At 37.1% G+C, this 55,735-nt stretch carries 53 protein-coding genes, 5 pseudogenes, 1 riboswitch and 1 other annotated feature; of the genes and pseudogenes, 46 read left to right on the top strand and 12 right to left on the bottom strand.

The features are described 5' to 3' along the window. Positions 1–591: 591 nt before the first annotated feature. Positions 592–879, bottom strand: a complete 288-nt coding sequence (locus tag HT736_RS07355) for a hypothetical protein (RefSeq protein ID WP_049487998.1) — start codon at positions 877–879, stop codon at positions 592–594. Positions 880–888: 9 nt separating this feature from the next. After that, entirely contained in the window at positions 889–1,299 is a 411-nt protein-coding gene (locus HT736_RS07350; RefSeq protein WP_172930894.1) for an HIT family protein, read from the bottom strand. Between the two features lie 67 nt (positions 1,300–1,366). Between HT736_RS07350 and HT736_RS07345 the strand changes: the two genes are divergently transcribed. Both HT736_RS07345 and HT736_RS07340 read left to right on the top strand, forming a co-directional pair. Next, positions 1,367–2,098 (top strand): ABC transporter ATP-binding protein, encoded by a 732-nt coding sequence (locus HT736_RS07345; RefSeq protein ID WP_000889956.1) that lies wholly within the window; start codon positions 1,367–1,369, stop codon positions 2,096–2,098. Continuing rightward, on the top strand, positions 2,095–3,144 hold the full coding sequence (locus HT736_RS07340) for an ABC transporter permease (RefSeq protein WP_172930893.1): 1,050 nt from the start codon (positions 2,095–2,097) through the stop codon (positions 3,142–3,144). Before HT736_RS07345 ends, HT736_RS07340 begins: the two co-directional genes overlap by 4 nt. Positions 3,145–3,206: 62 nt before the next feature. Here HT736_RS07340 and HT736_RS07335 read toward each other — a convergent pair whose 3' ends face one another. Next, entirely contained in the window at positions 3,207–3,536 is a 330-nt protein-coding gene (locus tag HT736_RS07335; RefSeq protein ID WP_000132586.1) for a hypothetical protein, read from the bottom strand. Between the two features lie 276 nt (positions 3,537–3,812). On the opposite strand from HT736_RS07335, the gene HT736_RS07330 reads away from it, so the two are divergent. Genes HT736_RS07330 through HT736_RS07320 form a run of 3 tightly spaced genes read left to right on the top strand, consistent with a single transcriptional unit; the run spans position 3,813 to position 6,247 of the window. After that, positions 3,813–4,151 carry a LytTR family DNA-binding domain-containing protein gene (locus HT736_RS07330; RefSeq protein WP_001863323.1) on the top strand — a complete coding sequence of 113 codons (339 nt, stop codon included), beginning with the start codon at positions 3,813–3,815 and terminating at the stop codon, positions 4,149–4,151. Positions 4,152–4,155: 4 nt separating this feature from the next. After that, positions 4,156–4,893: a response regulator transcription factor gene (locus HT736_RS07325; protein WP_172930892.1), complete on the top strand. Its 738-nt coding sequence runs from the start codon at positions 4,156–4,158 to the stop codon at positions 4,891–4,893. Between the two features lie 13 nt (positions 4,894–4,906). Next, on the top strand, positions 4,907–6,247 hold the full coding sequence (locus HT736_RS07320) for a sensor histidine kinase (RefSeq protein WP_172930891.1): 1,341 nt from the start codon (positions 4,907–4,909) through the stop codon (positions 6,245–6,247). Between the two features lie 44 nt (positions 6,248–6,291). On the opposite strand, the gene blpC is transcribed toward HT736_RS07320, so the two are convergent. From blpC to blpA, 3 genes are read right to left on the bottom strand one after another with little or no spacing between them, the layout of a single operon-like run. Continuing rightward, complete coding sequence (gene blpC, locus HT736_RS07315) at positions 6,292–6,447, bottom strand: quorum-sensing system pheromone BlpC (RefSeq protein WP_000358814.1); 156 nt, start codon at positions 6,445–6,447, stop codon at positions 6,292–6,294. A 56-nt stretch (positions 6,448–6,503) separates the two neighbouring features. Beyond that, the gene (locus tag HT736_RS07310; protein ID WP_172930890.1) at positions 6,504–7,865 is read right to left on the bottom strand and encodes a bacteriocin secretion accessory protein; all 1,362 of its coding nucleotides are present in this window, start codon (positions 7,863–7,865) and stop codon (positions 6,504–6,506) included. Between the two features lie 10 nt (positions 7,866–7,875). Then, complete coding sequence (gene blpA / locus HT736_RS07305) at positions 7,876–10,029, bottom strand: peptide cleavage/export ABC transporter BlpA (RefSeq protein WP_172930889.1); 2,154 nt, start codon at positions 10,027–10,029, stop codon at positions 7,876–7,878. A 280-nt stretch (positions 10,030–10,309) separates the two neighbouring features. Here blpA and HT736_RS07300 point away from each other — a divergent pair, with 280 nt between their 5' ends. The 19 genes and pseudogenes from HT736_RS07300 to HT736_RS11765 all read left to right on the top strand — a co-directional run. Next, positions 10,310–10,513 carry a bacteriocin class II family protein gene (locus tag HT736_RS07300; RefSeq protein ID WP_138705441.1) on the top strand — a complete coding sequence of 68 codons (204 nt, stop codon included), beginning with the start codon at positions 10,310–10,312 and terminating at the stop codon, positions 10,511–10,513. 319 nt (positions 10,514–10,832) lie between these two features. Beyond that, entirely contained in the window at positions 10,833–11,036 is a 204-nt protein-coding gene (locus tag HT736_RS07295) for a pncT (RefSeq protein WP_138705442.1), read from the top strand. 899 nt (positions 11,037–11,935) lie between these two features. After that, the gene (locus HT736_RS07290) at positions 11,936–12,166 is read left to right on the top strand and encodes a bacteriocin class II family protein (protein ID WP_138705444.1); all 231 of its coding nucleotides are present in this window, start codon (positions 11,936–11,938) and stop codon (positions 12,164–12,166) included. Positions 12,167–12,752: 586 nt separating this feature from the next. Further along, the gene (locus tag HT736_RS07285; RefSeq protein WP_057487495.1) at positions 12,753–13,790 is read left to right on the top strand and encodes a thioredoxin domain-containing protein; all 1,038 of its coding nucleotides are present in this window, start codon (positions 12,753–12,755) and stop codon (positions 13,788–13,790) included. A gap of 307 nt (positions 13,791–14,097) precedes the next feature. After that, positions 14,098–14,331, top strand: coding sequence for a ComC/BlpC family leader-containing pheromone/bacteriocin (locus HT736_RS07280; protein ID WP_000379956.1), 234 nt, complete (start codon positions 14,098–14,100; stop codon positions 14,329–14,331). Between the two features lie 31 nt (positions 14,332–14,362). Continuing rightward, on the top strand, positions 14,363–15,052 hold the full coding sequence (locus HT736_RS07275; protein ID WP_000760519.1) for a CPBP family intramembrane glutamic endopeptidase: 690 nt from the start codon (positions 14,363–14,365) through the stop codon (positions 15,050–15,052). A gap of 42 nt (positions 15,053–15,094) precedes the next feature. Then, complete coding sequence (blpZ, locus tag HT736_RS07270) at positions 15,095–15,343, top strand: immunity protein BlpZ (RefSeq protein WP_172930888.1); 249 nt, start codon at positions 15,095–15,097, stop codon at positions 15,341–15,343. A gap of 29 nt (positions 15,344–15,372) precedes the next feature. After that, on the top strand, positions 15,373–15,984 hold the full coding sequence (locus HT736_RS07265) for a type II CAAX endopeptidase family protein (protein ID WP_172930887.1): 612 nt from the start codon (positions 15,373–15,375) through the stop codon (positions 15,982–15,984). 161 nt (positions 15,985–16,145) lie between these two features. After that, complete coding sequence (locus HT736_RS07260) at positions 16,146–16,940, top strand: phosphotransferase family protein (RefSeq protein WP_172930886.1); 795 nt, start codon at positions 16,146–16,148, stop codon at positions 16,938–16,940. After that, entirely contained in the window at positions 16,937–17,572 is a 636-nt protein-coding gene (trmB, locus tag HT736_RS07255) for a tRNA (guanosine(46)-N7)-methyltransferase TrmB (protein ID WP_172930885.1), read from the top strand. Before HT736_RS07260 ends, trmB begins: the two co-directional genes overlap by 4 nt. Positions 17,573–17,697: 125 nt before the next feature. Then, positions 17,698–18,177 (top strand): ribosome maturation factor RimP, encoded by a 480-nt coding sequence (gene rimP, locus HT736_RS07250; RefSeq protein ID WP_007284956.1) that lies wholly within the window; start codon positions 17,698–17,700, stop codon positions 18,175–18,177. Positions 18,178–18,220: 43 nt separating this feature from the next. Next, a complete protein-coding gene (nusA, locus tag HT736_RS07245; protein WP_172930884.1) occupies positions 18,221–19,357 on the top strand; it encodes a transcription termination factor NusA in 1,137 nt (378 codons plus the stop codon). Positions 19,358–19,378: 21 nt separating this feature from the next. Further along, entirely contained in the window at positions 19,379–19,672 is a 294-nt protein-coding gene (locus HT736_RS07240; RefSeq protein WP_000857562.1) for a YlxR family protein, read from the top strand. Continuing rightward, positions 19,665–19,964, top strand: coding sequence for a YlxQ-related RNA-binding protein (locus HT736_RS07235; protein ID WP_001041390.1), 300 nt, complete (start codon positions 19,665–19,667; stop codon positions 19,962–19,964). Before HT736_RS07240 ends, HT736_RS07235 begins: the two co-directional genes overlap by 8 nt. A 16-nt stretch (positions 19,965–19,980) precedes the next feature. After that, positions 19,981–22,782: a translation initiation factor IF-2 gene (gene infB / locus HT736_RS07230; RefSeq protein ID WP_172930883.1), complete on the top strand. Its 2,802-nt coding sequence runs from the start codon at positions 19,981–19,983 to the stop codon at positions 22,780–22,782. Between the two features lie 165 nt (positions 22,783–22,947). Continuing rightward, complete coding sequence (gene rbfA, locus HT736_RS07225; protein ID WP_001273597.1) at positions 22,948–23,298, top strand: 30S ribosome-binding factor RbfA; 351 nt, start codon at positions 22,948–22,950, stop codon at positions 23,296–23,298. Positions 23,299–23,554: 256 nt separating this feature from the next. After that, a pseudogene (locus HT736_RS11770) lies at positions 23,555–23,893 on the top strand (hypothetical protein); the annotation flags it as partial. Between the two features lie 139 nt (positions 23,894–24,032). Further along, positions 24,033–24,795: pseudogene (locus HT736_RS07215) on the top strand (DpnI domain-containing protein). After that, positions 24,791–25,171: pseudogene (locus tag HT736_RS11765) on the top strand (DpnD/PcfM family protein); the annotation flags it as partial. The pseudogenes HT736_RS07215 and HT736_RS11765, both read left to right, overlap by 5 nt. Before the next feature lie 63 nt (positions 25,172–25,234). Here the strand turns inward: HT736_RS11765 and dcm are convergent. Continuing rightward, positions 25,235–26,500: a DNA (cytosine-5-)-methyltransferase gene (gene dcm / locus HT736_RS07205; protein ID WP_023935642.1), complete on the bottom strand. Its 1,266-nt coding sequence runs from the start codon at positions 26,498–26,500 to the stop codon at positions 25,235–25,237. A gap of 116 nt (positions 26,501–26,616) precedes the next feature. Between dcm and HT736_RS07200 the strand changes: the two genes are divergently transcribed. Then, positions 26,617–28,107 carry a Sau3AI family type II restriction endonuclease gene (locus tag HT736_RS07200; RefSeq protein ID WP_023935643.1) on the top strand — a complete coding sequence of 497 codons (1,491 nt, stop codon included), beginning with the start codon at positions 26,617–26,619 and terminating at the stop codon, positions 28,105–28,107. Positions 28,108–28,162: 55 nt separating this feature from the next. On the opposite strand, the gene HT736_RS07195 is transcribed toward HT736_RS07200, so the two are convergent. The 5 genes and pseudogenes from HT736_RS07195 to HT736_RS07175 form a co-directional block, all read right to left on the bottom strand. Then, entirely contained in the window at positions 28,163–29,425 is a 1,263-nt protein-coding gene (locus HT736_RS07195) for a nucleobase:cation symporter-2 family protein (protein WP_001194509.1), read from the bottom strand. After that, positions 29,425–30,006 (bottom strand): xanthine phosphoribosyltransferase, encoded by a 582-nt coding sequence (locus HT736_RS07190; RefSeq protein WP_172929921.1) that lies wholly within the window; start codon positions 30,004–30,006, stop codon positions 29,425–29,427. The genes HT736_RS07195 and HT736_RS07190 overlap by 1 nt, the downstream gene beginning before the upstream one ends. A gap of 349 nt (positions 30,007–30,355) precedes the next feature. Continuing rightward, positions 30,356–30,451: riboswitch (purine riboswitch) on the bottom strand. 338 nt (positions 30,452–30,789) lie between these two features. Next, positions 30,790–31,029, bottom strand: a complete 240-nt coding sequence (locus HT736_RS07185; protein WP_050222918.1) for a glyoxalase — start codon at positions 31,027–31,029, stop codon at positions 30,790–30,792. A gap of 47 nt (positions 31,030–31,076) precedes the next feature. Beyond that, a pseudogene (locus tag HT736_RS07180) lies at positions 31,077–31,172 on the bottom strand (glyoxalase); the annotation flags it as partial. Positions 31,173–31,183: 11 nt separating this feature from the next. Beyond that, positions 31,184–32,011: an exodeoxyribonuclease III gene (locus tag HT736_RS07175; RefSeq protein WP_172929920.1), complete on the bottom strand. Its 828-nt coding sequence runs from the start codon at positions 32,009–32,011 to the stop codon at positions 31,184–31,186. Between the two features lie 219 nt (positions 32,012–32,230). On the opposite strand from HT736_RS07175, the gene HT736_RS07170 reads away from it, so the two are divergent. From HT736_RS07170 to HT736_RS07070, 21 genes and pseudogenes are all read left to right on the top strand, one after another. Further along, positions 32,231–33,130 carry a type II CAAX endopeptidase family protein gene (locus HT736_RS07170; protein WP_172929919.1) on the top strand — a complete coding sequence of 300 codons (900 nt, stop codon included), beginning with the start codon at positions 32,231–32,233 and terminating at the stop codon, positions 33,128–33,130. Then, positions 33,114–33,401, top strand: a complete 288-nt coding sequence (locus HT736_RS07165) for an autorepressor SdpR family transcription factor (RefSeq protein WP_172929918.1) — start codon at positions 33,114–33,116, stop codon at positions 33,399–33,401. Before HT736_RS07170 ends, HT736_RS07165 begins: the two co-directional genes overlap by 17 nt. Continuing rightward, on the top strand, positions 33,382–34,023 hold the full coding sequence (locus tag HT736_RS07160; RefSeq protein WP_172929917.1) for an SdpI family protein: 642 nt from the start codon (positions 33,382–33,384) through the stop codon (positions 34,021–34,023). The genes HT736_RS07165 and HT736_RS07160 overlap by 20 nt, the downstream gene beginning before the upstream one ends. A gap of 126 nt (positions 34,024–34,149) precedes the next feature. Continuing rightward, positions 34,150–34,605: a DUF3290 family protein gene (locus tag HT736_RS07155; protein WP_172929916.1), complete on the top strand. Its 456-nt coding sequence runs from the start codon at positions 34,150–34,152 to the stop codon at positions 34,603–34,605. Beyond that, positions 34,602–35,233, top strand: a pseudogene (locus HT736_RS07150) (DUF421 domain-containing protein). Before HT736_RS07155 ends, HT736_RS07150 begins: the two are co-directional and overlap by 4 nt. 54 nt (positions 35,234–35,287) lie before the next feature. Next, positions 35,288–37,033 carry an ABC transporter transmembrane domain-containing protein gene (locus HT736_RS07145; protein ID WP_172930882.1) on the top strand — a complete coding sequence of 582 codons (1,746 nt, stop codon included), beginning with the start codon at positions 35,288–35,290 and terminating at the stop codon, positions 37,031–37,033. Further along, complete coding sequence (locus HT736_RS07140; protein WP_172930881.1) at positions 37,023–38,765, top strand: ABC transporter ATP-binding protein; 1,743 nt, start codon at positions 37,023–37,025, stop codon at positions 38,763–38,765. The genes HT736_RS07145 and HT736_RS07140 overlap by 11 nt, the downstream gene beginning before the upstream one ends. A 129-nt stretch (positions 38,766–38,894) precedes the next feature. Next, positions 38,895–39,587, top strand: coding sequence for a sugar transferase (locus HT736_RS07135; protein ID WP_172930880.1), 693 nt, complete (start codon positions 38,895–38,897; stop codon positions 39,585–39,587). Positions 39,588–39,629: 42 nt separating this feature from the next. Continuing rightward, on the top strand, positions 39,630–40,856 hold the full coding sequence (locus HT736_RS07130) for a DegT/DnrJ/EryC1/StrS aminotransferase family protein (protein WP_172930879.1): 1,227 nt from the start codon (positions 39,630–39,632) through the stop codon (positions 40,854–40,856). Between the two features lie 1,164 nt (positions 40,857–42,020). Then, a complete protein-coding gene (pfbA, locus tag HT736_RS07125; protein WP_172930878.1) occupies positions 42,021–44,147 on the top strand; it encodes a multi-ligand-binding adhesin PfbA in 2,127 nt (708 codons plus the stop codon). Continuing rightward, on the top strand, positions 44,131–44,877 hold the full coding sequence (locus HT736_RS07120) for a protein phosphatase 2C domain-containing protein (protein WP_084675176.1): 747 nt from the start codon (positions 44,131–44,133) through the stop codon (positions 44,875–44,877). Before pfbA ends, HT736_RS07120 begins: the two co-directional genes overlap by 17 nt. A gap of 57 nt (positions 44,878–44,934) precedes the next feature. After that, positions 44,935–45,576 carry a phosphate uptake regulator PhoU gene (locus HT736_RS07115; protein WP_084675175.1) on the top strand — a complete coding sequence of 214 codons (642 nt, stop codon included), beginning with the start codon at positions 44,935–44,937 and terminating at the stop codon, positions 45,574–45,576. 12 nt (positions 45,577–45,588) lie between these two features. Then, positions 45,589–47,064 carry a UDP-glucose--hexose-1-phosphate uridylyltransferase gene (gene galT / locus HT736_RS07110; protein ID WP_172922061.1) on the top strand — a complete coding sequence of 492 codons (1,476 nt, stop codon included), beginning with the start codon at positions 45,589–45,591 and terminating at the stop codon, positions 47,062–47,064. 12 nt (positions 47,065–47,076) lie between these two features. Next, positions 47,077–48,087 carry a UDP-glucose 4-epimerase GalE gene (gene galE / locus HT736_RS07105; RefSeq protein WP_000996560.1) on the top strand — a complete coding sequence of 337 codons (1,011 nt, stop codon included), beginning with the start codon at positions 47,077–47,079 and terminating at the stop codon, positions 48,085–48,087. A gap of 178 nt (positions 48,088–48,265) precedes the next feature. Continuing rightward, positions 48,266–48,925: a DUF1868 domain-containing protein gene (locus HT736_RS07100; protein WP_172930877.1), complete on the top strand. Its 660-nt coding sequence runs from the start codon at positions 48,266–48,268 to the stop codon at positions 48,923–48,925. Positions 48,926–48,949: 24 nt separating this feature from the next. After that, entirely contained in the window at positions 48,950–50,017 is a 1,068-nt protein-coding gene (locus HT736_RS07095; protein WP_023941553.1) for an extracellular solute-binding protein, read from the top strand. A 102-nt stretch (positions 50,018–50,119) separates the two neighbouring features. Next, complete coding sequence (locus tag HT736_RS07090; RefSeq protein ID WP_138706291.1) at positions 50,120–51,130, top strand: ABC transporter ATP-binding protein; 1,011 nt, start codon at positions 50,120–50,122, stop codon at positions 51,128–51,130. An 11-nt stretch (positions 51,131–51,141) separates the two neighbouring features. Beyond that, entirely contained in the window at positions 51,142–52,833 is a 1,692-nt protein-coding gene (locus tag HT736_RS07085; protein WP_172930876.1) for an iron ABC transporter permease, read from the top strand. Positions 52,834–52,835: 2 nt separating this feature from the next. Then, positions 52,836–53,546, top strand: a complete 711-nt coding sequence (locus HT736_RS07080) for an MgtC/SapB family protein (RefSeq protein ID WP_172930875.1) — start codon at positions 52,836–52,838, stop codon at positions 53,544–53,546. Between the two features lie 95 nt (positions 53,547–53,641). Continuing rightward, a complete protein-coding gene (locus HT736_RS07075) occupies positions 53,642–54,010 on the top strand; it encodes a hypothetical protein (protein WP_050235276.1) in 369 nt (122 codons plus the stop codon). A gap of 107 nt (positions 54,011–54,117) precedes the next feature. Then, the gene (locus tag HT736_RS07070) at positions 54,118–55,119 is read left to right on the top strand and encodes a LacI family DNA-binding transcriptional regulator (RefSeq protein WP_172930874.1); all 1,002 of its coding nucleotides are present in this window, start codon (positions 54,118–54,120) and stop codon (positions 55,117–55,119) included. A gap of 211 nt (positions 55,120–55,330) precedes the next feature. After that, positions 55,331–55,561: a binding site (T-box leader), on the top strand. Positions 55,562–55,735 lie beyond the last annotated feature (174 nt).

Genomic DNA, 55,735 nt, shown 5'->3' with positions numbered 1-55,735 from the left:
TTTCATTGAGTATAAACAAAAAGAGCCGAGTGGCTCTTTTTGTTTATAGATTTTTTAAGACTTTCCTTAAGTAATGACGGACGGTAGCGATCTTCTTCGAAGTTCCATACCTAAACTTTGAGCCTAGGTCTCAAAGTTTCCGGACGAGTCTGAGACAAAAAGATTTTGATTTCAGGAATTCTTTATTATAAATTTTAAAAATCGATAGATTAGATAAAAAAGCGAACAAGACAGAATTCTGAGTGTCAGATAACTCGTTTTGTTCGCTTTTTATATTGAAGATTAGACTTTTATCCCAGACTCGTTTTCAGTACGGCGGAAAATCTTCGATTTAGTTGTGAAATGGTGAATGATACTCTTTAAAAATCTCCTCAAACCACGTCAGCGTCGGCTTGTCTACAACCTCAAAACTGTGTTTTGAGCTGACTTTGTCAGTTCTATTCACAACCTCAAAACGGTGTTTTGAGCAGCCTGCGCCTAGCTTTCTAGTTTGCTCTTTGATTTTTATTGAGTATGAGTTGCCTAAATTATGATGTATAGTTGATGGGATATAACTTGTTTACGTTTTAAAAAAGAGCCGACTGGCTCTTTTTACTTATCTTCAGTTTCCTGTGTTTCTTTAATCACAGCTAGTCTAGTTTGGATATCTTTTTCCAAGACCTTAAACTTGTAAGTCAGGTCTTCTTGGTATTCCTTGATAAGTTCTTTTTGTTGGTCGATGATTTGCAGGCTGTTTTGGATAATATCCACATCATCTTTGATGGCTTGAACGCGGTCAGTGGTATTCAAGACTTCATCTGTGATGGTTTGGCGATTTTTTGTGACCAGATAACTTCCGGCTGCAGCTCCTGCAAATAGCAGTAGGTTGGATAATTTCATGGCAACTCCTTAGGCGTTTTTGATAGTTTCAGCGACTTGAGTGAGTTTGTCAAAGTCTGGTTCGTGGGCGATAAAATCAATCTTGAGGTCATCGTCCGCACTGTAGCGAGGCACGAGGTGAACGTGGGTATGGAAGACTGTTTGACCAGCGACTTCTTCACAGTTGGCAATGATATTCATGCCAGCAGCCTTGGTAGCTTTCATGACTTTTTGAGCTACTTTTGGTACTTGGGCAAAGAGTTGGCTGGCGCTAGTAGCGTTCATTTCCAAAAGATTGCGATAGTGTTCTTTTGGAACGACCAAGGTGTGTCCTGGTGTCACTTGAGAGATATCAAGAAAGGCAAGAACCTGCTCATCTTCATATACTTTTGAAGCAGGAATTTCCCCTGCGATGATTTTACAAAAAATGCAATCTGACATAAAATCTACCTCTACTGTATTGAATTTTGATATAATATAGCTATATTATACCAGATTTGGAGAAAATATGTTAGAAATTAAAAACCTGACAGGTGGCTATGTTCATGTTCCTGTTTTGAAAGATGTGTCCTTTACTGTTGAAAGTGGGCAGCTGGTCGGTCTGATTGGTCTTAATGGTGCTGGTAAATCGACGACTATTAATGAGATTATCGGTCTGTTGACACCTTATAGTGGCTCCATCAATATCAATGGATTGACCCTGCAAGAAGATGCGACAAGTTACCGCAAGCAAATTGGCTACATTCCAGAAACGCCCAGCCTGTATGAGGAGTTGACCCTCAGAGAGCATATCGAAACGGTTGCCATGGCTTATGGTATTGAGCAGAAAGTGGCTTTTGAGCGAGTAGAGCCCTTGCTAAAAATGTTCCGTCTGGACCAGAAATTAGACTGGTTTCCTGTTCATTTTTCAAAAGGGATGAAGCAGAAGGTCATGATTATCTGTGCTTTTGTGGTGGATCCGAGTCTTTTCATCGTGGATGAGCCTTTCCTTGGTCTTGATCCGCTGGCTATTGCGGACTTGATTCAGCTTTTGGAAGTGGAAAAGCAAAAGGGCAAGTCCATTCTTATGAGTACCCACGTGCTGGATTCGGCGGAGAAGATGTGTGATGCCTTTGTCATTCTCCACAAGGGTGAGGTGCGTGCTAAGGGGAATCTCTTGCAACTGCGCGAAGCCTTTAACATGCCTGAGGCTAGTTTGAATGATATTTACTTGGCTCTGACCAAAGAGGAGGAGCTATGAAAGACTTGTTTTTAAAGAGAAAGCAGGCTTTTCGTAAGGAGTGTGTCGGTTATCTGCGCTATGTTCTCAATGACCACTTTGTCTTGTTCCTGCTTGTCCTGCTGGGCTTTCTAGCCTACCAGTACAGTCAACTCTTACAACATTTTCCTGAAAACCATTGGCCAATTCTTTTGTTTGTAGGAATTACCTCTGTTTTGTTTTTGCTTTGGGGAGGAATTGCCACCTATATGGAGGCTCCAGACAAGCTCTTTCTCTTGGTCGGAGAAGAGGAAATCAAACTCCATCTCAAGCGTCAAACTGGCATTTCCCTAGTCTTTTGGCTTTTTGTACAGACCCTTTTCTTGCTGTTATTTGCGCCTTTATTTTTGGCAATGGGTTATGGTTTGCCTGTTTTTCTGGTCTATGTGCTTTTATTGGGAGTAGGTAAATATTTCCTCTTTCGTCAAAAGGCTAGTAAATTTTTCACGGAAACTGGACTGGACTGGGACTATGTCATTTCCCAAGAAAGCAAGCGCAAGCAAGTCTTGCTTCGTTTCTTTGCCCTCTTTACGCAGGTAAAGGGAATTTCAAACAGCGTCAAGCGCCGTGCTTATCTGGATTTTATCCTAAAGACTGTTCAGAAGGTGCCTGGAAAGATTTGGCAAAATCTCTATCTGCGTTCTTATCTGCGAAATGGAGATCTTTTTGCGCTCAGTCTCCGTCTGCTCTTGCTTTCCATACTGGCACAGGTCTTTATCGAGCAAGCTTGGATTGCGACAGCAGTGGTGGTTCTCTTTAACTACCTCTTGCTCTTCCAGTTGCTGGCCCTATATCATGCCTTTGACTACCAGTATTTGACCCAACTCTTTCCGCTGGACAAGGGGCAAAAGGAAAAAGGCTTGCAGGCTGTAGTCAGAGGATTGACCAGTTTGGTCTTAGTAGTGGAATTAGTTGTTGGGTTGATTACCTTCCAAGAAAAACTAGCCCTTCTAGCCTTACTGGGAGCTGGTTTGGTTTTACTAGTCTTGTACTTACCTTATCAAGTAAAACGTCAGATGCAGGACTAACATTGCTTATATGATATTAAAAAAGAAGTTGAGTTCAGTTTGTCTCAGCTTCTTTTTAGTTGCTACAGGATAATGGTTGGCCCGTAGAGACTCAACTTGGTCTTGACTTGGTCAAAGTGAAAGCGATCATAGGCCCGCCAAGCGGCGCGAGTGGGAGCATCTGGATCAAGAGCGCTGAGTCCCATGAGAAGACTGGAAGTCTGGTAAAATTTTTCCAGTTCAATCAAGACTCGATTATCCACTGTCTCAGCCTTTGCTAGAAAGCCAAGAATAGAGTTTAATTGCTCCTGAAAGCGGACGTCGTCAGCGGTTGCCTGTCTGCATGCTTGGTAGGCTTTGTTTAAGTCAGTAATCAAAGTCTGAGCTCTTTTGATAGGGTCTGTATCTGTCATGAGAATGCCTCCTTTAATCTGGGTGCCAGTCTTGTTTCTAGCAACTGTATTTTGATACTGTCAGTTTATCACTTTTATCTCCTTTTTCACCATCAAATCTTTAATTGTCCTTGAAATTTCCTGAATGGTCCTGTTAAGATTTTATGATAAAATAGTTGTAACCTCATCATGATGTTATGGAAAAATAATCCTTTTAGGAGCTTTCAAAGACTGTTTAGGATTGGGTGCGCTTGTGTGAGAACTTTTCTGTTATTCTTTTCTTAGGAGGAGAATTCAATGAAACATATGATTATTCAGACACAGAAAACAGTTTATAAAGTAAACATCGACGATATCTACTATATCCAAACACATCCAACTAAAGCCCATACCGTACAGATTGTTACAGAAGAAGCTAGTTTTAATATGCTTCAAAATTTAAGTAATCTTGAGAACCAATGTGGGGAAACCTTGATGAGATGTCATCGAAATTGTTTGGTTAATCTTGATAAATTAAAATCGATTGATTTTCAAGAAAGAATCCTTTTTCTCGGAGAAGAAGGTCAATACGCTGTCAAGTATGCCAGACGTCGCTATAGAGAAATTCGTCAAAAATGGTTGAAACAAGGAGAGTAAAAAGATGAGAATATTTGTTTTAGAGGATGATTTTTCCCAACAGACTAGGATTGAAACGACCATTGAGAAACTTTTGAAGGAACATCATATCACTCTGAGTTCTTTTGAAGTTTTTGGTAAGCCAGATCAATTGCTGGCAGAGGTGCATGAGAAGGGGGCTCATCAGCTATTCTTTTTGGATATTGAGATTCGAAATGAGGAGATGAAAGGGCTGGAAGTGGCTAGAAAGATTCGGGATCGAGACCCCTATGCCCTCATCGTCTTTGTGACGACTCACTCGGAGTTTATGCCCCTGTCCTTTCGCTACCAAGTGTCTGCTTTGGACTATATTGATAAGGCCCTTTCGGCAGAGAAGTTTGAATCTCGTATCGAGACAGCCCTCCTCTATGCCAATAATCAAGATAGTAAAAGTCTGGCGGAAGATTGCTTTTACTTTAAATCAAAATTTGCTCAATTCCAGTATCCTTTTAAAGAGGTTTACTATCTCGAAACGTCGCCCAGAGCCCATCGTGTTATTCTTTATACCAAGACAGACAGGCTGGAATTTACAGCGAGTTTAGAGGAGGTTTTCAAGCAGGAGCCCCGTCTCTTGCAGTGCCATCGCTCTTTTCTCATCAATCCTGCAAATGTGGTGCATTTGGATAAGAAAGAAAAACTCCTTTTCTTTCCCAATGGTGGAAGTTGTCTGATCGCGCGTTATAAGGTCAGGGAAGTGTCTGAGGCTATTAATAACTTACACTGAACTAGGAGAGTTTATGAATATTGTTTGGATATTATTGCATACACTTATTACTAATGGGCTAGAAATTGTCATTTTCTTTAAGGTAGATGGAATTAATCTTACTTTCGAGAGGATTTTTAAAGCCTTTCTTTTGAAGATACTGTTGGCCTTTGTTTTTGTAATGATTGGCTATATGGTAGGAAATGTTTACCTATCTTATTTTATGGAACCCTTGTACGGCATATGCTTGTCTTTCTTATTGTTAAGAGGGCTTCCTAAAAAACTCCTTTTCTTTTATGGTCTCTTTCCAATGATATTGGTGAATCTCTTTTATAGAGGAGTCTCCTATTTTGTGCTTCCATTTTTGGGACAAGGGCAAGTATATGATGGCTACTCATTTACTGGGTTATGTATAATAATTTTCAATTTCTTCATTTCTCTAGCCTTTTTGAAATGGTTGGACTATGATTTTACTAGTTTGAGAAGGGAGATTCTCGATACAGGTTTTCAAAAGTCCCTGACTAAGATTAACTGGATAATGGGGGCTTACTATTTGGTGATACAAAGTCTGTCTTACTTTGAATATGAGCAAGGTATTCAATCAACGACTGTTCGCCATCTCATCCTAGTGTTCTACCTCCTATTTTTTATGGGGGTTATCAAGAAATTGGATACCTATTTGAAGGACAAACTCCATGATAGACTGGACCAAGAGCAGGTCTTGCGCTATAGAGATATGGAACGCTATAGTCGGCATATAGAGGAACTTTACAAGGAAGTAAGGAGTTTTCGCCATGACTACACCAACCTCTTGACCAGTTTAGGTCTGGGTATTGAAGAGGAGGATATGGAGCAGATAAAAGAGGTCTATGACTTGGTCTTAAAGGATTCTAGTAAAAAATTGCAGGACAATAAATATGACCTTGGCCGATTGGTGAATGTTCGGGATCGTGCCCTCAAAAGTCTCCTAGCTGGAAAATTTATAAAAGCTAGAGAAAAGGACATTGTCTTTAATGTCGAAGTTCCTGAAGAGATTCAGGTTGAGGGGATGAGCCTACTTGATTTTCTAACCATTGTGTCTATCCTTTGTGATAATGCTATTGAAGCGAGTGCAGAGGCCGGTCAACCTCATGTTTCAATTGCCTTTTTAAAAAGTGGAGCACAGGAGACCTTCATCATCGAAAATTCCATCAAAGAAGAGGGCATAGATATTTCTGAAATCTTCTCCTTTGGAGTTAGTTCTAAAGGGGAGGAGAGAGGTGTCGGTCTCTATACCGTTATGAAGATTGTGGAAAGTTATCCCAATGCCAGTTTAAATACTACCTGTCAAGATCAAGTCTTTCGTCAGGTGCTTACTATGATACCTACAGAATGATGAAAAAAATAAGACCGAGAGTTCTTGTTACTCGGTCTTATTTTTTATAGTTGTATTGGATGATGAAGTCCTTTCGTATTGTTATGCTTAATTATATTAAGGCTGTATAAGATATCTTCCCACAGTCCTCCACCTGTAATCTGGTTGAGTTCAGTAGTTGTTAGTTCTTGAAATGAAGTTAGGTTTTGTTTCTTATCCATGTTATGATTCTCCTTTTTGATAAGATAATAAATAGTTATAGAGTGTTATCTGAAAATTAATCAGAATGGGTTAAAATTTTATCTTTGAAATAATCAAAATATGTTTTCTTTGCAGTTACACTAGTGACGCGACCTTGTAAGCCGTATTGGATGAGTTTACTATCATTATTAGATAGTTTTGCAAGAGCGGTTAATTTAAAGAGATTGCCTTGCTCTGTTCTGGTAGGAGTTTGATCAATTGTCTGAAGTTGGCCGATGATGGTAATGCCGTGATTTCCAATCTTCTCCAGTTTTAATCTTACAGTTTGTCCTTTATCTAGTAGAGGTAGATAGTCAGAAGCTACGTAGTAAGTGATTAGTACTTCTCTTGTATCTGTGATGATAGGGAATATTTGAGCAATTTCTGTACCAGTTGGAATTCTATTTTTACCTTCAAATTCACTGTTCAGATGAATGATACCTTTATTTGGGGCGGTTAAGGTATTGTTTTCTAAGCGCTGTGTCGCTTGATCTAGCTGTACTTTTAATTCTGTTAATTGGTTCTCCACGGTTAGTTGTTGCTGTGAGGCTGTCTGTAAAAACTGAGTGCGGAGTATTTCAATTTTGGTTGCTAAACTGTTATCATAAGTTGCTACACTTCCGATACCAGCTTGCTGAATTTTGAGGCTTGCGATAGATGATTCAAGACCTGCAATACTTTGATTAATTTGAGATAAAAATGGCTCCTCTGCAGTTCCTTGTGTTTGTCCTTGTGAGGCTACAAGATAACGATTCAAAATTGACTGGTGCGGATTGCCAGTTGGTAAGCGAGCCCTTTTATTTATGATAGTATCTCTCAATTCTCGATATTCTCCAATTTGTTGTTGAACTTTTGTAATTTCTTGTTCGATGGCTGATGAACTGCTATTGGCAAGATTAGCTTGATTTGAAACTTCAGTGTTAGTCTTTGAGATACCCAGTTCAATATCATGGGATTGTTTAGTAAAATTCATAAAGGTATTATGGTAGCCAAATTCATCCTCGCCAGAAAAAAGATCAGTCGCTTTTTCTAAACTTTGTTTCAAAATTCCAAGTCCTTCTTTTTGCTTCTCAAGTCTTTGTAATTGAGTTTCTAAGGCAGTTTTCTGACTTTCTTCCATTGTTTCAGAGTATTTGATGAGTAAGTCTCCTTTTTCAACTACTTGATTTGCCACTAAATGATTAGCTAGGATAGGATTATCACTGGTTGACTGAATGGATGCAATGACACTTGTAGGGGCGATTTCTCCTTGGGAAGTAACAGTAATTTCTTTTGTGGCAACAAGGGAGAAAATCAAGATGAAAGTAAACAGTAATGAAAGAGGTATAATTAACACTGTCGCATAGTTATGGTAACGTCTCTGATAAAACTCGACGCTTCTAAAAAGATTAGAATTCATGACATTCTCCTTATTTATTGAATAGATGATGGTAGAAGCCTTGCGCCTGCATTAACTCTTGGTGACTACCAACTTCAATGATTTTCCCCTGGTCAAGAACAATGACACGGTTAGTTCGTTCGGCTATACTGAGACGATGGGCTACAAAGAGAATGGTTTTATCAGTTAGGGACATAAGATTATCTATAACCTTTTTCTCAGTCAAGACATCAAGACCGCTAGTAGCTTCATCTAGTATTAAAACAGGAGCTTTAGTTAAAAGAGCACGAGCGAGGGCTATTCGTTGCTTCTGTCCTCCTGATAGACCAGCTCCATCAGAGAGCTGAGTTTGATAGCCCATAGGCATTCTTTCAATGTCTTGACGGATTTCAGCTAATTCACAAGCTCTTAGAATATCTTCTTGGCTAATCATATTGTTACCGCCCAAAGTTAAGTTTTCCAAGATAGAGCCATTAAAGATATAGGCTTGTTGGGGCAGGTAATTAATATGACGGCGCAAGACTTTCTTATCAATGTTTTTAATATCCTGATGATTGATGGAAATATGCCCTTTGTAGGGTTCAAAGAAATTGACAATCATTTTGGCTAAAGTTGTTTTACCAGAACCACTGACTCCAACTAGGCTAACCTTATCTCCTTGTTTAATCGTGAGATTAATATCTGTTAAGGTATCTCGTCCAAAACCATACTTATAAGAAAGGTCATCAAATTCAATATCGCCCATCAAAAAATGTGAATGAACAGGGTTTTCTTGAACTTGAAATTCAGATTCGACTAGATAGACCTCGTTCAAGCGGTTATTAGCGACCTTCGCAGATTGGAGTTTGGTTTGGAGGTTGATAATATTTTCCATAGGAGTTGTAAAGTAAGAAAGAAGTGTGTTAAAGGTAATCAGCTGACCGATAGAAATTTTACTCGACATGACTAATTGAGCGCCAAACCATAGGATAAGGATATTCAGAACTAATTTTGTTCCCTGCTTTAAACTCGTTTGTAAAATAGAATATTTACTGAGCTTAAAGGATTTTTCCAAATAATCTACAAACTCGCTGTCTATATTTTGATAGCGATTTTCTTCACTCGTGAGCGACTTTATAGTTTCAATCCCGTTGATATCTTCGATAATGGCAGAGCTAACCATAGAATTACTTTGCATGACATCATGGTTCATTTTTTCGAAAGGCTTCATAAAAGAAAAGATGATGAACATGTATATAGGAATGGAAGTAAGAGAAAGAAGGAAGAGATTAGGGTTTTGTGCCAGTAAGACGCCCCCTACAAGAATCAGAATGGAAACATCCAGAAAAAGAGAGAGAATGGTAGAAGCCAAGGCATCTATAATAGAGTTAGCATCTGTGAACCGTGAAATGATTTCTCCTGTACGACGTGTCGCAAAGAAAGACATAGGAAGTTCAAAAATATGGCGAATATAGGATAAAATCACATCAATGCTTAATCTTTGACTCAGAACGGTTAGGAGATAATCTCTGGAGAAGCTCATGACTTGTTGGAGGATATAGGTTATAACCAGACCAACTGAGATGATTCCTAAAGTTGATTTCATCTGATTTGGGATGTATTCATCTAAGATTCCTTGGAGATAATAAGAACCACCTATATTGATAATCGTGACCAATAAACTTGAGAGAACGATGTAAGCAATGAGAGATTTTTGTTTGAAAATCAGAGGAAGGAAGCTTAGTAGACCATTCTTTTTATCTTTATGGGGTTGATAGCTGGGTTTGGGAGCTAGAAAAATAGCTACTCCAGTCCATTCAGAGAAAAAGCGTTCTTTTGACATTTTGGTGATTTTTACAGAAGGGTCAGGATCACCAATAACCAGATAGTCTTTCTTTGTTTGATAGACAACATAGTAATGTTGGAGTTTTCCTTCTTTGTTAACGTGAACGATAAATGGATAGGGGACATCACTCATGTCAAATAGCGTTTTATCTGCTTGAACAGGTCTTGTTTCAAAGCCCATTTCATCAGCGGCTTTTACAATGCCAAGAGCAGTCGTCCCTTCTTTATTGGTCTTTGCAAGTTCTCTCAAGTGAGCTAGAGAAAAATCTGAACCATAGAATTTAGCAATCGAGGCTAAGGCAGCAACACCGCAGTCTCTCGCATCTATTTGAGGAACAAATGTACGTTTATAAGAAGTCATTGGCAATTCCTTTCATATAGTAGATAGGTATATTATGCCATAAAAATAAGTTCATATTTTATGAAATCTTGAATAGTCATTGAAAGTTCCTGAATGGTAAAAAAGTGATTAGAAATTATCTTTTTAAAAAAATTTAGAGGTAGTTTTAAATAAAAAAGCTAATTTAAGACGTTTCGATGACAATTCAAGATTTGGATGAAAAATTTAAAAAAACAATGATATACTAAACTTGTCAAAGTTGCAACAGGACAAAAATTAAAAATAAAAAGGAGTATTTGTCATGAATACAAAAATGATGGAACAATTTTCTGTTATGGATAATGAAATGCTTGATAGGATAGAGGGAGGAATATTTGGAGTTGACGATGCTTTGTTTTGGGGAGCGGTAGGCTATGTTTCAGGTAGCATTGTTGATACAGCAATTGATGATTTTACGAATCAATGCCGGAAAAATCCTCATCAGTGGTTCTGTGTTCGTGTATAGATATAGTAGTGTTGTATTGTATAAGAATTTATATAACTTATTGACCTATGCACGGATAGAAGCTGTTCTTTTGCAAACGAGTCGCTTATTCCATCATAAGTTTACGTACTCATAGTCACAGTTCTTGTGCTTGATGGAAAGAATGACCACCTATAAACATGCGATGTAGTGGCTGTACCACTCACTTATTCAGCTCCCCGTGATTTGTAGTAGTGATAGGCTTTCTCATGATTATTATAAAACAAAATAAAATAAAGAGCACAACACTTTTTCATTCTGTGTTGTGCCTTGAGTGAAACGAAAGGAATGAATTATAACAATGAACAAAAATGATTATATTGCTTTGAATGAAGTAGAATTAGAGACAATTAGTGGTGGAGATGACTGTTTTATTGCAGATGTCGGATGTATTGGCTGGGGGCTTTTGAAGAGTATCGGAGGGATGATAAAACCTGCTCCATATGTTCCTCCAGTATGCATTCCAAAAAGTTCATGGAATCCTGCACCTCCAGTTCCATGTTAAAAGGTGACTGTTTAATCAGCTAATCTTGCTTCAAATAATTCCTGAACAAGTTTAATAAATTAAACGAATAAGACAGGTTATTAACACAGTCTTGTTCGTTTTTTTCTAATACATTATTTAATCAATACACTTATAAAATTGTAAAGTAGTGGAGGTGGGAAATACTACCACAGATTTATTATTAACTTTGTCAGTATTGTTTGAAATCTCAAAAAGTATTTTAAACTATATGTGTTTAGTTCCTTAGTTTGATTGTTGTTGAGTATAACTATTTTTGTATAGATAAAAATCTTGCTATTGTTCAAGATGTTTTGATGACCATTTATGATTTCAGTGATTCAAAATCAAAATGAGTGCTATACTAGCAGTGTAAAGGTTGTAGCTAAACTAAGATAAAGCGTACATTTAGGAGGAAATCTTATGAAGAAAAAAATATTTATCATTTTAATCTTGTATCTGATCATGTCCATCTTTCTTTATCCGCTTAGGGAGAGTATTTGGTATAATCTATTTTATACCATAGCCTATATGATTGCGGTTATAATCTATTTTGCTTTAATTAAAAAGAAAGAAAAGAAATGAAAGCTTTTCTTGCTAAAAAAGAATCATATTCTTTGTGAGATTGTTCCTGGGTCAGTTGCCCTTGCTTGTCTCTACTTAATCATCATGCTTCTGCTTATGTGGGGCTTGAAGTATTATAAAAAGTAGAGCTTAATGAAGTATAAAAGAAAAGGGTAAGTGTTTTCGCAATACTTACCCTTTTATAATGAATTTTTTGCAATTCAAGACGTTTCGATGACAATTCAAGATTTGGATGAAAAATTTTAAAAAACAATGATATACTAAACTTGTCAAAGTTGCAACAGGACAAAATTAAAAATTAAAAAGGAGTATTTGTCATGAATACAAAAATGATGGAACAATTTGAGATTATGGATACTGAAATGCTTGCTTGCGTTGAAGGTGGCGGTTGGATAAAATGTGGACTTGGTGTAGTTGGAGGTGCATTGACTGGAGGAGTTGCTGGTGGTGCTGTGGGCACTGTAACGCTACCTTTCTTTGGTACTGTATCTGGAGCGGCTGCTGGTTTTTGGGGTGGAGGTGCAACGGGTGCTGCTACCTTCTGTTAAAAATCGCTCTTCGTTGATAAGATGGACTGACTTGGAATGGAGTGAATAATTATGGATAAGAAAAAAATAGTTTCGACTATAGTATTGTTAGTATTTCTTATAGTGTCAGTGGCTAATTTTTTTAGAGACTTAAACCCATTACTGTTCATTTTAAATATTATTGGCCTGTCTTGCTTTTCAGTGCTAACATACATTAACATAAAAGAAATGCTCTTAAATATACGTAAATGATGATTTGGTTAGTCCTAGAACCAATCAACTCATGTTCGTCGGCTTGACAGGTTTTATGTCTATTATTTGTTTGTATAGAAGTATCACAGCAGGAAAATTCTACCAACAAATAATCGCCTATATTGGTGATATTCTCTGCTTGATTGTCATGTTTTTACTCATTTGGGGCTTGAAGTATTATAAAAAGTAGAGCTTAATGAAGTATAAAAGAAAAGGGTAAGTGTTTTCGCAATACTTACTCTTTTATAATGAAGTTTTTGCAATTCAAGATGTTTCGATGACCATTTAAGATTTAGATGAATTTGTAATCTTAAATAAGGTAAGATAAAGATAACAAATGTAAAGGAGTATTCTTATGAAGAAACAAAATATAAAATCGCTATTACTTGTACCACTTGTATTTGCATCTATTACTACGGGTGTTGTATATGCAGAAGAACATCCTACTACTTCATCTATCCAGGCGAATGATAGTTCTGTTGTGGCACCAGATTTGCCATCGGCTAAGGAAAAGGTGGAGCATAAACCTTCTGTTGTAACTCCAGAAGAATATGAGAACAATGTTACGGACTTTAAAAAGATAGATATTGAAGCTGTTCGTCAATCTTTTACAGAGGATCAATTGGAACATACTATTTATTTTGGTAGAAAAACTTGCTCTCATTGTCGTCAATTTTCTCCTGAATTGAAAGAATTTAATAACTTGATTGAAAAGAAGTTAGAGTATTATGATTTGGATGGTAAGGATTTTGATGAGGAAGCGAGAGAGTTTCTATTTAAAAAAGTCGGTATTCCAGGAACACCAACAATTTTGTATTTAAGAAATGGACATCCGACATCTGGATGGGTTGGTGGCGGAGCAACTGCACAACAGGTGTATGATTATATGTACTCGAGAAACTCACCTAAGCAAACGGAGACAGTGAAATCTTCTGAGGAAACAGTAACTGAAAGTGTCCGTGATGAGAATACTAGAAGTGACAGCATGAATATTAGTGATAAAGTTGTAAGTGACAGCAAAGGTATGAGTGATGAAAAAAGAACTGAAATGAAAATATCCAATGTTAATCCCAATTCTAATAGTGAAAATAGTGGGAAAGTGAAGAGTACAAACTCAACTTCTGAAGCTAAAACTACTCAATCTGACAATTTAGCAATGTTAGACAATAAGAATCAATTGGAAACTCCTAAACCTATTTTTGATGTTGCTCAAGAAAATAAAACTCCTTCAACTGATGTTAAGGGGACTGATTATGTAAGCAAATCTATTACTTCGAATGAAAAATTATTACCGAAAACAGGAGAGGAAGAAAGTTACCAACTGCTTCGGCTGGCTGTCGCGTTTTTTATGACTTCTGTAATGATTAAAGTGAAACAAAAAATTCATAAATAAAAATAGATGGTAAACAGGTGCAATGATACTATTTGTTTGTAATAATATATGGCTAGAATTTGCCTGTAGATAAGAATGAGAAGATAGGTGTATTTATTTTATATATAAAAGATTATAATTGTATATGAAATGAATGGTAAAAGGTAAAGTATTTCTGAAATGCTTTCTTTTTCGACTATTTTAACGCCTCAAGATGTTTTGATGACTATTTATGATTTGGATGGAAAATTTCAAAAAATAGTAGTATACTAACATTGTTAAGGTTGCAACAGGACAAAAATTAAACATAAAAAAGGAGATATTCGTCATGGATACAAAAATGATGTCACAATTTGCAGTTATGGATAATGAAATGCTTGCTCGTATAGAGGGTGGGGATGTATCTGATATTTATAGAGGGTACGCTAATCAGGTAAGTCCATTCGGTTCTTACCCTCCTATATTAAAAAATTCAGGTCCTTTTCCAGTAAGTGGTTACTGCCCGCGCGGTTATCATGACCGTGGTTATATAGGAGCGGGTTTTCATTTATGTGGAATATAGGCTGAAATACAAGAAATGAGGAAGAATTTCTATGAAAAAGTATCAACTTCTATTCAAAATAAGTGCAGTCTTCTCTTACTTATTTTTCGTATTTGGTCTTTCTCAGCTGACGCTTATCGTCCAAAATTATTGGCAATTTTCTTCCCAGATTGGCAATTTCGTCTGGATTCAAAATATCTTGAGTTTACTATTTAGCGGAGTCATGATTTGGATTCTGGTTAAGACAGGTCATGGTTATCTCTTTCACATTCCAAGAAAAAAATGGCTTTGGTATTCGATTTTGACAGTATTAGTGCTAGTGCTCCAGATCTCTTTTAACGTTCAGATAGCTAAACATGTTCAGTCAACTGCTGAAGGTTGGGCCGTATTGATCGGTTATAGTGGGACCAACTTTGCTGAGCTAGGTATCTATGTAACCCTGTTTTTCCTGACTCCACTAATGGAAGAGTTGATTTATAGGGGATTACTTCAACACGCCTTCTTTAAGCATTCGCGATTTGGCCTTGATTTGCTTCTTCCTTCCATTTTGTTTGCTCTTCCTCATTTTTCAAACTTACCTAGTCTGTTAGATATTTTCGTCTTTGCGACATTTGGCATCATCTTTGCCGGTTTGACCCGCTATACCAAGAGTATTTATCCATCCTATGCGGTGCATGTGATCAATAATATTGTAGCGACCTTCCCGTTTTTGCTCACTTTTCTACATAGGGTCTTGGGGTAAAAAAAGCAAAAGGCTTGCTTTTCAGCCATAGAGGAGGTTATCATGTATAAACGCTTATTTTTCCTAGATTCCAAAACCTTAGACTGGTTGACACCCTATATTCTAGTCTTGGCTTCTGACACCATTGCTTTTAATGTTTTTGTGCTAACCTTTGTGTCTGCGGTGGTCTTTAATTTCCTAAATTCCATGCTAGCTTTAATGGCTATATTCTTAGGGGCTGGCTATGTGGTCGGATTTTGGTTACTAAAATGGTTTGTTTTGGAAAGGCTAGAACTAAAGAATAACGCGTAGGAAGTCTGTTTGGTGAGGAGGATAATTTTATGGAGTTTTTTGATAAATTTCATGCCTTGTGCTTTGGATTTTTAGTACTAATAATCGTCATTACAGTTCCTTATACGATTAACCATGGGGACTTTTTTCAAAATGAATTTGCATTGATTCTTGTAAGTCTTCTAGTAACCTCGCTGAGCGTTGCTTATGCTAGAAAGTTTGAAATGATTTCTTTTGGGATGTTAAGCAAGAAAGACATTTTGCTTTTCATTACAATCTTTCTTCTAAGTCTGCTTGAGACGCTGGTTTATATTCATTTCTTCGCTATTTCTTCTGGCGCGGGAGTTCAACACTTGGCGGAAGTCCGCAGAGGAATTTCCCTGTCTTTGGTTTTGACTTCCTCAGTTTTTGGCCCCATCCAGGAGGAACTCATTTTCAGAGGACTTCTTCAAGGTGCGGTTTTTGACAATTCTTGGTTAGGGCTTGTGCTAACTTCCTCTCTCTTTTCTTTCATGCATGGACCTTCTAATGTGCCTTCGTTTATTTTTTATCTACTTGGGGGCTTGTTGCTGGGCTTTGCTTATAAAAAGAGCCAAAACCTATGGGTTTCTACTCTAGTTCACATGTTTTATAATGCTTGGCCACTCTTATATTATTTATAAAAATTATGAAAAGGTAAGCAGAAGACGGTGCTTGCCTTTTTCTTTCTATAATGATACCCAAGCCAATCCAGAGGCTTTTCTTTGAGAATCGGATGTGGAGCGGTTGACGAATAGGCCAAAAACTAGTAGAATAGTAAGGAAACTTTATACGGAGGAAAGAAATGGATTTGGGTGATAATGAGCTAACACTGACTCCCATACCTGGGAAGAGTGGCAAGGCTTATATGGGTAGCTATCCTGATGGGAAGCGCATCTTTGTAAAAATGAACACCTCTCCAATCCTACCTGGTCTAGCTAGAGAACAAATTGCTCCACAATTATTATGGAGTCGCCGTTTGGCAGATGGGCGTGATATGTGTGCTCAAGAATGGTTGACAGGCAAGATATTGACCCCCTATGATATGAATCGTAAACAAATCGTCAATATTTTAACCCGTCTTCATCGCTCACGTCCGTTGATGACACAGTTGAGTCGTTTGGGATATGCCATGGAAACACCTGTAGATTTACTACAGTCTTGGCAGGAAACGGCTCCAGATGCTTTGCGTAAAAATCATTTTATCAGTGAAGTGATGGCTGATTTACGTCAGACTATTCCAGGATTTAGAGAGGACTATGCGACCATTGTCCATGGAGATGTACGACATAGTAATTGGATTGAGACAGACAGTGGCTTGATTTATTTGGTAGATTGGGATTCGGTTCGCTTGACCGACCGCATGTTTGATGTGGCCCACATGCTCTGCCATTATATTCCAGAAAATCAGTGGAAGGAATGGTTGACCTACTACGGTTACAAGTACAATCAAACGGTATTAAATAAATTGTATTGGTACGGTCAATTGTCTTACTTGAGCCAGATTTCCAAGTATTATATGAACCAAGATTTAGAAAATGTCAATCGGGAGATTCATGGCTTGCGTCACTTCCGAGACAAGTATGGAAAGAGAAGATGAGAGTTAGAAATCGTAAAGGGGCAACAGAATTACTAGAGGCAAATCCCCAGTATGTGGTCCTTAATCCCTTAGAAGCCAAGGGAAAATGGCGGGACTTGTTTGGCAATGATAATCCCATTCATGTGGAAGTTGGGAGTGGAAAGGGTGCCTTTGTTTCAGGTATGGCCAAACAAAACCCTAACATCAACTATATCGGGATTGATATTCAAAAGTCTGTTTTGAGTTACGCTTTAGACAAGGTTCTTGAAGTTGGAGTGCCTAACATCAAGCTCTTGTGGGTAGATGGTTCTGACTTGACAGACTACTTTGAAGACGGTGAGATTGATCGCTTGTATCTGAACTTTTCAGATCCTTGGCCTAAAAAACGCCATGAAAAGCGTCGTTTGACCTACAAGACCTTCTTGGATACCTTCAAACGTATCTTGCCTGAAAATGGAGAAATTCATTTCAAGACGGATAACCGTGGCTTGTTTGAGTACAGTTTAGTGAGCTTTTCTCAGTATGGCATGAAGCTCAATGGTGTCTGGCTAGACTTACATGCCAGTGATTTTGAAGGCAATGTCATGACAGAATACGAGCAAAAATTCTCCAATAAGGGGCAAGTTATCTACCGAGTTGAGGTAGAATTTTAAGAAATAGCCTGAAATCAGGCTGTATAAGTGCTTTTGCTTTACATAAGTTAGCAAATGTGCTATACTAAGAGTAAGAATATGAAAAGTGAGGCGGGGAAATATCTTCGCCTCTTGCTTATGAGGAGGTGGACGCAATCGCAACAATCGTAGAATTAGTCAGAGAAGTTGTAGAACCTGTCATAGAAGCTCCTTTCGAGCTCGTGGATATCGAGTATGGAAAGATTGGCAGTGACATGATTCTCAGTATTTTTGTAGATAAACCTGAAGGAATTACCTTGAACGACACGGCAGACTTGACAGAAATGATCAGTCCTGTCCTAGATACCATCAAGCCAGATCCCTTCCCAGAACAATATTTCCTAGAAATCACCAGTCCAGGTTTGGAACGTCCTTTAAAAACCAAGGATGCCGTTGCTGGAGCAGTTGGGGAATACATCCATGTCGGGCTCTACCAAGCCATCGATAAGCAAAAGGTCTTTGAAGGAACCTTGTTGGCCTTCGAAGAGGACGAGTTGACTATGGAATATATGGACAAGACGCGTAAGAAAACCGTCCAAATTCCATACAGTTTAGTATCAAAAGCACGTTTAGCAGTTAAATTATAGAAAAAGAAAGGATAGCTTTTGAGGATTCAAAAGTGAAGAAAACATGAGTAAAGAAATGCTAGAGGCCTTCCGCATTTTGGAAGAAGACAAGGGAATCAAAAAAGAAGACATCATCGACGCAGTAGTAGAGTCGCTTCGTTCCGCTTATCGCAGACGCTATGGTCAGTCAGACAGCGTAGCTATTGACTTCAACGAAAAAACAGGTAACTTTACAGTTTATACTGTCCGTGAAGTTGTTGATGAAGTATTTGATAGCCGTTTGGAAATCAGCTTGAAAGATGCTCTTGCCATTAATTCAGCTTATGAACTTGGAGACAAAATCAAGTTTGAAGAAGCACCAGCTGAGTTTGGTCGTGTAGCAGCCCAATCTGCCAAACAAACCATCATGGAAAAAATGCGCAAGCAAACACGTGCCATCACTTACAATACTTACAAAGAACATGAGCAAGAAATCATGTCTGGTACAGTAGAACGCTTTGACAACCGCTTTATCTATGTCAACCTTGGTAGCATCGAAGCCCAATTGTCAAAACAAGACCAAATTCCTGGAGAAGTTTTTGCTTCTCATGATCGTATCGAAGTTTATGTTTACAAGGTTGAAGACAACCCTCGTGGTGTGAACGTCTTTGTTAGCCGTAGCCATCCAGAAATGATCAAACGTTTGATGGAGCAAGAAATTCCAGAAGTTTATGATGGAACTGTTGAAATCATGAGCGTGGCTCGTGAAGCAGGTGACCGTACGAAGGTTGCTGTTCGTAGCCACAATCCAAACGTGGATGCTATCGGTACAATCGTTGGACGTGGTGGTGCTAATATCAAGAAGATTACTAGCAAATTCCACCCAGCTCGTTACGATGCTAAAAATGACCGCATGGTACCAATCGAAGAAAATATCGATGTTATCGAGTGGGTAGCAGATCCAGCTGAATTTATCTACAATGCCATCGCTCCTGCTGAGGTTGACCAAGTTATCTTTGATGAAAACGACAGCAAACGTGCCTTGGTGGTTGTTCCAGATAACAAGCTTTCTCTTGCCATTGGTCGTCGTGGACAAAACGTGCGCTTGGCGGCTCACTTGACTGGTTACCGTATCGATATCAAGTCTGCTAGCGAATTTGAAGCCATGGAAGAAGCTGATTCAGTAGAGTTGGAAGTAGAAAACGATACTGTAGAAGAATAAAAGCTGCTAGAGGAGGGAAAGATGAAAACGAGAAAAATCCCTTTGCGCAAGTCTGTTGTGTCCAATGAAGTGATTGATAAGCGTGATTTGCTTCGTATTGTCAAGAACAAGGAAGGACAAGTCTTTATCGATCCGACAGGCAAGGCCAATGGCCGCGGCGCTTATATCAAACTAGACAATGCAGAAGCCCTAGAGGCGAAAAAGAAGAAGGTCTTTAACCGCAGCTTTAGCATGGAAGTGGAAGAAAGCTTTTATGATGAGTTGATCGCTTATGTGGATCACAAAGTGAAAAGAAGAGAGTTAGGACTTGAATAAGCAAAAGATAAGTAATCTCTTGGGACTTGCTCAGCGAGCAGGGCGTATCATATCGGGTGAGGAATTGGTGGTCAAGGCCATTCAAGACGGCAAGGCCAAGTTGGTCTTTCTAGCCCATGATGCTGGACCCAACCTGACCAAGAAGATTCAAGATAAAAGTCATTATTATCAAGTAGAAATTGTAACCGTGTTTTCAACACTGGAATTAAGCATAGCAGTCGGAAAATCGAGAAAGGTTTTGGCTGTAACAGATGCTGGATTTACAAAGAAAATGAGGTCTCTTATGGAATAGAAGAGGAGGACATGATTTGTCTAAGAAAAGATTGTACGAAATCGCAAAAGAACTTGGAAAAGAAAGTAAAGAAGTTGTAGCGCGTGCAAAAGAGTTGGGCTTGGATGTGAAAAGCCACTCATCAAGTGTGGAAGAAGCTGTCGCTGCAAAAATTGCTGCCAGCTTTAAGCCTGCAGCTGCTCCGAAAGTAGAACCAAAACCTGCAGCACCAAAAGTAAGTGCAGAAAAGAAAGCCGAAAAATCTGAGCCAGCTAAACCAGCTGTAGCTAAGGAAGAGGCAAAACCTGCTGAGCCAGTCGCTCCGAAAACAGAAAAAGTAGCAGCTAAACCGCAAAGTCGTAATTTCAAGGCTGAGCGTGAAGCTCGTGCCAAAGAACAGGCAGAACGACGCAAGCAAAATAAGGGCAATAACCGTGACCAACAACAAAACGGAAACCGTCAGAAAAACGACGGTCGCAATGGTGGAAAACAAGGTCAAGGCAACCGCGATAATCGTCGCTTTAATGATCAAGCTAAGAAACAGCAAGGTCAGCAAAATCGAGGAAATGAACGCCGTCAACAAGAGGATAAACGTCCAAATCAAGCGGCTCCACGTGTTGACTTTAAAGCCCGTGCAGCAGCCCTAAAAGCAGAGCAAAATGCTGAATATGCACGTTCAAGTGAGGAACGTTTCAAGCAGTATCAGGCTGCTAAAGAAGCCTTGGCTCAAGCTAACAAACGCAAGGAACCAGAGGAAATCTTTGAAGAAGCGGCTAAGTTAGCTGAACAAGCGCAACAAGCACAGCAAGTTCAAGCAGTGGTTGAAGTCGTCCCTGAGAAAAAAGAACCTGCAGTGGATACACGTCGTAAAAAACAAGCTCGACCAGACAAAAATCGTGACGATTATGATCATGAAGAAGATGGTCCTAGAAAACAACAAAAGAATCGAAGTAGTCAAAATCAAGTGAGAAATCAAAAGAATAGTAACTGGAATAACAACAAAAAGAACAAAAAAGGCAATAACAAGAACAACCGCAATCAGACTCCAAAACCTGTTACAGAGCGTAAATTCCATGAATTGCCAACAGAATTTGAGTATACAGATGGTATGACCGTTGCGGAAATCGCAAAACGTATCAAACGTGAACCAGCTGAAATTGTTAAGAAACTCTTTATGATGGGTGTCATGGCCACACAAAACCAATCCTTGGATGGGGAAACAATTGAACTCCTCATGGTGGATTACGGTATCGAAGCCAAACAAAAGGTTGAAGTGGATAATGCTGACATCGAACGTTTCTTTGTCGAAGATGGTTATCTCAATGAAGATGAATTGGTTGAGCGTCCACCAGTTGTTACTATCATGGGACACGTTGACCACGGTAAAACAACCCTTTTGGATACTCTTCGTAACTCACGTGTTGCGACAGGTGAAGCAGGTGGTATTACTCAGCATATCGGTGCCTACCAAATCGTGGAAAATGGTAAGAAGATTACCTTCCTTGATACACCAGGACACGCGGCCTTTACATCAATGCGTGCGCGTGGTGCTTCTGTTACCGATATTACGATCTTGGTCGTAGCGGCAGATGACGGGGTTATGCCTCAGACTATTGAAGCCATCAACCACTCAAAAGCAGCTAACGTTCCAATCATCGTAGCCATTAACAAGATTGATAAACCAGGTGCTAACCCAGAACGCGTTATCGGTGAATTGGCAGAGCATGGAGTTATGTCAACTGCTTGGGGTGGAGATTCTGAATTTGTTGAAATCTCAGCTAAATTCAACCAAAACATCGAAGAATTGTTGGAAACAGTCCTTCTTGTAGCTGAAATTCAAGAACTCAAGGCAGACCCAACAGTGCGTGCGATCGGTACAGTTATCGAAGCGCGCTTGGATAAAGGAAAAGGTGCGGTCGCAACCCTTCTTGTTCAACAAGGTACCTTGAATGTTCAAGACCCAATCGTTGTCGGAAATACCTTCGGTCGTGTCCGTGCTATGACCAATGACCTTGGTCGTCGTGTTAAGGTAGCAGGTCCATCAACGCCAGTTTCAATCACAGGTTTGAACGAAGCGCCAATGGCGGGTGACCACTTTGCTGTCTACGAAGATGAAAAATCTGCGCGTGCAGCAGGTGAAGAGCGTGCCAAACGTGCCCTCATGAAACAACGTCAAGCTACCCAACGTGTTAGCCTTGAAAACCTCTTTGATACCCTTAAAGCTGGTGAACTCAAGTCTGTTAACGTTATCATTAAGGCTGACGTACAAGGTTCTGTTGAAGCCCTTTCTGCATCACTTCAGAAAATCGATGTGGAAGGTGTCAAAGTGACCATCGTCCACTCAGCGGTCGGTGCTATCAATGAATCTGACGTGACCCTTGCCGAAGCTTCAAATGCCTTTATCGTTGGTTTCAACGTACGCCCTACACCACAAGCTCGTCAACAAGCAGAAGCTGACGATGTGGAAATTCGTCTCCACAGCATTATCTATAAGGTTATCGAAGAGATGGAAGAAGCCATGAAAGGGATGCTTGATCCAGAATTCGAAGAAAAAGTTATCGGTGAAGCAGTTATTCGTGAAACCTTCAAGGTGTCTAAAGTGGGAACTATCGGTGGATTTATGGTTATCAACGGTAAGGTTGCCCGTGACTCTAAAGTCCGTGTTATCCGTGATGGTGTCGTTATCTATGATGGTGAACTCGCAAGCTTGAAACACTATAAAGACGACGTTAAGGAAGTTACAAACGGCCGTGAAGGTGGATTGATGATCGACGGCTACAATGATATTAAGATGGATGATGTGATTGAGGCCTATGTCATGGAAGAAATCAAGAGATAATAGAGAAACGATAGCTCATTTGACTCGTCGTCAACAGCGCCTTGATGAACTTCAGTTCTATCTAAGGCTTGTTTCCTAGATTCAAATGGCTCTAGTTCCTCTATCTAATAAAAATAGCTAGGTCTGCTGGCCTAGCTTTTGGTTCAAAGTAGAGAAAGGAATATCATGGCAAATCATTTCCGTACAGATCGTGTGGGCATGGAAATCAAGCGTGAAGTCAATGAGATTTTGCAAAAGAAAGTCCGTGATCCACGTGTCCAAGGTGTGACCATCACAGATGTTCAGATGCTGGGTGACTTGTCTGTTGCCAAGGTTTATTACACCATTTTGAGTAACCTTGCTTCGGATATCCAAAAAGTCCAAATCGGGCTTGAAAAAGCAACTGGTACCATCAAACGTGAACTTGGTCGCAATTTGAAATTGTACAAAATCCCAGATTTGACCTTCGTCAAAGACGAGTCCATCGAGTATGGAAACAAGATTGACGAGATGCTACGCAATCTGGATAAGAACTAAAGAAGAGGGGCAACCCTCTTTTTTGGTGGAGAAAAAGGCAATAAAACATGATGGGGGAATCTTTCTAGACTTATACTCAATGAAAATCAAAGAGCAAACTAGGAAACTAGCCGCAGGCTGTACTGGAGTAGGGCAAGGTGAAGCTGACGTAGTTTGAATTTGATTTTCGAAGAGTATTAAAAATTATTAAAAAGATTTATAAAATTTAGATAGTGTGATATTATGAGATAAAGATACAAGAGAAAGAGGTATTTATATGGCTGAACAAGACTTAGCTATGCAAGTATTGCAACAAGTGGTGAAACTACCTGTTGTTAAGGTTGATCGTTCGAAGTTTTTAGTGGATAAGTTTTCCAAAGAATTAGATTCACAGGACATTCCTACCTTATTAGAACAAGGCCCAACGTCTCTCTTATCTTAAGAAATCTTAGATCGAGTGGCTAATGTCTGTATTAGGGATAATGTTTTATTAGCGAGTGGGACTTCTGTTGTTGCAGGATTACCAGGTGGACTTGCCATGGCAATTACCATACCAGCGAATATAGCTCAATTTTATGCTTTTTCTTTAAAATTAGCTCAAGAACTAGGGTATATTTTATGAGATATGTGAGAAGGAAATATAAAAGAGAATGATGAAATACAAATGTAATAGGTACATATATGTGGTATACTAGTTATAGTAGATTTTAATTGCTTATATCGAGTGAATTCTCATATTAGTGAGGAATTTTTAAATGGAATTACAATTTAATTTAGAACTAGTAGAAACCTATAAAAGTAATAGTCAGAAGGCACGTATCTTAATGGAGGATTGGGTTTATCGTCAGTCTTATTGCCCTAATTGTGGGAAAAATCCTTTAAATCATTTTGAAAATAATAGACCTGTAGCAGATTTTTACTGTAATCATTGTAGTGAGGAGTTTGAACTAAAGAGCAAAAAAGGAAATTTTTCATCAACAATCAATGATGGTGCTTATGCAACGATGATGGAGCGTGTGCAGGTAGATAATAATTCTAATTTCTTTTTTAACTTATACAAAAAATTTTGAGGTAAATAATTTTCTTGTCCTTCCGAAGCAATTTGTTACACCGAAATCAATTATTCAAAGGAAGCCACTTGCGCCAACTGCTAGACGAGCAGGTTGGATTGGTTGTAACATTGATTTATCACAAGTACTTTCTAAAGGAAGAATATTTTTTGTGAAAAATGGACAAGTTAGAGATCCAGAAAAAGTTACAAAAGAATTTAAGCAAAGTTTATTTTTAAGGAAGAACTCTCTTTCAGTAAGAGGTTGGACAATAGAAATTCTAAATTGTATAGATAAGATAGAGGGTTCAGAATTTACCCTTGAAGATATGTATCGTTTTGAAAGTGACCTAAAAAATATCTTTGTTAAGAACAATCATATCAAAGAAAAGATTAGGCAACAGCTTCAAATATTAAGAGACAAAGAAATAATAGAATTTAAAGGTAGAGGAAAGTATCGGAAATTATGAAAACTTATGTGTAATGGTTTATACTTTATCAGACCCTGATTGTGTGAGGTGGTTGTCTGAAAATATGGAGTTTGGTGATGAGAAACAACTTTTTTTATTGAATAAAAAATATAGCTGGGAATATGGAGATGAATTACCAGAGTGGTTGGAAAGCCCAAAACTATATAGATTATTGCTAATAAGTGAATGATTGGAAAGCAATTTAAAACTGAAAAAGTATACAGTAGAAATTACAGAAACTTTATCACGTTTAGTAAGTATAGAGGCTGAAAATCCAGATGAAGCCGAACGACTTGTAAGAGAAAAGTATAAGAGTTGTGAAATTGTTCTTGATTCAGATGATTTTCAGAACTATGACACTAGCATATATGATTAGATAGATGTTTTTATTTTGTCACACAAAAAAGAGGCTCGCACCTCTTTTTTAGTTTCAGATAAATTAATCAATTTTTTTAATAAATTTAGCAATTTCTTTTACAATCTCAGTAACCAAAGCATTTCCCATAAAAAACATTCTCATTTTATCAGATACCTCTACAATAGATCCATCTGACAATTTCTTTTTAGCTGTCCAATCATCTGGGAAATCCTGAAGGCGTTCAGCTTCAATGGGTGTAATTAATCTATATTTATTGTTTACAAATAATAAATGTGTGGAACGATTAACTGTTCCTTCGGATGTAAGCATTGTTCGTCCTGGAAGGTTTAAATCATCATAAGGGGACATTCCTCCTTCTGAATAGATGTATTGATGTCCGTCAGAGGATGTTCGTTCAATTTTCTTAGGTCCTCTAAGATATTGAAATTTTTCCAATTTTGACTGATCAGTTAAAAAATATTTTTCAGGTACTTCAGACTCATCTTGAAGAATTTCTCCTAGAGTGATAGGATTGCCATTGTAATTAGGTTCTGTATCAATAGAATAGTATTTTCCATGTCTCATAATTCCTGTATTCCAAACAGTACCAGTAAAAGTATCTGAAACTTCAACTATATCATTTGGTAACTCATAAAACACATGACGATTTTTAACTGCTATAGGTTTAATAGGAAATTGTTTTGCAAATAGACCTTGATTGAAAATATAGTCATCATACCTATTCTCTTCAAAGATTTCTTCATTTTTTTCGTAAAGATTGTCATTTTTTTGGGCAAAGACTGTATCATTTCGATATACGAAAAAGAATACACGACGTCTTCGTTGGCTTCTTCCATACTCAGCAGCATTAATAACTCTCCACTCTACAGAATATCCAAGGTTATTAAAAGCTGTTAGCATGATTGCAAAATCACGTCCTCTCTGTTTTGAGGGCGCTTTTAAAAGCCTATCCACGTTTTCCAGAATTAAGTATTTGGGTTTAATGATTTCAGTTGCTCTAATGATTTCCCAAAATAAAACTCCTTTTTTTCCTTCAATACCTTTTTCATCTTTCTTGCTACGCGCAACAGAGTAATCTTGGCAAGGAAAACCACCGACAATCATATCGGCATCCATTTTGGAAAATTGTTCGTCTGTTACATCAGAGATACTAATATTGATGTTTTCGCTATTGGGGAAGTGATAATCATAGACCTCAAATGCGTCTTGAGATTTACGAGATGGTTCCCATTGGTTTGCCCATTTTGTTTTAAAGAGTTGCTTATCGGCATTTTCTAATCCTATCCGAAAACCGCCAACTCCAGCAAATAGTTCGAGAACTTTCATCTTTTCTCCTTCATTTTTTTACAGTTTAATCCATTATATACTATTTTCAATGATTGATCAAGTATTAATGTTTGCTTTAGTTTAATTTGATATAATATAAAAGATAGGAGAAGAAAATGGATCAAAACTTATTTAACTATAACGATGAAGATATCGATAGTGTTATTGAATATTCTCATAAACTATTAAATAGAAAATTTTCCGATGTTATGGAGGAGTATAATCGTTCGCTTTATAAATCATATGACGATTATAATGATAGAGTAGTCTCTGAGGTACAAGATAAAGCAATTAGTATGAAGTCAAAAGGGCAGTATGGGAATTATATTGAAAAATATTTCTATGGTTATCAGCCAAATAGTGACTCGGAAGCTGACTTTGAAAAAATAGGTGTAGAATTAAAAGTTACTCCTTTTAAGATAAACAAAAATGGGACACTTAGTGCAAAAGAACGACTTGTATTAACAATACTAAACTATATGGAGGAAAATTTAGAGGATTTTTACTCCACTCATTTATGGAAAAAATGTGCAAAGATTTTGTTATTGTTTTACAATGGCTTAATTCCCAATCAAACAATGAAGGACTATGTCATTGAAAAAATATTTTTATATGAATGGTTTGAGGAGGATATGGCAGTCATCCTTGAAGACTATCAGAAGATTACAGACAAAATCAAAAATGGAAAGGCACATGAATTATCAGAATCAGATGGAAACTATTTATCAACTTGTACAAAAGGTGCAGGTAAAGGAAAGGATTTAAGACAGCAACCATTTAGTCATGAATTAGCAAAACAAAGAGCTTGGGAATTAAAATCAAGTTATATGACCTATCTGATTAATCATAAAATCTTTAACCAATCAGATCAAGAAAGTGTTTTGGCTAATTTTAGGGGTGAAAAAAAGTCATTTACTGAGGTTATTGCAGAGAAGATTCTTTCCTACAAAGGTTTCTCTGAACAAAAGTTATATGATAGATTTGAAGTGAATCCCAAGGCAAAAGGTAAGAATAGTACTCTGATTAGAAAAATTTTAGGCTTGACAGGGGATTTGGATAAGACCAAAGAATTTCAAAAAGCAAACATGAATTTGAGAGTTATTCGAGTAGATAAGAATAATTTACCTAAGGAAGACTCTCCATTTAAAACTTATTGTTTTAAAGAATTAGCAGAAACAGATAGTTGGGAATCATCACATGTTTATAATGAAATTTATAATAAACGATTCCTTTTCGTTATTTTTAAGGAAATTGAACCTAAGCTATTTGTATTAGATTCTATCAAATTTTGGGGATTTCAGGATAGACAATTAGAAGAAATCCAAAGAGTGTGGCAGGAAACTAGACAAATTATTTCTGACGGAGTTAAATTAACTCAAAATGGTAATAAAGTTTCAACTAATTTCCCTCAAAGTAAGATAAATAGAATTCTATTTACGAAATTACATGCTACCAATGCTTACTATGAAATTGAAAAAGGAAAATTTGTTGGGAAAGGCTCATTATCTGATACAGATGAACTTCCAGATGGACGTAGGATTACAAAACACTCCTTTTGGATGCCTAAGAAGTTTATAAAAGAAATATTAGATGGGAATTGGGATTGATAGTATTTATAATCAATTTGTGATAAACAAAAAAAGAGGCTCGCACCTCTTTTTCTTATTGCTTTTTATGATTTAATACAGCATTGAGTACAATGGCGAGTAGGCTAGCTACGACGATTCCGTTTGAGAAGAACATTTGGAAGGCTGTCGGCATGCTGACAAAGAGATTACTGTTGTTGAGTCCGACACCTGCAGCGATGGATACAGCTGCGATAAGGAAGTTATGTTCATTGTTAGCAAAGTCAACACGGGCGAGGATTTGCATTCCTTGAATGGATACAAAACCAAACATCACCAGCATGGCACCACCGAGGACAGGGCTCGGAATGATTTGAGCAAGGGCACCAAACTTAGGAAGGAGTCCAAGGAGAACCAGGAAACCAGCTGCGTAGTAGATTGGCAGGCGAGTCTTGATACCTGATAATTTAACCAAACCAACGTTTTGTGAAAATCCTGTGTAAGGGAAGGTGTTAAAGATTCCTCCGAGAAGTACGGCCAAACCTTCTGCGCGGTAACCGTTGCGCAGGCGCGTGCTGTCGATTGGATCTTTCGTGATATCAGACAAGGCTAGGTAAACACCAGTCGACTCAACCATAGACACCGTTGCGATGATACACATCATGACAATAGATGAGATTTCAAAGGTTGGCATCCCAAAGTAGAGTGGAGTTGGGACATGGACAAGTGGTGCTGACGCAACAGGAGAGAAGTCCACCAAACCCATGCTAGCAGCAATGGCGGTTCCAACAACCAGACCAATCAAAATAGAGATAGACTTGATAAATCCTTTGGTAAAGATGTTGATCAAGAGGATAATCAGAACAGTAATAGCTGCAAGCAAGAGACTTTGACCAGTTGGTTCTGGAACGTTATTTCCCATATTTCCAATAGCGACAGGGATCAAGGTTAAACCAATCGTGGTAATAACAGATCCTGTTACGATAGATGGGAAGAGATTGGCTACTTTTGAGAAGATACCTGAAACAAGAACCACGTAAATCCCTGATGCGATAAGGGCACCAAACATAGCGCCACTACCATGGCTTTGCCCAATCATAATCAAGGGAGCTACCGACTGGAAGGCAACCCCAAGAACGACTGGTAGCCCAATCCCAAAGTATTTGTTGAGTTGGAGTTGGAGGAAGGTTGCCACACCACACATGAAGATATCTGTGGAAATCAGGTAGGTCAACTGCTCAGTTGAATAGCCAAGGGCTGTCGCAATCATGATGGGAACCAGGATAGATCCTGAGTACATGGCTAGTAAGTGCTGCAAGCCAAGAACGGCTGCTTGCGAGTGTTTTTCTTGAGTTTGCATTAGAGATCTGCCTCCTTAAATACGACCTGACCATTTTCAAAACGATCCAAACGAGCGAGTGATAGGACAGGGTAGCCTGCTTTTTCAAGCAAATCACGGCCATCTTGGAAGGATTTTTCAATCACAATACCGATAGCTTCGACTGTGGCACCAGCTTGTTCGATGATTTGAATCAAGCCTTTGGCAGCTTGGCCATTAGCAAGGAAATCGTCGATAATCAAGACCTTGTCCTCTGGTGAGAGGAATTTTCCAGCGATAGAAACGGTGCTGGTTACCTGCTTGGTAAAGGAGTAGACTTGAGCAGTTAAGATGCCTTCGTTCATGGTGATGTTCTTAGCTTTTTTGGCGAAAATCATGGGAACGTTTAAGGCTTCAGCTGTAAAAACGGCTGGGGCAATACCCGACGCTTCAATGGTTACGACCTTGGTAATGCCAGTAGCAGCAAATTTTTCCGCAAAAACCTTACCAATCTCTCGCATCAAGCTAAAGTCAACTTGGTGGGTTAAAAAGGAATCTACCTTGAGGATGTTATCACCCAAGATATGCCCATCCTTGAGGATGCGCTCTTCTAATAATTTCATAAGACCTCCTAAAGTTTAAAAGCTAATTTACTTGTTGTTTAAATGTTTCTATAGTGATCCCTTTTGCTAATACTATATATTTGATAAAACTATTACGAGCGAAGCGAGTCTTATCAAATATTTCCCGTTGTAGTGGTATCATAGACAATAATCTTGTTATTGTCTATGACGGGATTTTTGAGACTTTTGGCTCAAAAATTAGGGATGAAATTCCCTGGATTCCTGAAATTATTCACAGGATAATTTCACCTCCCGTCCGCACTAATTAAGGGAAATATTAAAAATATTCAAAAAAGACCTACTTAATCTCTAAGTAAGTCCCCAAAATAGGCATGGCAAAAACACCCCTACCTCACTCTGACTTACTTATTGTTAGGTGTTCCGGCACCTTGTAGAAACGTCGTGCCAATTCACGACATAAACAAGTAAAATGATATTCAATTTTAAATAGGCTTGAGCCAATGTTTTTATTTTACACTAAATAACTTTAGAAATCAAATATTTTGTTAGTGTTTTGGTTTGAAAAACGAACAAAATGAAGACAAATAGACAAATTTTCAATTGTAAGCTAACATTTGTACTCAATGAAAATAAAAGAGCAAAGTAGGAAGCTAGCCGCAGGCTGTACTTGAGTACGGTAAGGCGACGCTGACGTGGTTTGAAGAGATTTTCGAAGAGTATTAGAAGATTTTTTCATCATAAAAGGCATATTATCAAGATTTTTCAAAACTTGACAATATGCCTTTCTCTAACTTTAAAGATTTTTTCCCAATCTTTATTATTCTACTCGCTAAATCTTAAAAAATAGCCATCTGGATCCAAAACTGCAAATTCATGAGGATATATAAAGCTATCTCCTACTCGAAATTCTCTTTTTGTCAGGGGACGATGGATAGGATAGTTTGCCTCCATCACTTTTTGATAGAGTTTTGGAACATCCTTTATGCCAAAGGAGAGATTGACTCCACGACCAAAGGGGTAGGTCAGTTCAGCTAGTTGATCCTTTGTTCCCTCCTCTAACATTAGTTGACACTCTTCAAGAGAAAGAGAAAGTTTTCTTCTGGACGTTAGTATTCAGTCCTAAAACCCAGTAAACCACAGTAGAAGGACCGGGACTGTTCGATATTCGATACAAGAAACTCGGGAATGACCGCATTGTAGTCCATATAGAAAATCCTTACAAGTCAATTTCCAAGACAATCGGTGTATGGTCTTGGCGAGCACCTGAGTCAATCATATCAGATTTAGTGACCTTGTCAGCGATACGGTTACTTGTGAGCCAGTAGTCGATTCTCCAGCCTGTATTGTTGATTTTAGAAGTTTTGCTGCGTTGTGCCCACCAAGTGTAGCGTTCAGGAACATCGCCATGAACATGGCGGAAGGTGTCTGTAAATCCAGTTGCCAAAAGGTTGGTAAATCCAGCACGTTCCTCGTCAGTAAATCCAGGTGAACGGCGGTTGCTAGCAGGATTTGCAAGGTCGATTTCATTGTGGGCTACGTTGTAGTCACCGGTCGCAAGGACTGGTTTTTCTTTGTCTAGTTCAGCCAAATACTCAGCATATTTAACATCCCAGACTTGGCGTTCTTCCAAGCGTTTGAGACCGTCACCAGCGTTTGGAGTGTAAACTTGGGTTACGAAAAATGCATCAAATTCTAGAGTGATGATACGGCCTTCCAAGTCCATGGTAGAAGGGGCACCAATTTCTGGGAAAGTGACAGTGGGTGTGAGTTCTTTCTTATAGAGGAACATGGTTCCAGCATAGCCTTTACGGGCGGGCTCTTGGGAAGAGCGCCACGTGTTTTCGTAGCCTGGGAAGAGTTCTTCTAAAATTTCCAAGTGTTTCTTTGTAGGCCCTTTGGCAGAAAGCTTGGTTTCTTGGATAGCGATGATATCAGCATTTTCAGCGACCAAGGTTTGTAGGACTTCTTGGGACAATTTCGCGCGAGCTGAGTCACTAGTTAGGGCAGCATTGAGAGAATCAATATTCCATGAGATAAGTTTCATAAAGTTACCTTTTTCATTCAGATTATAGATTTTATTATACCAAAAAAAGGTCTATTTCCCCAACGTATGGTTTGAAAATTACTCTTTAGACTTTATCCTGAGAAAATAAAAATTCCCTAAACTATTTAGAAAAAAATCTAAATAGTTCTTGTGTTTAGAATAGAAAGGTGTATAATGGTATTTAGAAAAACATCTAAATAGAAAGTGAAGTGTACAAATATGTCAAATAAGAGAACAATCCTTCTTTTTGTAGTCTTGGCTTATGCCCTTGCTTGGATAATATGGTTGACACTATGGCTAAGTGGTGTTGGTCTAAATTCTCCATGGAGTCAGCTTGCTAGTATTGTAGCCATGTGGATGCCTGCACTTGCAGTCTTTATTTTAGGGAAAATCACGAATCAATCTAGTGGAATCAAATCTAAATTAGTCGTGAATCTCAAGAGGAACTGGCGCTTTTACTTACTAGCTATCTGGTTACCAGCAGTCATCAGTTTTTTAGGAGCGGGACTTTATTTTCTTGTATTCCCTAGTAATTTCAGCCTTGGTTTTGAATCTATTCAAGCCATCTTACAAGAAAAAGGTGTCTCTCAATCAACCATTCCCTTATCTTCCTTGGTCTTGATTCAAATCCTAGCTAGTTTGACCTACGCTCCTTTTCTTAATAGTTTCTTTGCATTAGGGGAGGAAATTGGTTGGCGGGGCTATCTTTACCCAGTGCTAAGAGAACGCTTTTCACTAGTCCAGACTCATGTCTTACTTGCTCTCATTTGGAGTCTATGGCATTTACCAATCAATTTACAAGGATATAATTATGGCCTTACTTATTTTGCTTATCCCGTTTTGGGAGTTGTTGCTATGTTTCTATCTTGTTTTAGCCTAGGAATATTGTTAAGCTGGTTGTTGGAAAAGACAGGTTCTATCTGGACTTCAGCACTATTTCATGGGGCAATCAATGCAACTGCAGGTCTTGGGTTACTCTTCCAATTACCAGGAGAAAAAGTTTCAAGCCTCTTGATTTTAGGCCCATCACCGACTGGAATGCTATCAGTTCTACCTTGCTTATTCCTAGCCCTACTAATATTACAAAGGGAAAGGAGTCATTATGAGTTTTGCAAATAGTTTTAAAGCCTTATCTCATCCAGTTAGGAGAGAGATTTTAAATTTACTCAAAGCAGGCAGATTATCTGCAGGAGAAATTGCCAGTCAATTCGAGTTGACAGGTGCAACTATTTCACACCATCTCACGATTTTGAAAGCAGCGGATTTGATTCATGAAATGAAAGAAAAAAACTTTATTTATTATGAGTTAAATACATCGATTTTAGAGGATATAATGGTTTGGCTAGCAGACCTGAAAGGAGATCATTTTGATGAAGATAAAAATCAATAAGAAATTGGTATTATTTACGAGTATTCTCATCCTACTACCTTCCCTTGTAGGTTGTGTTTTCTGGAATCAATTACCAGAGGAGATACCCACTCATTTTAATCTACTGGGTCAAGCAGATGGCTACAATCATAAAATGTCTGCTATCTTTGGATTACCTACTCTCATGCTTTTGATGCATTGGTTGCTTCTATTTTTAATGATTAAGGACCCTAAATCTAGCAATATCAGTTCAAAAATACAAGTTTTGATTTACTGGATTATTCCTTTTGTATCTTGTCTATTAATGATTTCTATCTTCGGAGAATCTTTGGGTTATTCCATGATGAGTGGGCTACTAGCTCAGATTTTTATGGGAGTCGTGATGATCGTAATTGGAAATTATCTACCAAAAACACACCGAAATTATATAATCGGTATTCGACTTCCGTGGACCTTGGAGAGTGATAAAAACTGGAGAAAAACACATCGATTAGCTGGAAAAATTTGGGTGTTAGGAGGATTGTTATTGTTTCTAAATTCCTTTGTGCAACTATATGTTTACTGGGTATTCTTCTTGACACTTTTCTTTGTAGTGATAATTCCTAGTGTCTATTCTTATCAATTATCAAAATTAGAATCTTGAAACAGGTATTTGAGTCATTAGTTAGAGAAGTTGGTCTGATAAGTCTATTTCCCCAACGTATGGTTTGAAAAATCACCCTCTTTCGTTTATAATGAAGAATGATTTTATGAAAAGGAGTGAAAATAAATGAAATTTTACTCATATGACTATGTGCTTAGCCAAATCAGTCAGCAAAATGGAATCATGATTGGCTTTGGGATTGTGCTCCTAGCTATCACAGGATTTTTTGCTTTTAAGGCTTATCGTGATAAAAAGGGGACTAAGTTTCGGGAATTGGTCATGATTTTGGCCCTGACCTTAGTAGCCATGCTTTTGGTGACAATTTCAAAATACCAGACCAATCAAACCTCTAACAATCAATTTCAAACCTCCCTTCATTTCATAGAGGTTGTTTCCAAAGACTTGGGAGTGGATAAATCAGAAGTTTACGTCAATACTTCAGCTGCCACTGATGGAGCGCTTGTCAAGGTAGGTTCAAATGTCTATCGTGCTATGAACGGGAGCGAATTAGACAAGTATCTTTTAAAGAAATTAGAATTGCATCAAACAGACGTTATTGAATTGGTGAAGGTAAACAAGTGACACTCAACTGTATGGAAATTGTAATCGAACTGGCCTTGGGGCTCTTCTCACTTGTTTTGTTATCAATGTGACAGGAAAGGGGAACTTAGCACCTAACTCTGCGACAGATTAAATTCAGAATTATGTTCTCTGTGCTATCATTGGTGGGGTGATTTACAATAGTTCTATCAGCATTTTGCAGTACGAGGTGATTTTACTGATGTGGACTATTTTGGTTTTGACCCTCAAGTGGCTTCATAATATTCGTTTTGTGAAATGTTTGATTGATGGTAAGCCAACTCTCCTCATCAAACATGAGAAGATTGACCTAGAAGCCTGTCGTTCGGTTGATTTGTTTGGGGTGGATGTAACCCTCAAACTTCGTAGCCAAGGGATTTTCCAGATGAAGCAAGTTGAACGAGCTGTGCAGGAGCAAAATGACCAACTCATCGTGGTCCAAATGGGAGATGAAAATCCTAAGTATCTAATTGTGACTGATGGTGTTATCCAAGTAGAAGTCTTGGAATCGCTTGGCTGTAGCGAAGAGTGGTTGATTGATAATCTCGGCAAACAAGGGCATGACAATGTAGCCAATATCTTTATCGCTGAGTATGACAAAGGTGACGTTACAGTTGTAACCTATGAATAAGAAAAACCTGGGGTCGGAGTCTCAGGTTTCCATTTGGAACTAGAAAGGAATTTTATGTCCATTATTCAAAAACTCTGGTGGTTTTTTAAGCTAGAAAAACGCCGTTATCTAGTCGGAATTGTGGCCTTGGTCTTGGTTTCTGTCCTTAACCTCATTCCCCCAATGGTCATGGGGCGGATCATTGATGCTATCACATCGGGGCAATTAATTCAGAATGAACTACTTATTTACCTATTTTACTTGCTTCTTGCGGCCTTTGGTATGTACTATCTGCGCTATGTTTGGCGTATGTATATTCTTGGGACATCCTACCGTCTGGGGCAGATTATGAGGTCTCGCTTGTTTGAGCATTTTACAAAGATGTCTCCAGCCTTTTATCAAACCTATCGGACGGGGGACTTGATGGCACACGCAACCAATGATATCAATTCTTTGACGAGTCTTGCAGGTGGTGGTGTTATATCTGCGGTGGATGCCTCTATTACAGCTTTAGTGACTTTGCTGACCATGCTCTTTAGCATTTCCTGGCAGATGACTCTAGTTGCAATTTTACCCCTGCCTTTTATGGCATATGCGACCAGTCGTTTGGGAAGAAAGACTCATAAGGTCTTTGGAGAGTCACAGGATGCCTTTTCTGAACTCAATAACAAGGTTCAGGAGTCTGTATCAGGTATCAAAGTGACCAAGTCTTTTGGTTATCAGGCAGATGAGCTGGAGTCCTTTCAGGCAGTCAATGAATTAACCTTCCAAAAGAATCTCCAAACCATGAAATACGATAGACTCTTTGACCCAATGGTTTTCTTGTTTGTTGGATTATCCTATGTTTTAACACTCTTAGTCGGCTCTTTGATGGTTCGGGAGGGGCAGATTACAGTTGGAAATTTGGTCACTTTTATTAGTTATTTGGATATGATGGTCTGGCCTCTCATGGCTATTGGTTTCCTCTTTAATATCACTCAGCGAGGAAAGGTTTCTTACCAGCGGATTGAGAATCTTTTGTCTCAGGAATCATCTGTAAAAGACTCCGAGTTTCCTCTGGATGGTATTGAAAACGGGCGCTTGGAGTATGCTATTGATAACTTTGCTTTTGAAAACGAGGAAACGCTAATGGATATTCACTTTAGTTTGGAAAAAGGGCAAACTCTGGGCTTGGTTGGGCAGACAGGCTCTGGGAAAACATCCTTGATTAAACTCCTCTTGCGTGAGTACGATGTGGATAAGGGAGCTATTTATCTAAATGGTCACGATATTCGCGATTATCGTTTGACAGAGCTTCGTAGTCTTATGGGCTACGTCCCTCAGGACCAGTTCCTCTTTGCGACTTCGATTTTAGACAATATTCGCTTTGGCAATCCTAACTTGCCCATTTCAGCGGTCGAGGAAGCGACTAAGCTAGCTCAAGTTTACCAAGACATTGTAGCCATGTCACAGGGATTTGATACGTTGATTGGTGAAAAGGGAGTCAGTCTTTCTGGTGGGCAAAAGCAGCGGCTGGCTATGAGTCGGGCTATGATTTTAGACCCTGATATCTTGATTTTGGATGATTCTTTGTCGGCCGTGGATGCCAAGACAGAGTATGCGATTATCGACAACCTTAAGGAGACGCGAAAGGACAAGACAACCATTATTACGGCTCATCGCCTCAGTGCAGTTGTCCATGCAGATTTGATTTTAGTTCTGCAAAATGGTCAAATCATCGAACGAGGCAGGCACGAAGACTTGCTAGCGATGGATGGCTGGTATGCCCAAACCTACCAGTCTCAGCAGTTAGAAATGAAAGGAGAAGAAGATGCAGAATAAACAAGAACAATGGGCTGTATTGAAGCGCTTGATATCTTATCTCAAGCCTTATGGTCTTCTGACCTTTTTGGCACTCAGCTTTCTCCTAGCGACTACGGTCATTAAAAGTGTCATTCCCCTTGTGGCTTCCCACTTTATCGACCAGTATCTCAGCAATCTCAATCAACTCGCTGTGACAGTGTTGCTGGCTTACTATGGTCTCTATATCCTGCAAACTCTGGTTCAGTATGTCGGAAATCTTCTCTTTGTACGGGTGTCTTACAGTATTGTGAGGGATATTCGTCGCGATGCCTTTGCCAATATGGAGAAGCTAGGCATGTCTTATTTTGACAAGACGCCAGCAGGCTCCATCGTCTCTCGTTTGACTAATGATACCGAGACAATCAGTGATATGTTTTCGGGGATTTTATCCAGTTTTATCTCAGCAATTTTTATCTTTCTGACAACCCTTTATACCATGTTGGTGTTGGATTTTCGTTTGACAGCATTAGTCCTGCTCTTTCTCCCTTTGATTTTCCTTTTGGTCAATCTCTATCGTAAAAAATCAGTCAAGATTATCGAGAAAACCAGAAGTCTCTTGTCAGATATCAATAGTAAGCTGGCAGAAAATATCGAAGGAATTAGGATTATCCAGGTCTTTAATCAAGAAAAGCGCCAGCAGGCAGAATTTGATGAGATTAACCAAGAACACTTGGTCTATGCCAACCGCTCTGTAGCCTTTGATGCCCTCTTGTTGCGCCCTGCTATGAGTTTGTTGAAACTCCTAGGTTATACTGTCTTAATGGCCTATTTTGGCTACCGTGGTCTTTCTATCGGGATAACGGTCGGGACTATGTATGCTTTTATCCAGTACATCAATCGTCTCTTTGATCCTCTGATTGAAGTAACGCAAAACTTTTCAACCCTGCAAACGTCTATGGTGTCTGCAGGCCGTGTCTTTGCCTTGATTGACGAGGCAACCTATGAGCCTCTTCAAGAAAATAGTCAGGTTGAGGTTGAAGAAGGCAATATTCGTTTTGAACATGTGTGTTTTTCTTATGATGGCAAACATCCGATTCTGGATGATATTTCCTTCTCCGTTAACAAGGGTGAAACCATTGCCTTTGTGGGGCATACAGGTTCAGGGAAATCGTCTATTATCAATGTCCTCATGCGCTTTTATGAATTCCAGTCAGGGCGAGTTCTCTTGGATGGTGTGGATATCAGGGACTACAGTCAGGAAGAACTGAGAAAAAATATCGGTCTAGTCTTGCAGGAGCCCTTCCTCTATCATGGAACCATTAAGTCCAATATCGCCATGTACCAAGAAATCAGTGATGAGCAGGTCCGGGCTGCAGCAGCCTTCGTGGATGCAGATTCCTTTATTCAAGAACTTCCTCAGGGTTATGATTCCCCTGTTTCCGAGCGTGGTTCGAGCTTTTCTACTGGGCAGCGCCAGCTTCTTGCCTTTGCTAGAACAGTCGCCAGCCAGCCTAAAATCCTGATTTTGGATGAAGCGACAGCCAATATTGACTCTGAAACAGAAAGCTTGGTTCAAGCTTCTCTGGCGAAGATGAGACAGGGCCGAACAACTATTGCTATCGCTCACCGCCTTTCTACTATTCAAGACGCCAACTGCATCTATGTTTTGGACAAGGGGCGCATTATCGAGAGTGGAACTCATGAAGAACTCTTGGCCTTGGGAGGAACCTATCACAAGATGTATAGCTTGCAGGCAGGGGCCATGTCCTAACACTCTTTGATTTTCATTGAGTAAAAGAAGGAAATCCTTCAAATTACAGATTTCTTTCACCGCCTTTTCCATTTTGTGGTATAATGAAAAATGTTGACAAATAGTATAATAAAAACAAAGGAGAACAGCATGCTGAAATGGGAAGACTTGCCTGTGGAAATGAAATCAAGCGAGGTTGAGTCTTACTACCAGCTTGTCTCTAAAAGGAAGGGTTCGCTGATTTTCAAGCGTTGCTTGGACTGGGTTTTGGCCTTGGGCTTACTGGTTCTGACCTCTCCCATCTTTCTCATCTTGAGCATTTGGATCAAGTTGGATAGTAAGGGGCCAGTGATTTACAAGCAAGAGCGTGTGACCCAGTACAACCGTCGGTTCAAGATTTGGAAGTTCCGTACCATGGTGACGGATGCGGATAAAAAAGGAAGTCTAGTGACTTCTGCTAACGATAGCCGTATTACCAAGGTTGGAAATTTCATCCGACGTGTCCGTTTGGACGAACTGCCTCAGTTGGTCAATGTCCTGAAAGGCGAAATGTCTTTTGTTGGTACGCGACCTGAAGTGCCACGTTACACAGAGCAGTATAGCCCTGAAATGATGGCGACCTTGCTCTTGCCAGCAGGGATTACCTCTCCAGCCAGCATCAACTACAAGGATGAGGACACCATCATCAGTCAAATGACGGAGAAAGGTCTATCAGTTGACCAAGCCTACGTTGAACACGTCCTTCCTGAAAAGATGCGCTATAACCTCGACTATCTCCGAGAATTTAGTTTTCTTGGAGACATCAAAATCATGTTTCAAACCGTGTTTGAAGTGCTAAAATAAAGTAGTCATAAGAAAATGAGTACAGATAAAAGGAGCAAATCAATGCCAAATTACAATATTCCATTTTCACCTCCCGATATTACAGAAGCAGAAATTGCTGAAGTAGCGGATACTCTTCGTTCTGGTTGGATTACAACAGGTCCTAAGACAAAAGAACTAGAGCGTCGCTTGTCTCAATACACACAGACGCCTAAGACTGTCTGCCTCAACTCTGCGACTGCCGCTCTTGAGTTGATTTTGCGTGTTTTGGAAGTGGGGCCTGGTGATGAAGTCATCGTTCCAGCCATGACTTACACAGCTTCATGTAGTGTCATCACGCACGTGGGAGCAACCCCTGTCATGGTGGATATCCAAGCAGATACGTTTGAGATGGACTATGATCTGCTGGAGCAAGCCATCACTGAGAAAACTAAGGTGATTATCCCAGTAGAACTTGCAGGGATTGTTTGCGACTATGACCGTTTGTTCCAAGTTGTGGAGAAAAAATGTGATCTCTTTACTGCGTCAAGCAAGTGGCAAAAAGCCTTTAACCGTATTGTCATTGTCTCTGATAGTGCCCACGCTTTGGGATCTACTTATAAAGGACAACCTTCTGGTTCTATCGCGGACTTTACTTCCTTCTCATTCCACGCCGTTAAGAACTTTACAACTTCGGAGGGTGGAAGTGCGACTTGGAAGGCCAATCCAGCGATTGATGACGAAGAGATGTACAAGGAATTCCAGATTCTGTCGCTTCATGGTCAAACTAAGGATGCCCTTGCCAAGATGCAACTGGGGTCATGGGAATACGATATCGTTACACCAGCCTACAAGTGCAATATGACAGATATCATGGCTTCGCTTGGTTTGGTACAATTAGACCGTTACCCAAGTTTGCTTGGCCGTCGTAAGGATATCGTGGATCGCTATGATCGTGGTTTTGCAGGTTCTCGCATCCATCCATTGGCACACAAGACTGATACTGTCGAATCTTCACGCCACCTCTACATCACCCATGTAGAAGGAGCAAGCTTAGAAGAACGCAACCTCATCATCCAAGAATTAGCTAAAGCAGGAATTGCAAGTAACGTCCACTACAAACCACTTCCGCTCTTGACAGCCTATAAGAATCTTGGCTTTGATATGGCGAACTATCCTAAGGCCTATGCCTTCTTTGAAAATGAAATTACGCTTCCTCTTCACACTAAATTAAGCAATGAAGAAGTGGACTATATCATTGAGACTTTCAAAACAGTTTCTGAAAAAGTACTAGCTGCATCAAAAAAATGACAAACTACAGACAAGCGAAAGTAATACTGTCCCTAAAAAGTCTAATTGAGTGTAAAAACTGTTGTTTTCAATTGATAATAGTTTACACCTGTAGTTGAGGCCCCTTTCTCCTCAGAGAGAGAATTTTTATAGGATTTTCCTTTCTTGTGGGAGTCCCGTGGTTTGAAATAAGATGTGAGCAATTTGGTGTAGCATTTAGAATCCTTACTAGACATCATTTAGAAAATCTAGTGTCTTGTTCTAGTTTTCAATTCACCCTATTTTTTGAAAGACGTGAGTTTCCATGAGTGAGATTGTGGAAACTCGCGTCTTTTTTTTGTTTTCAGAATATTGTTCAAAGTTTTGTGCCTGTCTTTCATGTTCTAGTCATTCTTTTGCATGATAGAATTTATAGCATGTTGATATTATAATAATACAGATATTCTATATGTTTAGTGATGCTTGCTATACATCATTAGATCTCCTGCGAGACAATCTATAAAACACTTGTCTACGATTACCTATATGCCCTATTCCAGTATTTTAGAAGCACTGCATCTATTTTTATCGAGGTTAAATCTAGCTTTTATAGAAGGTCTATTTAAGAAATATATTGTAGTGTTTTAGTTTCAATCCGCCATATGAGCGATATTCAGGTAAATATCCCTGGCGAATGCTTGTATGACAAGGTATTTGTTCTTTCATTTATAATTTACAACATATCAATAAATTTAAATATAGTAAATGGGATATTTTATATTCAAGCTAAGAAAGATAGCATCACTTTTGAATGGAAGGCTAAAGAGCAAACTAGGAAGTTGGCCATAGATAGCTCAAAACCCTGCTTTGAGGTTGTAGATATAGTAAAAGGAAATAAGAATAGGACAAATCGATCGGGACAGTCAAATCGATTTCTAACAATGTTTTAGAAGTAGAGGTGTACTATTATAGTTTCAGTCTACTATAGAACTGACCAAGTCAGTAACCTAGACTTAGGGCAAGGCGGCACTGACCTAGTTTGAAGAGATTTCCGAAGAGTATAAATTTTAATATTTTCTTGTGTTATTCCTTGACAATTCAATTTGGAAAATATATGATAAAGATAATGACAGCGGTGTCATTCTATCTATTTTAAGAAAAGTAATAATCAATTGTTAAAAAATAGTAAAAAAATTGGAGGTTCTGATGAAATATTTTGTTCCTAATGAGGTATTCAGTATTCGTAAATTAAAGGTGGGGACTTGCTTGGTACTATTGGCAATTTCAATTTTGGGAAGCCAAGGTATTTTATCGGATGAAGTTGTTACTAGTTCTTCACCGATGGCTACAAAAGAGTCTTCTAATGCAATTACTAATGATTTAGATAATTCACCAACTGTTAATCAGAATCGTTCTGCTGAAATGATTGCCTCTAATTCAACCACTAATGGTTTAGATAATTCGTTAAGTGTTAATAGTATCAGCTCTAATGGTACTATTCGTTCTAATTCACAATTAGACAACAGAACAGTTGAATCTACAGTAACATCTACTAATGAAAATAAGAGTTATAAGGAAGATGTTATAAGTGACAGAATTATCAAAAAAGAATTTGAAGATACTGCTTTAAATGTTAAAGATTATGGAGCAATAGGTGACGGGGTTAATGATGATCGTCAAGCAATTCAAGATGCAATAGATGCTGCAGCTCAAGGGCTAGGTGGAGGAAATGTATATTTTCCGGAAGGAACTTATTTAGTAAAAGAAATTGTTTTTTTAAAAAGTCATACACACTTAGAATTGAATGAGAAAGCTACCATTCTAAATGGTATAAATATTAAGAATCACCCTTCTATTGTTTTTATGACAGGTTTATTTACGGATGATGGTGCGCAAGTAGAATGGGGCCCAACAGAAGATATTAGTTATTCTGGCGGTACTATTGATATGAACGGTGCTTTGAATGAAGAAGGAACTAAAGCAAAAAATCTACCACTTATAAATTCTTCAGGTGCATTTGCTATTGGGAATTCAAATAACGTAACTATAAAAAATGTAACATTCAAGGATAGTTATCAAGGGCATGCTATTCAAATTGCAGGTTCGAAAAATGTATTAGTTGATAATTCTCGTTTTCTTGGGCAAGCCTTACCCAAAACGATGAAGGATGGGCAAATCATAAGTAAGGAGAGCATTCAGATTGAACCATTAACTAGAAAAGGTTTTCCTTATGCCTTGAATGATGATGGGAAAAAATCTGAAAATGTGACTATTCAAAATTCCTATTTTGGCAAAAGTGATAAATCTGGGGAATTAGTAACAGCAATTGGCACACACTATCAAACATTGTCGACACAGAACCCCTCTAATATTAAAATTTTAAATAATCATTTTGATAACATGATGTATGCAGGTGTACGTTTTACAGGATTCACTGATGTATTAATCAAAGGAAATCGCTTTGATAAGAAAGTTAAAGGAGAGAGTGTACATTATCGAGAAAGCGGAGCAGCTTTAGTAAATGCTTATAGCTATAAAAACACTAAAGACCTATTAGATTTAAATAAACAGGTGGTTATCGCCGAAAATATATTTAATATTGCCGATCCTAAAACAAAAGCGATACGAGTTGCAAAAGATAGTGCAGAATATTTAGGAAAAGTATCAGATATTACTGTAACAAAAAATGTAATTAATAATAATTCTAAGGAAACAGAACAACCAAATATTGAATTATTACGAGTTAGTGATAATTTAGTAGTCTCAGAGAATAGTATATTCGGTGGTAAAGAAGGAATTGTTATTGAGGATTCAAAGGGTAAAATAACCGTTTTAAATAACCAATTTTATAATTTATCCGGTAAGTATATATCATTCATCAAATCTAATGCAAATGAGAAAGAACCTGTTATACGTGATAGCGATGGTAATTTCAATATTGTAACGGAGAATGGGCTTTACAAAATTGTAACAAATAATTTAAGTGATAAAAACGAAAAAGAAAAAAACAAAGAGGAAAAACAATCTAATTCAAATAATGTAATTGATAGTAACCAGAAGAACGGAGAGTTTAACTCAAGTAAAGATAATAGACAAATGAATGACAAGATCGACAATAAACAAGATAATAAGACAGAAGAAGTAAACTATAAAATAGTTGGAGATGGCAGAGAAACTGAAAATCATATTAATAAATCTAAAGAAATAGTAGATGTAAAACAAAAATTACCAAAGACTGGTTCGAACAAGATTATGGAACTATTCTTAACAGTGACAGGAATTGGTTTACTTTTGACACTAAAAGGGTTGAAGTATTATGGTAAAGATAAATAAAATTTGTTCGATACAAGGAAGTTCTGTAGAAAATGAGGATACTGTAGGTTCACAAAATCAGTATTTTTGGATTATCGATGGAGCTACAGATTTATATAATTCTAAAGAGGAGATAGGTTATTCAGTCTCAGAAGTTGTACATATTTTATCAGAAAGTTTGTCGGTTAATTGTAAAGAATCAAAAACTCTTAAACAAATATTTGAAACTGCTTTACTAGAGGTTAAAGATGAAATCGGTTTAAACTCATATGAATTAACAGAGTATTATCGCTTACCAACATTTGCTTTTATATTTGCTAAACTTTCAGAAAAAAAGTTGGAGTATATGATGCTAGGTGACTGCGTCATGTTAGTAAACGAAATGGAAATAACTGATCATAGAGTAGATAACTTATTTGAAAAAGGAAAAAATGAGATAAAAGATTCAATTGGTACAAATAGTGCTTTAAATAAAAAAATTATTTTACAAAAAATCAGAAAATTATCTAATCAACCGAGTGGGTACTGGATAGGTTCGTTGGATGAGAGATTTTTAGACCATGCTATTATTAATCAAATAGATGTTACTAGTGAACAAATTGTTTTAATGAGCGATGGCTTTTATGAATTCTATCAAAATAATCAAAATAAGACTTTTGAAGAGTTAATTAAGATGAGATTTAATTCTTCTGCTATTGATCCAATCTATGGAAAGAAGGATGATGCAAGTATTCTAGTTATTGATGTTTGATATATTGTTTAAAATATTAATTGTTACTATTGAACTTTGTTAAGAAGAGGTACCTAAATGTTAAGGTTATATTTAGAAAATGAAATTATAGAATTATCAAATAATTTAGAGACTATTTGGGTATCTGTGCTTGATAAATACGAGAAGTTATTTGAATATTTATCAAATGAAGAACGAGTAGAATTGATTAAAGAAGATTTAATCATAAATGAGTCAGTTCTAAATATTGATAAAAAAGGATTTGAGTTAATTTGTTTACAACATCCTGTTTCATATGACTTAAGAAGAATTATTAGTGTAATAAAAATATCAACTGACATTGAACGTATTGGGGATAGAATTGTTGAAATTTTAAAAAATCTACAGATTATTCAAAATAATGAAAATTTGAAGAAAATTATTTCAGAAATAAAAATACTTCATGAAGTTATCGGACTGCATATGAATAGGGCTATATCTTGTTATAGAGAGGAACAATCTGGATGTTTAGATATGGTTGTTATACAAAAACAGAATGAGATAGAAGAGCTTAGTATAAATATTGAAAAGAAAATAATGAATTACATATTTGAAGATGATGGGAACGTTTCTGAAGTAATTGGTGCTTTAGATATTATTCATCACCTTGATAAAATTGCTCATACTACGCAAGCAATTTATAAATGGATAATGTATAGAAAATATGGGAACATAAATTAGAAAGAAAAATATATGAAAACAATTATTGATAATTTTGTTGATAGAGTAATTGAATACGGAATGTATAATGAAATTGACAAAATATATGTGAAAAATAGAGTACTAGCGTTAATAGGTGAGGAGGGAACTGATCGTATTTCCGATGAAAATGACCTGAAACAAATAAAAGATTGCTTAGTGGAAATCGCCTTAAAAAACGGTAAAATTAAAGATTTAATTGAGGAAAAGGAATGTTTAGGAGCAGAGTTAATGAATTTCATAGTTCCTTTACCTAGTCGATTAAATGATATTTTTTGGAGTTCATATGATATATCACCTCAAGAAGCAGTTGAAGAATTTTATAAGTTAAGTAAAGATAGTGATTATATTAAAACTTCTGCTATTGCTAAGAATATTGAGTTTAGAGCATCAACTAAATATGGAGAGCTAGAGATTACGATAAATTTGTCAAAACCCGAAAAAGATCCAAAAACAATTGCTGCTGAAAAATTAGTAAAAGCAACTAATTATCCCAAATGTTTACTATGTATGGAAAATGAAGGATATCAGGGGCGAATAAATTATCCAGCACGTTCGAATCATAGAATTATTCGGTTGAAACTTGGTGACGAAGTATGGGGATTCCAGTATTCTCCCTACTCATACTTTAATGAGCATGCAATATTTTTGAATAGTCAACATGTACCAATGGCTATTACCTCTAAAACATTTGAACAATTATTGGAGATTGTTGATATTTTGCCAGGATATTTTGCTGGTTCAAATTCTGATCTTCCTATCTCAGGAGGCTCCATTCTTAGTCATAACCACTATCAGGGAGGGAAACATATTTTCCCAATGGAAAAAGCAAAATTTGAGAGTGAATTTCGTTTTAAAGACTTTGAGGATATTAATGCTGGTATTGTAAAATGGCCAATGTCAGTAATTAGGTTACAAAGTGAAAATAAAAATCGCTTGTTAGATTTAGCTACTAAAATTCTAAATAAGTGGAGAGAATATTCAGATTTAGAAGTAGACATCATTGCTATGACTGAAGATGTCCCACACCATACGGTGACTCCTATTGCTCGTAAAGTGGATGGGAGATATGAATTAGATATTGTTCTAAGAGATAATCATACTACTGAACAATACCCAGATGGTGTTTTCCATCCTCATCAAGATGTACAACATATTAAAAAGGAAAATATCGGATTAATCGAAGTGATGGGACTTGCGATATTACCACCTCGTTTGAAACCAGAGTTAGAAGAAGTTGGAAAATATCTTTTAGGAGAGGAAAACGCAATTGCGGATTATCATTTAGAATGGGCCGACCAATTGAAAGAAAAATATCCTAACATTAAAAAAGAAGAGGTTAATAGCGTAGTTCAACACGAAGTAGGACAAGCATTTGCGAGAGTCCTAGAAGATGCAGGTGTTTATAAGAATACTTCATCTGGACATGAAGCGTTTATGAGATTTGTTAAGTCGGTTGGAATTAATTAGGAGGAAACCCAAATGGCAATATTGGTAACAGGCGGAGCTGGTTATATTGGTAGCCATACCGTAGTAGAATTACTAAATTTAGGAAAGGAAGTTATCATTGTCGACAACCTTTCGAATTCTAGCATCTTGGTGCTAGACCGTATTGAAGCAATTACAGGAATACGTCCTGTGTTTTACGAATTAGATGTTTGTGATAAACAAGCATTGAGAAAGGTATTTGAACAAGAATCGATTGATGCTGCAATTCATTTTGCAGGTTATAAAGCTGTCGGAGAATCCGTGCAAAAGCCTGTGATGTACTACAAAAATAATATTATGAGTACATTGGCACTTGTTGAAGTGATGTCAGAATTTAATGTTAAAAAGATTGTCTTTTCTTCAAGTGCGACTGTATATGGAATTAACAATCAGTCACCTCTAATTGAGACGATGCAAACAAGTGCGACAAATCCTTATGGGTATACGAAAGTGATGCTTGAGCAAATTTTAAAAGATGTTCATGTGGCAGATTCAGAATGGAGTATTGCGTTGCTTCGTTATTTCAATCCAATTGGTGCTCATGAGTCTGGGCTTATTGGGGAAGATCCCTCAGGAATTCCTAACAACTTGATGCCTTATATTGCACAAGTAGCGGTAGGTAAGCTGTCAGAGCTAAGTGTGTTCGGAAATGATTATGATACGCTTGATGGTACTGGTGTGCGTGATTATATCCATGTAGTAGATTTAGCAATAGGACATATAAAAGCTTTAGAAAAAGTATCTGAAAAAACAGATGTTTATATCTATAACCTAGGCTCGGGAGAAGGCACTAGTGTATTACAACTTGTAAATACATTTGAAAGTGTTAATAAGATCCCTATTCCTTATAAAATAGTTCCAAGACGTTCAGGAGACGTTGCAACTTGTTATGCAAATGCAGACAAAGCATATAAGGAATTAAATTGGAGGACAACAAAATCGATTGAAGACATGTGTAGAGATACATGGAATTGGCAATCAAAAAATCCCAATGGCTATAATTGATGATACTGTCTATATGAGTGCTGTATTTTGAAAAAATTACTTAACATTTTAATGAAATGCATATTTAATGAAAGATAAATTAAAAAAAAGTTTGACAGCGCTTGACAAAGGAAACGGTTTCATTGTATAATGTAAATACGTTGACACCGATGTCAAATATAAAAAAGAAGGTCTTTATATGAAAAACTTAACAAAAATTAAGTTCAAAGAGAATGGGGAATTTAATCATTTCCCTGGGAATACAGTTGTAGCAAATCTTTATACTAAACAAGATTTGATGGAAGTTGTTGATATTATTCAATCACGTTATAGAGAATTACCATTTATCGATAAGTTTACTTTAACTCCAAGGAATTCTATTCACATGACTGTAATTGAATTGTTGTGCCATGAAAATCGTGAAACGGAGTTTTGGAGCAGTAATCTTCCTCTAGATACACCTTTACAGGAAATACATGATTACTTTGCTAAACAACTTGAAATTTTTCCATTGTTGGATGAAGAAATTCATATGCGTATAACTGAAATGGGAAAACAAAACATACTAGTTGAACCTGCAGATGAAGCTTCTGCAAAGAGATTAGAAGAAATTCGTACTTATGTCTCAGAAAAAGCAGGTGTTTGTTTCCCTAATCATGATAGATATCAATTCCATATTTCAATTGGGTATCTTCGGATTCCTCTAACTGAAGAGGAGGAAGAAGAGTTTACTAAAGTCAGAGCAGAATTAACTGAAATTTTATTAGAGAAGATTTCAACTATTACTGTAAACCGTATTGACTATACTGTATTTGAAGATATGAGACAATTTGTTCCATATCACGAAAAATTTAAATAAAATAATAAAAAAGGAGAACTTATCATGAAAAAAATGAAAGTTTGGTCTACTGTACTTGCAACGGGAGTTGCTCTTACTACACTTGCTGCTTGCTCTGGAGGTTCAAATTCTACGACTGCTTCTTCATCTGAAGAAAAAGCTGATAAAAGTCAAGAATTAGTAATCTATTCGAACTCAGTCTCAAATGGTCGTGGTGATTGGTTAACTGCTAAAGCAAAAGAAGCTGGTTTTAATATAAAAATGGTTGATATCGCTGGCGCTCAATTAGCAGACCGTGTTATTGCTGAGAAGAATAATGCAGTTGCAGATATGGTATTTGGAATTGGTGCTGTTGATTCAAATAAAATTAGAGATCAAAAATTACTAGTACAGTACAAGCCTAAATGGTTAGATAAGATTGATCAATCTTTATCAGATAAAGATAATTATTATAATCCTGTGATTGTTCAACCATTAGTTTTAATTGGGGCGCCTGATGTAAAAGAAATGCCTAAAGATTGGACTGAATTAGGTAGTAAGTATAAAGGTAAATATTCAATTTATGGTCTTCAAGGTGGTACAGGACGGGCAATTCTAGCAAGTATCTTAGTTCGTTATCTTGATGAAAAAGGTGATTTAGGAGTATCGGAAAAGGGCTGGGAAGTTGCAAAAGAATACTTTGCAAATGCCTATACTCTTCAAAAAGGTGAAAGCTCAGTTGTTAAAGCGTTAGATAAAGAAAGCCCAATTCAATACGGTATGATCTGGGGTTCTGGAGCGTTAATCGGACAAAAAGAACAAAATGTTGAATTCAAAGTTATGACTCCTGAGATTGGTGTACCATTTGTAACTGAACAAACTATGGTTTTAAGCACTAGTAAAAAACAAGCGTTAGCTAAAGAATTTATTGATTGGTTTGGTCAAACAGAAATTCAAGTAGAATATAGTAAAAAATTTGGATCTATTCCTGCCAATAAAGATGCCCTAAAAGAGTTACCTGAAGATACGAAAAAATTTGTTGATCAAGTGAAACCACAAAATATTGACTGGGAAGCTGTTGGAAAGCATTTGGATGAATGGGTAGAAAAAGCTGAATTAGAATACGTAAAATAAGAAATAAGAGTTATTTTTTATGTCCAAGTCTCTCTATTATTTCTAAATTTATGGAAGAAATAAAGAGAGGCTTTTGGTTTAGTAATAGAGGGAGTTAGTGAGATGATTAAATTTGATAATATTCAAATTAAATATGGTGATTTTGTTGCAATTGATAATCTAAATTTAGATATACATGAAGGGGAATTCTTTACATTTCTTGGACCTTCAGGATGTGGTAAATCAACTACTTTGAGAGCATTGGTAGGTTTTCTAGATCCATCATCAGGAAGTATTGAAGTTAATGGAACAAATGTCACTCATTTGGAACCTGAAAAGCGTGGAATTGGTATTGTATTTCAATCTTATGCGCTATTTCCAACTATGACTGTTTTTGATAATATTGCATTTGGTTTAAAAGTTAAGAAGGTAGCTCCAGATGTTATTAAAGCTAAAGTATCAGCAGTAGCAGCAAAAATTAAGATCTCTGATCAACAGTTACAGCGTAATGTATCAGAATTATCTGGGGGTCAACAACAAAGGGTAGCATTGGCTCGTGCTCTGGTTCTTGAACCTAAAATTCTTTGTCTAGATGAACCATTGTCAAACCTTGACGCAAAATTACGTGTAGATTTGAGAAAAGAGTTGAAAAGACTTCAAAAAGAGTTAGGTATTACTACTTTATATGTTACTCATGATCAAGAGGAAGCCTTGACTTTATCTGATAGAATTGCAGTCTTTAACAATGGATACATCGAACAGGTCGGTACACCAGTAGAAATTTATCATAATTCTCAAACTGAATTTGTATGTGATTTTATTGGAGATATTAATGTTTTGACCGATGAAACAGTCCACGAAGTATTATTGAAAAATACAAGCGTTTTCTTAGAGGATAAAAAAGGATACATTCGATTAGAGAAAGTTCGATTCAATCGTGAAACTGAACAAGATTTTATTCTAAAAGGGACAATTATTGATGTTGAGTTTTCTGGAGTTACAATTCACTATACAATAAAAGTTTCTGAAAGTCAGATTCTTAATGTAACAAGTATTGATAGTCAGGCTGCTATTAGATCTGTCGGAGAAAGTGTGGAATTATTTATCACACCATCAGACGTTCTGCAATTTTAAGGAGGTGCAGTATGCGTCATAAATTAAATTTAAAAGATTGGCTTATTCGTTTAGGGTTAATCTGGTTCTTAGTAACATTTATTATTTATCCAAACTTTGATCTAGTAGTGAATGTATTTGTAAAAGGAGGACAATTTTCCCTTGATGCTGTACATCGTGTTCTAAAATCTCAGAGAGCACTTCAGAGTATTATGAACAGTTTTAAGTTAGCATTTTCACTCATTATTACAGTTAATATCGTAGGTATTCTTTGTGTTCTATTTACAGAGTACTTTGATATTAAAGGTGCTAAAATTTTAAAATTAGGTTATATGACTTCTTTAATTTATGGAGGAGTGGTTTTAGCGACTGGATATAAATTTGTCTATGGTCCATATGGATTGATTACAAAATTTTTACAAAATATTATCCCTTCTTTAGACCCTAACTGGTTTATTGGGTATGGTGCAGTCTTATTCATTATGACATTTTCAGGAACGGCTAATCATACATTGTTTTTAACAAATACAATTCGAAGCGTTGACTATCACACTATTGAGGCTGCTCGAAATATGGGAGCAAAACCATTTACTGTTTTCCGAAAAGTAGTGTTACCAACCTTAATTCCAACTCTATTTGCACTTACTATTATGGTTTTTCTTAGTGGTTTATCTGCAGTAGCAGCACCCATGATTGTTGGTGGTAAAGAATTTCAAACTATAAATCCAATGATTATTACATTTGCAGGGATGGGGAATTCTCGTGATTTAGCTGCCTTACTTGCAATTATTTTAGGTATTGCAACTACAATTTTGCTTACTATCATGAATAAGATAGAAAAAGGTGGAAATTATATTTCTATCTCTAAGACTAAAGCGCCTCTTAAAAAACAAAAAATTGCGTCTAAGCCTTGGAATATCATTGCTCACATTGTAGCATATGGATTGTTCACAGTTTTCATGCTTCCACTAATTTTTATAGTATTATACTCATTTACAGATCCAGTTGCAATTCAAACAGGTAACTTAACATTATCAAACTTTACTTTAGAAAATTATCGCTTATTCTTTAGTAATAGTGCGGCATTCTCTCCATTCTTGGTCAGCTTTATTTATTCTATTATTGCTGCGACAACAGCAACAATTCTCGCAGTTGTATTTGCTCGTGTTGTCAGAAAACATAAATCTCGTTTTGATTTCTTATTTGAATATGGTGCTCTACTTCCTTGGTTACTACCAAGTACACTTTTAGCAGTAAGTTTATTATTTACTTTTAATCAGCCACAATTTCTTGTCTTGAATCAGATTTTGGTAGGTAGTTTGGTAATTCTACTTATTGCATATATAGTTGTAAAAATCCCATTTTCTTATAGAATGGTACGTGCTATTTTATTTAGTGTTGATGATGAGATGGAAGATGCAGCAAGAAGTATGGGTGCTTCACCTTTTTATACTATGATGAAGGTTATCATTCCATTTATTTTACCGGTTGTTCTCTCTGTTATTGCTTTAAACTTTAACTCTTTATTAACTGACTTCGACTTATCTGTATTCCTTTACCATCCCCTAGCTCAACCATTAGGTATTACGATTCGATCTGCAGGTGATGAAACAGCAACATCTAATGCACAAGCTCTGGTATTTGTTTATACAATTGTTCTGATGATTGTTTCTGGAACTGTATTATACTTCACACAAAGACCGGGGCGTAAAGTAAGGAAATAATCATGACAGCCATTAGTCTTGGGTTATCACATATTGAAATAGTTGTCAGGATTGTTTTATCAGTAGTTATTGGTGGTGTAATTGGTTTAGAGAGAGGAAGTAAATCTCAACCAGCAGGTATTCGTACACATAGTATTGTTTGTCTGGCTGCATGTTTAATTATGATGACGAATGAATACGTATCTTATAAATTTGGTACAGGAGATCCTACACGCTTAGGTGCGCAGGTTATATCAGGTGTTGGTTTTCTTGGGGCTGGAACAATACTTATTACAGATAAAAAGAAAATAACTGGTTTAACAACTGCAGCCGGAATATGGGCTTCAGCTGGAATTGGATTAGCTATTGGAGTAGGTTTTTATGAGGGAGCTCTTTTAGTAGCCATTTCTGTTTGGGGTGTGATATCCATGTTCCAACCACTAAAAAAATATCTACGAAATCGTTCTAAAATGATTGAATTGTATATAGTGGTTAAATCTACAGAAGCCTATAATCGTGTATTGGTTTATTGTGCAGAAAATGGCATTAGAATGACTGATTCTAGAACTGCATTTGGAGATGTTAATTCTGACAGAATTGAATACTTTGATGTTCCAGACAAAAAAATCGCGTCATTTATTACTCTGGAATTATCAGGTAGATTTGAGCACCTTAAACTAATGGAAGAAATTGCTAATATTGTTGGTGTGATTTATGTTGAGGAAATTAGCTGAAATTTAGTAAACAAAGGGACAGATGTTTTTGTCCTTTTGTTTTTTAGATGTTTTAATCATCTAATTTTTGAGTAGATTTTTGCTCAGAGGTTTTTATGAAAGATTATAAAATCAATTTTGATTTAGGTAAAATAGAATATTTTGATAATAATTGTTTGATACAAGTATACAAATTTATTTCTTTTTATGATATTTGTGAAATGGTGTTTGCCTTTCATTTACCTCCTGATGAGTTGATAACAAATGTTATCTTTAAAGAAAAAATTAACCCTATGTTAAAATGTTACATTGACAGGCTATTATATGTTTTTATAAATCCTACACATTTTACTGAAAAAGTTAATCTACAATTTTATGGTAGTTTTTTCTCATATGAATTTATTTGTCGTGAAGTTGGAAACATTCTTAAAAATAAAGGTGTGAAATGCAATTTAAACTTTTTTGAAGGGGAAGAATATTTGTAAAATTAATTTTGTGAATTTGTGGATCTTAAATAATTTACTAAATTCTCTTGTTAAAAAAAATTAAATATTGTATAGTAATATTAGAATGTTCGTAATGGAGGACTGAAATGAAAAATATAAATGGGAAAAAGGTAACTATTTATGATATTGCACGTTTATCAGGTTTTTCTCCAAAAACAGTTTCACGAGTTATTAATGGTGGAGTAAATGTTAAAGAAGAAACTTATCAAGCGATTCAAAAAGTTATAGAGGAATTGTCGTATATTCCAAATGCGTATGCAAAAAATTTAACTAAAAAAGAAGCTATAAATATATTGATTTCTGTAAAAAAAATCGACTCTTTTCCTTTAATTTGGTTTCATACGCTGTTAGATAAAGTGTTACGGACGTGTAAAGAATTTGGTGTTAATGCTATAGTTGAGTATTTTGGAGAGGAGGATACAATTAGTAATTCAATTATATCAAGCACAGGTAGCCTAGTAGATGGTGTTATTGTTTTTTATGAAAGTGTAGATGATATCAGAATTCAGTTTTTAAAGAAGAACCATATGCCTTTTCTTGTTTTCGGTGAATCTCAAACGTCTGGAGTAGTCTATGTATCTAATAATAATTTTCAAGCTACTTATGATATGATGAAAGCTGTAACTGAAGAAAAATTTAAAAATATGTGGTTGCTTATGGGGGGAGAATCCCATGTTAATAAGGATCGTGAAAGAGGTGTGCGTTCTTTTTTGAATGATAAAAATTACTTTATGGATTTAAAAGTCATTTATGGCTTATCTACAATTGATTCAGTTTATTCTTATGCAATGCAGCACTTGACTACCCAAAATTATCCGGACATTATTTTTGTTTCAGGAGATGAAAAGGTTCAGGGCTTGATTCGTGCGTGCTATGAGAAAGGAATTCTTATTCCAGATGATATTTCTATCATTGGATTTGATAATATTCCTATTTCTCAGTATTATACTCCAGCTTTGTCTACAATTGCTCCCAATTATGTTAAATTGGCTAAAGAAATGATAGAAGGTGTTTTAGCAATTATTAAAGGGGAAAGTGTCACATCTGTTGAAGTTTCTCCTAAATTTGTTAGGAGACAGAGTTTCTAGTATTGTTTAATTCTTGAAAATCCTAGTGGAAAAGATGGAGTGTTCTAAAATAAGTTCTGTTTAGCCTCCATTCAGTTTCTATTGAGTTGGATCCAATTTCTAACAAGTGGGACATGTTCATGTTCGATCTAAGGAAGACATGGTCACATTCGAATGATATTTTCAAAAAAATCGTAAAAAAGTCTTGACAAAGAAAAAACAAAGTATTAAAATAAGTTCAACAAATCAGAAAAGTAACTATTTTTGATCTTCAGGGAGCCTGTGGTGGTTGTGAATAGGTGGTTGGAAGTAGTGAAAGTGGGCTGATTTTGAAAATGAATTTGAAACAATGAAAATTCGGTGCGCACACCTTACAGTGCAGCTTGTTGTTAGACAAGGCAGAGATGTAAAGGAGATAGTTCCTTTATAATTGAGGTGGCACCGCGTTACCAACGCCCTCACATGGAAGTAGATTCCGTGTGTGGGCTTTTTTCTATCCGTCATTTTGTTTATCTTTTATTAGGGCCTTAAGTCGCTTTGATGAACTTGAGTTCTATCTACAGCTCCTTGCCTACTACTAAAAGCAAACAAAAAGGCCGGACTAATACGAAAAAAGCTAGTAATACTCAATGAAAAT

Origin of the sequence: Streptococcus sp. 339 (genome assembly GCF_013277285.1) — a bacterium.
Classification (GTDB): domain Bacteria; phylum Bacillota; class Bacilli; order Lactobacillales; family Streptococcaceae; genus Streptococcus; species Streptococcus pseudopneumoniae.
This window is presented reverse-complemented; position numbering and strand designations above follow the sequence as displayed.

Bases quoted from the DNA above. Each gene is read 5' to 3' on its own strand.
- galE (WP_000996560.1), top strand. From the start codon at position 47,077: ATGGCAATATTGGTAACAGGCGGAGCTGGTTATATTGGTAGCCATACC.
- HT736_RS07300 (WP_138705441.1), top strand. From the start codon at position 10,310: ATGAATACAAAAATGATGGAACAATTTTCTGTTATGGATAATGAAATG.
- HT736_RS07310 (WP_172930890.1), bottom strand. From the start codon at position 7,865: ATGAATTCTAATCTTTTTAGAAGCGTCGAGTTTTATCAGAGACGTTAC.
- pfbA (WP_172930878.1), top strand. From the start codon at position 42,021: ATGAAATATTTTGTTCCTAATGAGGTATTCAGTATTCGTAAATTAAAG.
- dcm (WP_023935642.1), bottom strand. From the start codon at position 26,500: ATGAAAGTTCTCGAACTATTTGCTGGAGTTGGCGGTTTTCGGATAGGA.
- HT736_RS07195 (WP_001194509.1), bottom strand. From the start codon at position 29,425: ATGCAAACTCAAGAAAAACACTCGCAAGCAGCCGTTCTTGGCTTGCAG.
- HT736_RS07320 (WP_172930891.1), top strand. From the start codon at position 4,907: ATGAATATTGTTTGGATATTATTGCATACACTTATTACTAATGGGCTA.
- HT736_RS07290 (WP_138705444.1), top strand. From the start codon at position 11,936: ATGAATACAAAAATGATGGAACAATTTGAGATTATGGATACTGAAATG.
- HT736_RS07165 (WP_172929918.1), top strand. From the start codon at position 33,114: ATGAGTTTTGCAAATAGTTTTAAAGCCTTATCTCATCCAGTTAGGAGA.
- blpC (WP_000358814.1), bottom strand. From the start codon at position 6,447: ATGGATAAGAAACAAAACCTAACTTCATTTCAAGAACTAACAACTACT.
- HT736_RS07090 (WP_138706291.1), top strand. From the start codon at position 50,120: ATGATTAAATTTGATAATATTCAAATTAAATATGGTGATTTTGTTGCA.
- trmB (WP_172930885.1), top strand. From the start codon at position 16,937: ATGAGAGTTAGAAATCGTAAAGGGGCAACAGAATTACTAGAGGCAAAT.
- HT736_RS07080 (WP_172930875.1), top strand. From the start codon at position 52,836: ATGACAGCCATTAGTCTTGGGTTATCACATATTGAAATAGTTGTCAGG.
- HT736_RS07355 (WP_049487998.1), bottom strand. From the start codon at position 879: ATGAAATTATCCAACCTACTGCTATTTGCAGGAGCTGCAGCCGGAAGT.
- HT736_RS07190 (WP_172929921.1), bottom strand. From the start codon at position 30,006: ATGAAATTATTAGAAGAGCGCATCCTCAAGGATGGGCATATCTTGGGT.
- HT736_RS07260 (WP_172930886.1), top strand. From the start codon at position 16,146: ATGGATTTGGGTGATAATGAGCTAACACTGACTCCCATACCTGGGAAG.
- HT736_RS07115 (WP_084675175.1), top strand. From the start codon at position 44,935: ATGTTAAGGTTATATTTAGAAAATGAAATTATAGAATTATCAAATAAT.
- HT736_RS07335 (WP_000132586.1), bottom strand. From the start codon at position 3,536: ATGACAGATACAGACCCTATCAAAAGAGCTCAGACTTTGATTACTGAC.
- HT736_RS07265 (WP_172930887.1), top strand. From the start codon at position 15,373: ATGGAGTTTTTTGATAAATTTCATGCCTTGTGCTTTGGATTTTTAGTA.
- blpZ (WP_172930888.1), top strand. From the start codon at position 15,095: ATGTATAAACGCTTATTTTTCCTAGATTCCAAAACCTTAGACTGGTTG.
- HT736_RS07295 (WP_138705442.1), top strand. From the start codon at position 10,833: ATGAACAAAAATGATTATATTGCTTTGAATGAAGTAGAATTAGAGACA.
- HT736_RS07120 (WP_084675176.1), top strand. From the start codon at position 44,131: ATGGTAAAGATAAATAAAATTTGTTCGATACAAGGAAGTTCTGTAGAA.
- HT736_RS07155 (WP_172929916.1), top strand. From the start codon at position 34,150: ATGAAATTTTACTCATATGACTATGTGCTTAGCCAAATCAGTCAGCAA.
- HT736_RS07135 (WP_172930880.1), top strand. From the start codon at position 38,895: ATGCTGAAATGGGAAGACTTGCCTGTGGAAATGAAATCAAGCGAGGTT.
- HT736_RS07185 (WP_050222918.1), bottom strand. From the start codon at position 31,029: ATGTTAGAGGAGGGAACAAAGGATCAACTAGCTGAACTGACCTACCCC.
- blpA (WP_172930889.1), bottom strand. From the start codon at position 10,029: ATGACTTCTTATAAACGTACATTTGTTCCTCAAATAGATGCGAGAGAC.
- HT736_RS07075 (WP_050235276.1), top strand. From the start codon at position 53,642: ATGAAAGATTATAAAATCAATTTTGATTTAGGTAAAATAGAATATTTT.
- HT736_RS07280 (WP_000379956.1), top strand. From the start codon at position 14,098: ATGGATACAAAAATGATGTCACAATTTGCAGTTATGGATAATGAAATG.
- HT736_RS07240 (WP_000857562.1), top strand. From the start codon at position 19,379: ATGAAAACGAGAAAAATCCCTTTGCGCAAGTCTGTTGTGTCCAATGAA.
- HT736_RS07350 (WP_172930894.1), bottom strand. From the start codon at position 1,299: ATGTCAGATTGCATTTTTTGTAAAATCATCGCAGGGGAAATTCCTGCT.
- nusA (WP_172930884.1), top strand. From the start codon at position 18,221: ATGAGTAAAGAAATGCTAGAGGCCTTCCGCATTTTGGAAGAAGACAAG.
- HT736_RS07275 (WP_000760519.1), top strand. From the start codon at position 14,363: ATGAAAAAGTATCAACTTCTATTCAAAATAAGTGCAGTCTTCTCTTAC.
- HT736_RS07285 (WP_057487495.1), top strand. From the start codon at position 12,753: ATGAAGAAACAAAATATAAAATCGCTATTACTTGTACCACTTGTATTT.
- HT736_RS07330 (WP_001863323.1), top strand. From the start codon at position 3,813: ATGAAACATATGATTATTCAGACACAGAAAACAGTTTATAAAGTAAAC.
- HT736_RS07160 (WP_172929917.1), top strand. From the start codon at position 33,382: ATGAAGATAAAAATCAATAAGAAATTGGTATTATTTACGAGTATTCTC.
- HT736_RS07170 (WP_172929919.1), top strand. From the start codon at position 32,231: ATGTCAAATAAGAGAACAATCCTTCTTTTTGTAGTCTTGGCTTATGCC.
- rbfA (WP_001273597.1), top strand. From the start codon at position 22,948: ATGGCAAATCATTTCCGTACAGATCGTGTGGGCATGGAAATCAAGCGT.
- HT736_RS07345 (WP_000889956.1), top strand. From the start codon at position 1,367: ATGTTAGAAATTAAAAACCTGACAGGTGGCTATGTTCATGTTCCTGTT.
- HT736_RS07095 (WP_023941553.1), top strand. From the start codon at position 48,950: ATGAAAAAAATGAAAGTTTGGTCTACTGTACTTGCAACGGGAGTTGCT.
- HT736_RS07175 (WP_172929920.1), bottom strand. From the start codon at position 32,011: ATGAAACTTATCTCATGGAATATTGATTCTCTCAATGCTGCCCTAACT.
- HT736_RS07085 (WP_172930876.1), top strand. From the start codon at position 51,142: ATGCGTCATAAATTAAATTTAAAAGATTGGCTTATTCGTTTAGGGTTA.
- galT (WP_172922061.1), top strand. From the start codon at position 45,589: ATGAAAACAATTATTGATAATTTTGTTGATAGAGTAATTGAATACGGA.
- HT736_RS07325 (WP_172930892.1), top strand. From the start codon at position 4,156: ATGAGAATATTTGTTTTAGAGGATGATTTTTCCCAACAGACTAGGATT.
- HT736_RS07200 (WP_023935643.1), top strand. From the start codon at position 26,617: ATGGATCAAAACTTATTTAACTATAACGATGAAGATATCGATAGTGTT.
- HT736_RS07130 (WP_172930879.1), top strand. From the start codon at position 39,630: ATGCCAAATTACAATATTCCATTTTCACCTCCCGATATTACAGAAGCA.
- HT736_RS07070 (WP_172930874.1), top strand. From the start codon at position 54,118: ATGAAAAATATAAATGGGAAAAAGGTAACTATTTATGATATTGCACGT.
- HT736_RS07145 (WP_172930882.1), top strand. From the start codon at position 35,288: ATGTCCATTATTCAAAAACTCTGGTGGTTTTTTAAGCTAGAAAAACGC.
- HT736_RS07100 (WP_172930877.1), top strand. From the start codon at position 48,266: ATGAAAAACTTAACAAAAATTAAGTTCAAAGAGAATGGGGAATTTAAT.
- HT736_RS07140 (WP_172930881.1), top strand. From the start codon at position 37,023: ATGCAGAATAAACAAGAACAATGGGCTGTATTGAAGCGCTTGATATCT.
- HT736_RS07340 (WP_172930893.1), top strand. From the start codon at position 2,095: ATGAAAGACTTGTTTTTAAAGAGAAAGCAGGCTTTTCGTAAGGAGTGT.